We start from the raw sequence: 56,817 nt of genomic DNA on the forward strand, positions 1-56,817 counted from the left end.
GGTGGCGTGCTCGTGGAAACACCGGCGCAGAATCTCCCACTGCAGCGGGTCGGTGTCCTGGAACTCGTCCACCAACGCGACCCGGAACCGCTCGCGAATGCGCTCGCGCGCCCGTTCACCGTGCACCGGATCGGCAAGTAGGCCGGACAGCAGCACGAGCAGGTCGTCGAAATCGCGGATACCCGAAAGCCGTTTGCGCCGTTCGGTTTCCGCACGTACCGCGGCACCGAACGCGACCCGCTCCGATGCCGTCGCATCGCCCCAGTCGTCTTCGGGCACCAGCCGGGCCTGCCGATCCCGGACCGCCGCGGCCGCCAGCGCATGCGCGTCCTTCATCGAGAACGGCGGCTCGGCCCGCGCGTAGCGCGCCAGGAACAGATCCTCGGTGACGGTGGCGACCAGATCGTCGACGTTCTCGACCAGCCGGACCCCCGGATCGTGCTCACCGGCCAGCCCCAACTCGTCCAGCATCCGCTGACAGAAACTGTGCGTGGTCGCGATGGTTCCCGCGTCGAACTCGGACAAGGCGGCCAGCAGCCGCGAACGACGCAGCCGGACCTCCGCCGAATCCGCCTGTGCCAGATGGCGGATCAGCTCGTCGTCACCGCGCGCCGCGGACTCCGGATCGGCAAGCGCCGCGGCGGCCGCGACGAATCGGTCGCGCGTCCGCTCGCGCAACTCCTGCGTCGCGGCCCGGCTGAACGTCACCAGAAGCAGTTCCGAAATGTCCACCCCGCGCTCGGCCACATACCGCACCGCGAGCCCGACGATCGCATACGTCTTACCGGTTCCCGCGCTGGCTTCGAGCACTGTTGTGCCGCTCGGCAACTCCCCGCACAACTCGAACCCGCGCCCCGGCTCCCCCGCCCCCCTCGCGTCGGCTCCGCCGTATCCGTTCCCGGGCGCGTTCCGCCGGTTCCCGCCCAGGCCCGGCCGTGACGTGCCACCGCCGACCTGTCCCGAATCCGCACTCCCATCGGGATCCGAGAGTTCATCCGGCACGACGACAAGCAGGCCTGAGCCCTGCGACGGCTCGTCGTCATCGCTCGAACCACGCCAGTGCCCGTTCGCAGCCGCCGATGGCGGCATGGCATCGATCGCCTGCTCCCGCACGGCATCCGTCACCGCACTTGCCGCGGCCGAGGTTGTGGCGACCCGGTTCCGGACAACGGCCGGATCCGTTCCCGCTGCACGTTCGCGGTCGACATCCGTTCCCACGGCGGAGATCTCGCCTCGGCCAGAACTTTCGGGCGTCGAGGGCTCATCGTGCACGCTGCCCTCGGCGTACTCCGACGATTCGATTACATCGTCGGGTGCCGGTTCGACTGCGCCCGTACGTTGCCCGCGTTCACCCCTCCCGACCTCAGCAGCGACACCGCGGTTGGTACGCGCGGGGTTACCCTCGGCGTGCGCCGACGATTCGATTACATCGTCGAGTGCCGGTTCGACTGCGCCCGTACGTTGCCCGCGTTCGCCCCTCCCGACCTCGGCAGCGGCACCGCGGTTGGTACGCGCGGGGTTACCCTCGGCGTACTCCGACGATTCGGTCACATGGTCATGTGCCGGTTCGACTGCGCCCGTAGGTTGCTCGCGTTCGCCGCTCGCGGCCTTGGCAGCGGACCCGGGGTAGGTACCTGCGGGGACGACGGATTCGTCCGCCTCGGGCAGGTCGAACAGGTCCGCGGTGACCGGCGTGGCCGGGCGGTGGGACGACGGGGATTTCGGGGTACGGCGGCGGGGACGGTGGGCCGGGGCCTCGACGGGGAAAAGTTCCTCACTCATGGCTGTCCCTGGGTTTCGGCGGCGAGCAACGGGTTCCACAGCCAGCGGGCGAGGGATCCGAACCGGGTCGGTTCGCCCGCTGGGTCCGGTTCGGCCAGTGGGGTTTCCAGTAGTTCGAGGCGGGGCGCCGGGCCCCAGATGTAGCGCAGATAGCGGTCGGTGTGCTCACCGTAGGGCTTGGGGCCGTGCGGGCCGCCGAGGAATTCCTGATCGGCCGCCGCGCGGGCCTCCTCGACACTCGCGCCCTGGCAACGACGCTCGGCATAGACCGCCGACGCGGCGGTGGCGATCGGCAGCGGTTCGTTCAGGCCCAGATCGCGCAACGCCACGAGGTCACGCAAAATCTCCTGCGCCACAGCGCCATTGGGTGCGGTCAGCTCCGAACGCCAAGCTGGACGCCCGAAGCGGCCGCGCCCGATGCTCAGCGCCCGCCAGCTCTGATGCCGTTCGGTCGCCGCCAAGGCCAGGACGCGCACCCACGCCGCGACCCGATGTTTCGGGGCCAGACGCGAGAACGTGGTGCGGACCACCGCATCGTCGTGCACGTCCGCGACCGTACCGCGCAGCAATCTGCCCTCGCCCAGGTCGACCGCGATATCGATACTGCGCGAGGGCAATTCGTGGATCGGCCGGGCCACCCGGACCAACCGGTCCACGGTGCTCTCCACCTCGTCGAGCACCGCCGAACCGAGTCCGAACGGCGGCAGCGTCCCGCGCCGCCATTCGGCCGCGCGCAACGTCTCGGGCTCGGCGCCGTGCAGTCGCGCGGTCAGCATGCGCTCGCCCATATTCCACTTCGTCAGGCCGTCCAGTTCGATCGGCAGCCGCTCGTCGATCTCCTCTTCCTCCTCGGGCACCCGAATTCCCAGGCGCTGCCACAGAAATGCCCGGACCGGATGCTCGACGAAGGAGATCAGCTCCGCGAGTTCGACATCCGAGCGCGCGGCGGCGGGCAGCGGAGCGGGCAGGAAGCCGCCCGGCGCGCGCACCGCACCGGCCGCGGCGCCCGCACCGGCCAGCGCGATCGCGTCGAAGCTGAACGGCCGCACCGGATCGAAGTTGCGGCTGTCGAAGGCCTGCAGGGGATGTCGTAGCACCACCGAGCCGAGATCACCGCCCCGCCGCGCGGCCAGCACGTCGAGCAGTTCGGCCAGCGGGATCGCGGGCGGGCGATGCGCGCCGGTGACCGGATCGGCCCCGGTGTGCAGCACGACCAGCCGCTCCCCCGCGGCCATGATCGCATCCAGCAGCAACTGCCGATCCTCGCTGCGCGGATCGCGTTCTCCCACATGCGGTTCGCGCGCCAGCACGTCGTCACCGTCGACGCCGCCCGCCCGCGGGAACACCTCGTCGTCCAAGCCCAGCAGGACCACCACGCGATGCGGCACCGAACGCATCGGGGCCATCGTGCAGACGGTCAGCTCACCGGTGCGGAAATTGGTGCGCACCGAGCGGGTGGCGAGCCGCGAATGCAGCAGCGCCGCGATATCGGGCAGCCGCAACGCGATATCGCCGCCGTGTTCGAGGGCCGCGGCCACATCGCGGCGCGCCTGCACGGCCTGCCAGGTGTTCGCGTACGACACCTCGGTCAGCAGATCCAGTGCCCGCCCGAGCACCTGGGCCCACTCGTGCGCCGGACGCACTCCCCCGGCCGGGTCGTCCGGCGTCGGCCCGCGCAGATCCCGCACGCAGACCGCGAGACGGTCGGTGAATTCGGCGAACCGCCCGGCCAGATCCACATCACCGGAGTCGACATCCTCGAGCGGCAGCGCGAGATCGAGCCAGTCCTCGGAGGATTCGCCCGCCGCGACGCCGAGCAGGATCCGGTCCACCGCGGCGTTGAGCGTGTTCTGCGCGAAGTCGCCGAGCCCGAACGCCTGTCGCTGCCGCTGTCCGATTCCCCATCGCGCACCGGTTTCCGCCGCCCACTCCCGCAGCCGCTCGATATCGTCGTCGTCGAATCCGCAGCGCATCCGAACCGGTTCGGCCGCGGCCAGATCGAGCACCTGGGTCACGGTCACCCGGCCGTCGGCCAGATCGAACAGCGCCAGCAGCACCGCCAGCACCGGGTTGGCGATCCCCGACGCGCGGTCGGCCAGCCGCACACGCAGATCGTGCCCGGGATTGCTTGCCGCCGTGGCGTTCTCACCGGCCCGCGGATCGTGGTGCGGAGGCCCGAACGCCGCTCGCACCAGCGGCGCGAAACTCTCCACGTCCGGGCACATCACGATCACATCGCGCGGCTCGAGCGTCGGATCCTCGGTGAACAGGCCCAGCAGTACGTCCCGCAGCACTTCAACCTGCCGGGCGGGCCCGTGACACGAGTGCACCCGCACGGTCTCGTCATCGGGCATCGAATCCCGCCGCGGCGGCCAGGTATCGGTTCGGATATCCGCCTGCAAGCTGGAAAGCACTGTGCGCGAGCGGCTTTCGCCTTCGCCCGGATGATGGACATCGATCGCCGGACCCATCGCGAGCACCCGCGACTGAAGCTCGCGCGCGTCGCGTCCGAGTGCGGCCAAGAGCGGATGCGCGACGGCCAGCGCACCGGAATCGGCCGACCTGCGCACCGGCTCGGCCGCCGCGCCGAGTCCGTTCAGCGTGTCCCACATCGCCGGGCTCGGATGCGCCAACCACACGTGCACGTCGCGATGTTCGGCCAGCGCGGCGAGCGCGTCCACCTGGTCGGCGCTCAGCCGCGCCGGGGCGAACAGCGAAATCCGTTGCGGCAGTTGGACGATGCCCGGCTCGGCGCGCAACCGCGCACACGCCTCCGGCAGCCGCTCCGCGGGACTCGGCGTGCCGATCCGCTCGCGCAGCCGCCGCCACAGCTGCGGCTGCCACCGCAGATCCGCCGGTAGTTGCGCACCGAATCCGTCGGTGTCCGCGCCCGCGGCCCAGTCGGTGATCACACTCGGACGCTGGGTGGCGTAGCCGTCGAACAGCGCCGCGACACCCGCGGCCGTGGCGAACCGGCGACCCGCCCGGTACGACCGACCGGACGGATCATCCGCACCCAGATGCCGCGCCGGAACCGCACACCACGCCTGACCGACCGACGCGTCGAGCACCCGCAGCAGCGACCACACCATGCGCTCGGACGCCCACGGGTCCGCATCGGCGGGGATACCGCTCGCCGCGCCGAGGGCATCGGCGGTCAGCGCGGCCACGGACGTGAATCGCACGTTCGCACACACACCGTCACCGCCACCCGCGCCGAGCACACCGGCGAGCCGCTGCGTCAGCCAGCGCTCCACACCTTTCGCCCCGACCGTGACCACCTCGGCCGCGAACGGGTCCGCCAGCGGCCGGGCCAGCAGCGACGCGAGCTCACCGGCGAGCGTGTCCGCACGTTCGGCCCGGTGGATGTGCAGCGCCATGGACCGCCTCTCCGTCTCTTCCGCGCGGCCCGCGACACCGCGACCCGGTGAACTGTGTCTCGGCCCGGCACCTGCCGATCGACCACGCGACATTACCGCCCGCGATCGCGCCGCCCCCGAGGCCCCGCGCCCGAGACGGTTCGCACCGCCCCCAGCGAACCGCAGGTGAGCGTCGAGACCAGGAATCCGGTCCCGACAATCGTGCACCCCGACAGGCCCGACCCGACCTCGACACACCGTGACCATCCGGACACGCCGACGACCACACCGGCCCCGAATTCGGCCCCGAGATAACTCCCGACCCGTGGCTACCCTACAGCGAATGGTGTTGAACACCACATTGTCCGCAATTCTCGATATATACCAAATTCGTAGCAACACAAGCGGATCCACGCTCGACGGCGAATCCGCGCATCGACCGGGACTCCACACCGCGTGTCACCCCGGTGGACCGGGCGCGATGTGCCACAGTGCTCTGCGGGGAGGCAACGGGAGAAGCGGTTTCGAAAGGCTGGTTCGGTAAATGTCTGCGTCGGTGATTCCCCTCGTACCCAGATCAGGGTTCACGGTTCGCCGCATGGGTGACCGCTGGGAACTGGTCAATTCACGCCACTACGGCCGAACGATCGTGCTGAACTCCTGGCCTCGCGACCGGCACACCGAGGCCTTTTCACACTGCTACCGGCTCAACGGCCGCAGTGTCGAGGAACTGCTCGCCGCCTTCCGCTGAGGCGCACAGCAGGCCCGTTTCGAGCCGGGCCTCGGCCGAAACGCACTGCGCGACAACGGCCACGGTGGCCTAGCACAATGTGCGGCAGAGCTCAAGACGTGCATCGGACGCAGTTGTCTGTCTAAGGTGTTCCACCGTGCGTCATCCTCGCTCCGCCTCGCGCGCTACTCGCCCCTCACGCATGGCCGTCGGTGCCTGCGTTCTCGCCGCCGGCCTGATGGCCACCGCACCGGCCGTACACCCGGCCCCCGCGGCGGCGTTCCCGATTCGCGTCCAAGGCTGTGTCAACGGCTTCGACTGCGATATGAGCCAGCGCATCGCGCAGGTCAACTCCTATCTGTCCGGGCGGCCCGGCGTCACGGGTTACGTTGTGCGCGACCGGAAAACCGGCGCGGTGTACAGCAACGGCAATGCCAATACGCCGATCTGGACCGCCTCCACGATCAAACTCGCCATCGCCGAGGACCTGATCAACCGGCAGCGCGTCGGCGCGATCGCCATCACCCCGCAGGATCGCGCCCTGCTCGAGTCGATGCTGGCGACCTCCAACGACAACGCCGCCGACATCCTCTGGACCAAATTCGCCGGACCCGACCACCGGGCCTTCAACAACGCCTTCCGCGCCAACGGCATGACCGGCCTCGCCCCGCAGCCCACCCCCGCCGGAAAGGTGTTCCCGGACTGGGGTTTCCAGAAGTGCACCGCCGCGGACCTGGACCGGCTGATGTCCAACGTCCTGGATCACATGAATCCGGCCGACCGCAACTACCTGGTCGACCGCATGCGCAAGGTCGACACGAACCAGCACTGGGGCGTCTGGGGCGCGGGCGCGGCGATGAATCCGGGCCTGAAGAACGGCTGGTCCCAGGAGAGCAGCGGATGGGTGGTCAACTCGGTCGGTTTCGCCGGCCCCGGCGAGCGCTACACCCTGGCCGTCATGAACGACCTCGGCAACAAGGGCGGTTACGACGAGGGCGAGCAGACCACCACCCAGGTCGCCAAGATCCTGCTCAGCGGCAGATAAGGCTCAGCGCCTGCGCAAGTGCATCGGGGCGCCGTCGCGCGGGAACGGGATGGTGTTGAATCCCCAAGGCATCAGGTAGCTTTCGGGGATCAGCCACTCGTATTCGCGGACCATGGCGGCGATGACGACCTTGACCTCCAGCATGCCGAAGTGCATGCCGATGCACTTGTGCGCACCCGCGCCGAAGGGCATCCAGGCCAGCCGGTGGGATTTGTCCTCGCGGCGGTGCTCGGCGAACCGTTCCGGATCGAAAACCGCTGGGTTGGACCAGAATTCGGGTAGCAGGTGGTTGATGCCGTACGCCACGTCGATATGCGTGCCGGCCGGAATGTAGTGACCCGCGATCTCGGTGTCGCGCACCGAGCGACGCACCAGCCCCGGCACCGGCGGCACCAGGCGCAGGCTCTCCTTGATGACCAGCTCCAGGTCGTGCAACTCGTCCAGATCGGCGATGGTCGGCGGGGCTCCGTTGGTCCGTTCGTGCAAGGCCAGCACCTCGGCCCGCACCCGCTGCTGCCACTCCTGGTGGTGGCCCAGGTAGTAGGCGACCGCGGTGGCCGTCGTGGTCGTGGTGTCGTGTGCGGCCATGATCAGGAAGATCATGTGGTTGACCACGTCGGCATCGCTGAACTGCGCGCCGTCCTCGGTGCGGGCATGGCACAGCGCGGAGAAGAAGTCCGGTGTGTCCGAACGCCTCTTCTCCGGCAGCATGCGCTGGAAGTACTCCTCGAGCACCTTGCGACCACGCACCGCGGCTCGCCACGCGGTGCCCGGCAGCGGCTGCCGCACGACCGACAGCGCCGCGTGGGTGCAATCCATGAACGCCGAGCCCAGGCGGCGGCGTTCGGGGCCCGGATCGGCGTCCATGAAGACCTCGCTGGCAGTCTCCAGCGCCAGATCCTTCACCGTCGGATACAGCTCCACCCGCGCACCGTCGGCACCCGCGGGCACCCATCGCGCGATGGCGTTGTCGACGGCCGGCGCCAGGTGCGCCAGATAGGAAACCAGCCGGTCGCGCGTGAATGCCTGCTGCATGATCCGGCGGTGGTACATGTGCTCGTCGAACTCGAGCAACAGCAGTCCGCGATGGAAGAACGGACCGATGAAGTAGTCCCACCCCTGCCCGAAGTCGTTGCGGCGCTTGCCGATCACCTCGTCCACTGCCTCGGGCCCGGCGACCAGCACCCGTTCGATGCCCAGCGCCTTGTTGTAGCTGACCGGACCGTAGCGGTTGTACCGGTCCATGATCTCCGCGGTGCCCCAGCGCAGATATTGCAACGCCCGGCCCAGATACGGCAGACCCACATCGCCGCGCACGGTCAGCTGCCCACTCCCCGCGGGTGGGGCGGCGAGCGACAGCTCGCGGGACGGGAGCAGACGTAGGATCCGGTCGATCGGATGCCGGTCCGGAATCTGCAGAAGTCCGAGATTTTCCCGTTCCGCACTGTCGACACTGACCATCAGCGAGCCTTTCAATAAAAGTACACCTTGTACATTACCGGTACGATGGCAGTGTGACAAGGGATACACCGAGCGAATCGCGCCGTCCGCGCGGGCGTCCGCGCGGCCCGTCGCGCGATCCCGCCGTCCGCCGCGCGGAGATCCTGAACGCCGCCGAGCGCGTTGTTGCCGAGTCCGGCACCCCGATCACCTTCGCCCAGGTCGCCGCCGAGGCCGGATACGCCCGCACCGCGGTCTACGCGGTCTTCCCGGATATGCCCGCCCTGGTCGACGCGCTCGCCGAACGACATATGGACGGTCTGCTCGCCGCAGCCGACACGATTCTGGCCCAGCCCCTGCCGGTCCGCGAGCTGTTGCGCGCGATCGTCGCGCTGGTCTGCGATTTCGTCGACGCGGACCCCAATCTGCACCACCTGCTCATGCAACGCCTGCAATCGGACGAATCCGGTGCATCCGGCGCGGGCGCCACCGGCCATCACCGCCCGCTGTTCGCCCGGCTGTCCGAATGGGCCACCGAGGTCTTCGAATCCATCCTTAGCACCGTCGGCGCGGATCCGGCGCTGGCCCGGGTCTGGGCCAGCGCGACCATCGGCGCGATCCTCATGTCGGCCGAGGACTGGGGCCGCGATCCGGTCCGCGACCGTGCCGAATTCGTCGACCGGCTGACCGCGTTCCTGTGGCCTTCGGTGGAGAGTATCGGCGGTGACCGATTCGCCGGGCCGATCGATCTGCCCGAGGAGCACGGTCCCGGCCCCTTCTCCGACCAGGCGATACACCGTCCGGAGGCGTGAACCGGGCGCGCCGGTTCCGCACGCTCGCCGTGACTGTCCGTTGGTCGCCGACTACGGTATGGCGTGTCGGTACAGCCAACGCGATCGTGCGAGGAGCGGGAGACATGAGCAACCAGACCGGCGGTAAGCAGCGCCATCGGGTGGTGGTGATCGGTTCCGGCTTCGGCGGTCTGTTCGCCTGCAGACATCTGAAGAAGGCCGACGTCGACATCGTCCTGATCTCCAAGACCTCCACACACCTGTTCCAGCCACTGCTGTATCAGGTCGCCACCGGCATCCTGTCCACCGGCGAGATCGCCCCCGCGACCCGCATCGTGCTGCGCAAGCAGCAGAACGTGCGGGTGATCATGGGCGATGTACACGATATCGACCTGGTCAACCGGACCGTCACCTCCGAACTGCTGAACCGGGACACCGTCACCCCCTTCGACAGCCTGATCGTGGCCACCGGTGCACAGCAGTCGTACTTCGGCAACGACCATTTCGCCACCTACGCCCCGGGCATGAAGACCATCGATGACGCCCTCGAACTGCGCGCCCGGATTCTCGGCTCGTTCGAGGAGGCGGAGCTGTCCACGACGCAGGAGCAGCGGGACCGATTCCTGACCTTCGTCGTGGTCGGCGCGGGCCCGACCGGCGTCGAGCTGGCCGGGCAGATCGCCGAACTCGCCGATCGCACCCTGGTGGGCACCTTCCGACACATCGATCCCCGTGACGCCCGCGTCATCCTGGTGGAGGGTGCGGACGCCGTGCTCAAGCCGATGGGGCCCAAACTCGGCCCGAAGGCGCAGCAGCGACTGGAGAAGATGGGCGTCGAGGTGCAGCTCAACGCCATGGTCACCGATGTCGACGCCCGCGGCGTGACGATCAAGGACCACGACGGCGAACGTCGCATCGAGGCCGCCTGCAAGGTCTGGTCGGCCGGTGTGCAGGCCAGCAGTCTGGGCAAACTGCTCGCCGAACGCTCCGATGGGACGCAGACCGACCGGGCCGGGCGCGTCATCGTCGAACCCGATCTGACAATCAAGGGACATCCGAATGTCTTCGTGGTCGGCGATCTGATGTCGGTGCCGGGTGTGCCCGGCCAAGCCCAGGGCGCCATTCAGGGCGCGACCTACGCGGCCAAGCAGATCTCCGCCGAGGTGGCGGGCAAGCAGAAAGCCGCGGATCGGGCGCCGTTCAAGTATTTCGACAAGGGCAGTATGGCCACCATTTCGCGATTCGACGCGGTGTGCCAGATCGGAAAGCTGGAGTTCAGCGGTTTCATCGCCTGGCTGATGTGGCTGGTGCTGCACCTGTACTACCTGATCGGGTATCGCAGCCGGTTGGTCACGGTCTTCCAGTGGTTCGTCGCGTTCCTGGGCCGTAACCGCGGGCAGATGGCCGCCACCGAACAGTGGGTGTTCGCGCGGCTGGCGCTCGAGGCGCTCAACGGTAACGAGAGCGACGAGAAAGAGGTGCGCGCCGAAACCGGGATCGGCGCCGGCGCGCACGCGGCGGAAACGGCGGCGGACCCCAAGGCGGGCTGAGCACCGCGACTTTCCACGCATAACCGGATCCGACCAATCCAGCGGCCGGATGGATCCGAATGCCGGGCGTCGATACTGTCCCCGTACTGAAGAAAGGTCGCAATGGCCGGAGGCAAACACAGAGCGCCCAATCCGCACCGCAACCGCGTCGGCAGTGTCGTTGCGGCGAGCGCGGTTCCGCTGGTGCTGACCGTCGTCGGAAGTGGTGCGGCCTCCGCCGCTCCCGCGCATTCGAATACGGCAGAGCACGGGGCGATACCCACGCGGTCGCCCGCGAGCAGTATCCCGAACGCACAGCCGTACGTCGCCAACGATGTGCTCAGCTCGCTGCCGTCCGCTCGGCCGCTGCCCGGCCAGGGGTATCTGGCTCCGGTCGGCGCGCTGCACGCGCCGACGGCGGTCGCCCCGGTGGCGCCGATCGCACCGCCGCCCGGCAAGCTTCGGCTCGGTGACGTCCAGTTGGACGCGCCGACCTGGATCGATCGCGGCCAGGAGGTCGCGGTGAACGACGGTGCCGCCAGGGCCGAGGCGGGCGTTGCCACCTTCCTGGACTCGGTCGGCATGGAGCGGACCCGGTCGGACCGGATCGCCTCGGCGACCGTCGGCACTGCCGCCATCGGCGCGGTCGCGGGGGCAACGGCCGCCGTGCCGCTGGCTGTCAGCTCCGGTGTCGTCGGCGCTGCGACGGGTTTGGTGGCCGGAGTCCCGTTCCTGCCCGTCGGCGGCCTGATCGCCGGGCCGGTGCTGGGTGCGGCGATCAGCGCGGGCGCCGTCACGGTCTCCGCCGCCGCGCTGGGCGCCGCGGCCGGGGCGGCGGTCGGGGCAGCCCAGGGATTCACCGCACCTCCGCACGCCGTCGCGGGCTGAATTTCTCGCGTATCGACACGGGCGGGAAGCGACCAACTGGTCCGCTTCCCGCCCGGCGTCGTTTCCGGATGCCCTGCGAGCAGGTCTGATTCATCTATTCATCGAATGATTCGACATCTTGCCCGAAATCGGTGATCCGGACCCGCCGACGCGCGGATAATCGCTGTGCACAGGGGGATTCGATGAGGATGCAAGGAGCTCCCATGCGCGGCAGGACATTACTTCGATTGGTGGCGATCGCCGGGGTTGCGAGTCTGGCGGCCTGTAGCAGCACCACGACGAAGAACACCGCCAACGAAGGCAGTACGACGACGATCGCGGCCACGACGGCGCCCACGATCAGCAGCGAACCGTTCGGCCAGGTCGGCGGCACACCGGTGAGCCGCTACACCCTGACCAGCGGGCACGGCATGCGGGTGCGCATACTCACGTACGGCGGCATCGTGCAGTCGATCGAGGCGCCCGACAAATCCGGCCGTGCCGACAACGTCGTTCTCGGATTCCCCACGCTGGACGGGTATCTGGCCAACAACGGCTCGGGCAAACCTTACTTCGGCGCACTCGTCGGCCGGTACGCGAACCGAATCGCCAAGGGCGCCTTCACCTTGAACGGCACCGAGTATCACGTCCCGGTGAACAACAACGGCAACAGCCTGCACGGCGGCACCGACGGTTTCGATCAGAAAGTGTGGCAGGCCACGCCGCAGAACGGCAACGGAACGGTCGGGCTGAAGCTGCAATATGTCAGTCCCGCAGGCGAAATGGGATATCCGGGTACGCTGACCACGACGGTCACCTACACCCTGGATCAACGGAACCAGCTCCGGATCGACTACGGCGCGACCACCGACGCACCGACGGTGATCAACCTGACCAATCACAGCTACTTCAATCTGGCCGGTGAATCCACGCTCGGCGGCTACGACCAGAAGCTCACCATCAACGCCGACACCTATACTCCCACCGACGCCACGCAGATCCCGACCGGGCAATTCGTGCCGGTCAAGGGCACGCCGATGGATTTCACCACCCCCACCGCGATCGGCGCGCACATCACCGCGAACGACCCGCAGCTGCTCCTCGCCCAGGGCTACGACCACAACTGGGTGATCAACCGCGGCAACGACACCGGACTGGTGCAGGCCGCCAAGGCCGAGGACCCACAGTCGGGGCGGACGCTCACCGTCTCCACCACCGAACCCGGCGTCCAGTTCTACACGGCCAACTTCCTGACCGGAACCTTCACCGGCACCAGCGGACATGTCTACCGCCAGGGCGCTGGATTCACCCTGGAAACCCAGCACTACCCCGACTCCCCCAACCACCCCGAATTCCCGACCACCACTCTGAACCCCGGCCAAACCTTCAGTTCCACAACGGTATTCGCCTTCGGAACGGAATAGGAATCGGTGCGGGCCGCTGCGAAACAGCGGCCCGCACCCCCTCATTCGGTACCGGGATCAGTCACCGGAGGCCGGTGGCAGGCGGTATTCCGCATGTACCAGGGACAGCAGTTCTTCGACGGAGGTGTCCTTCGACGGACGGTCGAAGGTGATCTCGCCGTGCTGCAACAGGTTGACTCGGTCGCAGACGTCCACGACCTGGCTGTAGTTGTGCGCGATGAGGATGATGGCCAGATCGCCCTGTTGTTTGAGCCGGTCGAGCAGGCGCAGGATCTGGCCGCCCTCCTTGGCTCCCATCGCCGCGAGCGGCTCGTCGAGCAGCAGCAGCTTGGCCTCGGAGTGCACCGAACGCGCCACCGCGATGGCCTGCCGCTGCCCGCCGGACAGCGCACCCACCTCCGCGGTGACCGACGGGATGTTGATCCCGATGCGGTCCAACGACTCTCGCGCCCGGCGCTTCATCTCCGCCCGCCGCAGGAACGGCAGCGGGCGGTGCACGAGTTCCTTGTTCAGGTGCAGGTTCAGATACACCGGCAGATCCGGGATCAGCGCCAGATCCTGGAACACCGTCTCGATTCCGAGTGATCGTGCGTGCACCACCGAACGCAGCCGAGTCTCGTTGCCCTGGAACAGCAGCCGGCCGCTGTCGGGCTGATGGAATCCGGTGAGGATCTTGATCAGCGTCGACTTGCCCGCGCCGTTGTCGCCGATGAGGCCGAGAATCTCCCCGCGGGCCACCCGCAGATTGATATCCGTCAGTGCCTGCACCGGCCCGAACCGCTTGCTGATGTGTTCGGCACGGATAACATCGTCCGGATTTTCGGTTGTCTGTGTCATGTGCGGCTCATTCGCTTGCGTAGGTGTCCGAGATACACGTTCAGCAGCATCGCGATGACGATCGCGACGCCGAGCACGACGTCGAAGGTGTTCGCGCTGACTCCGGCCAGGGAGAATCCGTCGAAGACGATGCCGAGCAACAATGCGCCCAGCAGCGCGCCCACCACGGTGCCGCGCCCGCCCAGCAGTGCGGTGCCGCCGATCACCGCGGAGGCGACCGCGAGGAACATGGTGTTCGGGCCGCCGTTGGTCGGATCGAACGATCCCAGCCGCAGCCCGTCGATGATGCCGCCCAGTCCCGCCAGCGTGCTGACGATCGCGAAGTTCACCACCTTGACCAGATTCACCCGGATGCCCGCCTCGGCCGCACCCACCGGATTTCCGCCGGTGGCCTGGGTGCTGATGCCGAATCGAGTGGCGGACAACAGGGTCTGCATCACCGCCACGATCCCCAGCACCCACAGCAACTCGGACCAGTGCGCCTTGCCGAACGCCGAGACCACCCAGCCGGAGGCCGGTGCGGCGACCGGTGCGCCGTTCGACATGAGCAGTGAGATACCTTCCAGCAGAAAGGAACTGCCGAGGGTGACGATGAACGACGCGATGCCGAACCGGGTCGAGATGAACCCGTTGGCCGCGCCGATCGCCGCGCACACGACCAGTGCCAGGATCAGCGCCAGAATCAGCGGAGTTCCGCCGTTGAAGAACGACATCAGCACGAACGGCGACAGGGTGAACATGAACCCGGCGGACAGATCGATCTCACCGCAGATCAGCAACATCACCTCGCCCGCGCCGACGATGGCCCACGGCGCGAGGTAGTGGATGATGGTGATGTAGTTGTCCGAGAGGTTGAAACCGGTTGTGGTGATGCTGAAATAGATCGCCACCGCGATGGTGGCGATCAGAATGCTCAGTTCCTTCTGCCGCACCAGTGCCTGTACGACGGTGCGGCCGAAGGACCGTTCTGTCACAGCGTCACCGTCGACGGCTGCGGCAGCGGGATCGAGGCGGGCATGGCGCCCAGGTTGTGGCCCTGCTGCCCCTCGTAGGCGCTGCCCGAGTTGTACGCCGCGACATTCTCTTTCGTCACGAAGGTCAGGCCGGTATCGGTTTCCGGCGGTGCGAGCAGTGTGCCCGAGAGCCGGTACAGGTACAGATACAGCACCGACAGGAAGCCCTGCATGTAGGCGGACTGGTCGATGGTGAATTCCAGTGCGCCCGAGGAAACTCCCTTGATCGTGTCCGCAAGCGTGTCGAACCCGCCCGCATGCACCTTGCCCGCGATGTTCTTGCTCGAGATCAGCTGCGCGATCGAGGCGGTACTGCCCGCGTCCACCGCGTACAGGCCCACCGCGTCGGGCTGGCCCGCATAGGCAGCTGTCATCGCGTTGAGCTCACCCGCCTGTGCCGCACCGGTATTGATCGATTTCACGACCACACCGGGCGCGGCCTTCGCCAGTGCCGCGGTCAGCCCGTCCAGGCGCGGCTGCAGATTGTTCGCGCCCGGCTGGGCGATGCCGACCAGGATGGTGCCGGAGGTGACGCTCTGCGCGATCCGCTGCCCCATCAGCATGCCGGACTTGTACAGATCCTGGCCGATATAGGCCAGCGGATAGTTTCCCGGCGCGGTGGCGTTGTAGGCGACGACCGGAATCCCCTTGGCCAGAGCCTGTTTCGTGGGCTCGACGAAGGCGTTGTTGTCGGTCAGCGGGATGGCGATGCCCGCCGCGCCGGAGTTGATCGCGTTCTCGAAGGCGCTGACCATCTCCGAGACGGTCCCGTTTTCCGAGCCGGTCCATTGCGGGGTGGGAAGATTGAGCAGTTTGGCGGCGTCCGCCAGGGCCGTACGGGTCGGGATGAAGAACGAGTTCGTCGTGACATGGTTGACGAACACGAACTTCCACGCCGGGGTCGACGGAAAGTTGCCCACCCCACCGGATCCGGATCGGGTCGCACTGGCGCAGGCCGACAGCAGCGTGCCCAGCGCCGCCGCGCCGCCCGCGCCCCCGAGTAGTTTCAACGCGCCGCGCCGGCTCGCGGTCCGAGAGATCTCTACGGCATCGGAAAGATGTTCTGACATTGCGGGTTCCTCATCTACCACTTATTTCGGGTCGCCCGGCCCGCGGCCGGAACGTGTGTGATCAGCCCTCGGCGGCCTGGCGGCGTTCCCAGCCCGAGCTGAACAGGTTGAAGTTCACCGGCTTTCGCGGATGCCGCGCCAGCGCCTGGTAATCCAGCGAGACACCCAAGCCCGGGCCCTGCGGCAGCGGGAAGTAGCCGTCGACCACCTCGGGCAGCCCGGGGGCGCAGTCCTTGACGAAGACGTCGGCGAAATCGTTGAAATGTTCCTGCACTTTGAAGTTCACCGTCGTCGCGGCCAGGTGCAGGTTGGCGGCGGTGGAGATGGGTCCGCCGACGTTGTGCGGCGCCATCAGCAGGTAGTGCGATTCCGCGGTTGCGGCGAGCTTCTTGGCCTCCCACAGCCCGCCGGAGTGGGTGATATCGGTCTGCAGGATGTCCGCGGCCTGCAGCGCGAACAGTTCGCGGTAGTCGTATCGGGTGTGCATGCGCTCACCGGTCGCGATCGGAATCGAGGTGTGCGCGGCCACTTTCGCCAGGGCGGCCAGATTCTCCGGCGGCACCGGTTCCTCGAGCCAGGCCGGATCGTACGGTTCGAGCAGTCCGGCCAGGCGGATCGCGGTGGCCGGGTTGAAGCGGCCGTGCATCTCGATCATGATCTCGACCTCGGGCCCCACCGCCTCACGCACCGCGGCCACGAGCTCGAGCGAGCGGCTGGTCTCGACGTGGTCCAGCTCGAACATCCCGGCCCCGAACGGGTCCAGCTTCATCGCCCGATATCCCCGCGCGACGACGCCTCGCGCGGCCTCGGCGAACTGCTCCGGAGTCCGCTCGACCTGGTACCAGCCGTTGGCGTAGGCCTTGATCCGGTCACGCACCGCACCGCCGAGCAGCCGGTACACCGGCACGCCCAGGGCCTTGCCCTGGATATCCCAGCAGGCGATCTCGACCGCGGCGAGCGCCGACATCGCGATCTCCCCGGCCCGCGCGTAGTCCAGCCGCATCATCCGGTGGACCAGCGACTCCACCTCGAACGGATCGCTGCCGCGGATGTGGTTGTCGGTCGCCTCGGCCAGAAAGCCCAGCAGGGCGTCGGTGTGATTGAGCATGCGGACCTCGCCGAGGCCGGTCACGCCATCGTCCGTGTGAACCTCGACGATGGTGAGATTTCGCCACGCCGTGCCGAGAACGTGCGTGCTGAGCTTGGTGATCTTCATCGGATTTCCTGTCGTGCAGTCGGTTCGAAGATACAACGCTTTGACTTTTACCATCCAATCATTCGATGATTTAGTCATGAACACTTTCTCCGCCGGCCCGCTGGGCAGGCATCGCACGATGCACGGCCGGGTGGTGGACTGGCTGGGCGAGCGGGTGGTCTCGGGTGTCTACGCCGAGAATTCCCAGCTGCCCAACGAATCCGATCTCGCCACCCAGCTGGGCGTCAGCCGCGGCGGGGTACGTGAGGCGGTGAAGGCGTTGGCCGCCAAGGGTTTGGTCGATCCGCGGCCGCGGATCGGCACTCGGGTGCTGCCGCGCTCGTCCTGGAATCTGATGGACCGCCAGGTGATCGGCTGGCACAACACCGATCCGGCGTTCGTGCGTGATCTGCTCGAACTGCGCCTGATCGTCGAGCCGGGCGCAGCCCGCCTGGCCGCCGAGCGGGTGGATGGTGCACAGATCCAGGCGATGAGCGCCGCCTACGACGCGATGGCCGAACACGCCGCGCGATTGCCGCAGGCAAGCGAGGAGTTCGTCGCCGCCGACCTCGCCTTCCATCTGACCCTGTTGCGGGCCAGCGGAAATCAGCTCGTCGAACAGCTGGGCCGGCTACTGGAGTCCGGGTTGCAGCACGGCCTCGAGGCGACCAGTGAACTGCCCGGCGGGGTCGAGCAGACCCTGCCGATGCATCGCGCGGTGCTCGACGCGGTCCGGCGGGGTCGTCCCGACGCCGCCGCACGCGCCTGCCGAAAACTCATCGAAACGACGGCCGATGCGATGGCGGCCCGAACGGAGTCCTGATGTCCGGACAGGTACGAGATTTCCTGCGGGCCAACGGTATGTCCGATACGGACGGGCCCGCGGCGGCGGCGAGCGCGAAACGTTTTCCCGACGGTGCGCAGTACCGGGTGGAAATCCCGAGCGTGGAGGGTCCCGCTGTACTGGCCGCGGTGCTGGCGGAGGCACGCGCCCGGGGCGTCAGGGTGCACCGACTGTCGCAGGGCAGCGGCGTGCTGCTGCTCACCGATGACGAGCTGTCGGCCATGGCCGCGCAGGGTGCGGCGGAACCGGTGGAGGTGAGCCTGTTCGCCCGGCCGCTGGCCGGATGGGGTACGGGCGCGGCGGCATCGGCCTCGGGCGCCGGCGCGGTGGGGGCACAGGCGCGCGGGAACGAGCAGCTCACGCACTGTCTGCTGGATATCGAGCGGGCCGCGCGGTTCGGCCTGCGCAGCGTGCTCATAACCGATATCGGGGTGCTCTCCGCGGCCGCGCGGATGCGGGAGCAGGGGTATCTCCCACCGGATATGCAGTTCAAGATCAGCGTGCAGATGGGCCTGGCCAATCCGGCCGCGATCCGGATCGCGGAGGATCTGGGCGCGGACACCTACAACGTCCCGACCGATCTGAGCCCGGCCCAGCTCGCCGAGATCCGGCGCGTGGTCGACATCCCGCTGGACATCTACGTGGAGGCTCCCGACGATCAGGGCGGCTTCGTGCGGCACTACGAGATCGCCGAGATCGTCCGGGTAGCCGCGCCGGTGTACCTGAAATTCGGCCTGCGCAACGCACCGAACATCTACCCCAGCGGGACGCATCTGGAAGCGACGGCGGTGGCGCTGGGCCGCGAGCGGGTCCGCCGGGCACGCATCGGATTGGATCTGCTGGCCAGGTTCGCCCCCGATGCGGTCACCTCCGAACTCGGTGCGCAGGGGCTGGCCGTTCCCGTGGGTCAGGACGTCGAATGACCACGCCCACAGTACAGTTCGCCCCGGGCGCGGCCCGCTGCCCTGCGGGGGATTCGCGGTCGCGGAAGGTGTCGCGCACAATATTCGACACTCCCGCTGCGGTTCGAGTGCGGCGAGGGTCGGTCACCCCGGTAACGCCGGACTGCCGGCCGAGCGCGCAGTCCCTGCCGACGGGAGCGCGCTGATGTCACCACGAGCGGTCCGGGTCGATGCGCCGGGGCAGGTGCGGGTGGTGCCGATGGCGCCGCGGGCACCGGGGCCCGGTGAGGCGCTGGTGCGGGTTGCCTGGACGGGCATCTGCGGATCCGACCTCGAGCTGGTGCAGGGGACGCGGCCCGCGCCTTTCGTGCGGTATCCCATCGTTCCCGGGCACGAATGGTCCGGGACGGTGGCCGAGGCCGGCGCCGGTGTCGATCCGGAGTTGATCGGTAAACCCGTTGTCGGAGAAGGCTTTCGGTCCTGCCTGCGCTGTGATGCGTGCCGGCGTGGCGATACCAACCTGTGTGCGAGCGGATACTCGGAGACCGGTTTCACCCATCCCGGAGCCTGGGCGGACCACCTGACATTGCCCGCGCGGCTACTGCACACGCTGCCCCCCGACGCCGATCTGCGCGCAGCCGCCGCACTCGAACCGGCCGCCTGTGCCGCCGCGGCCGGTCTGCGCGCGAACGTGCGGACCGGCGAGCGGGTCGCGGTGGTCGGCGCGGGGACGCTCGGACTGCTCATCACCCAACTCGTGGCTGCGGTCCGGCCGGGCGAGCTGACCGTCATCGATCGGCGGGCCGAGTGCGAGTCGCTGGCCAGGCGTTGCGGGGCAACGCATTTCAGCACCGAAGCAGACGGTTCCCGGCGGTACGACGTGGCGCTGGAAGCCGCGGGCGGAATCGGGACCGCTCGTCTGGCCACCTCGCTGGTGCGTCGCGGTGGACGCGTGGTGCTCACCGGAATCCCCGCCGCGGCACCCGATCCGATCTCTCCCTCCGATCTGGTGCTCGACCAGATCACTGTGCATACCGTCTTCGGCGCACCGGGACGCGCCTGGACCCATGCGGTGCGCGCGTTCGCCGCGGGCGCCTTGGATCCCGCGCCGCTGGTGTCGCACGAATTCCCGCTGGAAGAGGTCGATTCCGCCCTGCGGGTGCTGCGTGCGGGCGGTGCGGTGAAAGTGTTGCTGCGGCCGTGATTTCCGTCGAACAGCTCACCGCGCCTGTCGCCGAGCACGGCGAAGGGCCGGTCTGGTGCGACCGCTGGCCCGGTCTGCGCTGGGTCGACATGCTCGCCGGCGACGTTCTCGAACTCGATTCCGGCACAGCCGAACTCCGCCGCTTTCGGGTCGGCACGGTTGCCGCGGCATTGCGCCCGTGCGCCGGGAAGGGTGTGGTCCTGGCCCTGGAACGAGGATTCGCCCTCGCCGACGACGACCTCGGGCGGGTCACTGCGCTGCCCGAACTGTGGTCCGATCCGGGCATCCGGATGAACGACGGCGGCTGTGATCCCCAGGGCCGCTTCCACTGTGGTTCGATGGCGTACGCCGAGACCCCCGGCGCGGGCGCGCTGTACCGGCTGAACCTGGACTCGAGCGTGGACGTCGAACTCACCGGCGTCACCATCTCCAACGGCCTGGCCTGGAGCCCCGACGGCGCCACCGCCTACTACGCCGACACACCCACGCACCGCGTGGACGCCTTCGACTACAGCCCGGAATCCGGCCTGTCGCACCGCAGACCCGCGATCCGCATCCCCGATGAATACGGCTCACCCGACGGCCTCACCGTCGACGCCGAAGGCACCGTCTGGGTAGCCCTGTGGGGCGGCGGCGCGGTCCACCGCTACTCCCCCGACGGCCACCTGCTGGACATCGTGCGCCTGCCCGTATCCCAGGTCACCGCATGCACTTTCGGCGGCCCGACGCTCACGGACCTGTACATCACCACGTCGCGCCAGGGCATCGATCCCAGCACCCAACCGGCCGCCGGAGCCCTGTTCCGCGCCTCCCCGGGCGTCGCGGGGCAACCGGCCCTGCCCTATCGCGGAGCGACCTGATCTTCGCCGGCGGGACACCCGGGTCCGCTCGATGACCGGGACCTTCGTTTCCGCCCGCAGGGCTCCCCGGGTGCGAGCGGGTGAGATCTCCGCGCCGATGAACTGCCCGCAGTGCTCGGCCGGGATCACCTGTCCGTCACCGGAATTGGGAGAGCGCGGGGCGATGCGGCGCTCGGTCGCGAGTTCGCCGCGCTCAGCCGAGGTGCGGCTCGGCGAGCAGAACGACTCAGGCCCGGGTGGCAGCGAACTCGTCCGCGCAGGACTCCGCGGACAGCCGCGGACCCGTCCACGTGTGCAGTGAGCCGCCCGCCGCGAGCGGAAGCCATGCCGCTGCCAAACCCTGCGTGCGCGACGGGCTTTCGTCCGGATAACGGAGCACGCTGGTGATCGCGCGAGGGGCGGTGAGCGCGTCGTCCGTGGCAGCGTTCTCGCCGAGTTCGAGACGGTGGCGCAGAAGCGGGGTGCGGTCCAGATCGGCGATCAGGTCACCGCGCCAGTGACCGGACGACTCTCCGGTGCGGCCGATCTGGACGCGTTCGCGCAGGCGCAGGCGGGCGTCGGCGGCCAGGGCGACGGTGTTGACGGTTTCGTGGACCGCCCCGCCCGCGATAACGGTGGGTTCGGGGTCGAACTCGAGTTCGCCGCTCCCGCCGACCTCGAACGACCAGTGCGCGCGCGATACCGGCGTCGCGCGGCCCGGGAGCGCGATGGTCGCGGCCACCGAGCGCACCCGCAGCCGGGCGCCCGGTTCGACCACGATCGAGATGTCGAGTTCGTCGCCGCCCAAAGGTGTTGCGGCCGTACCGATCAGATGGACGACGTCCGGGCCGGTGAGCCGCGCCGCAAGTCCGCCGGTGGCGTGAATCCGCGGCAGCGCACCGGGACTCGCGACGATCCGCAGTTCAGTGCGCAATACCGGCACCCGCGGCGGCATCGCGCTCCGCGATCGTGCGCAGTTGTTCGCGCACCCAGGCCAGGACGGGTGTGGCGGCCGGATCCTGGGTCAGCGAGGTGAACACGAACGGCCGGCCCTCCCGCACGGCGGCCGAATCACGTTCCATCACAGCCAGATCCGCGCCGACCAGCGGAGCCAGATCGGTCTTGTTGATGACCAGCAGATCCGAATAGGTCACTCCGGGCCCGCCTTTGCGCGGCACCTTGTCACCACCGGCGACGTCCACGACGAAGATCTGCGCATCGATCAGACCGGAGGAGAAGGTGGCGGTCAGGTTGTCCCCGCCGGATTCGACCAGGATCAGATCCAGCGGCGGGTTGGATTCGATCAGATCGTCGATCGCGTCGAGGTTGGCGGTGATGTCGTCGCGGATCGCGGTGTGCGGGCAGCCGCCGGTCTGCACGGCGGTGATCCGCTCGTCCGGCAGGACGGCGTGGCGGCGCAGGAAATCGGCGTCCTCGGTGGTGTAGATGTCGTTGGTCAGCACCGCCAGCGACAACTCTTCGCGCAGTTGCCGGCACACCGCCGCGGTGAGCGCGGTTTTTCCGGACCCGACCGGACCACCGATGCCGATCCGCACCGGCTCACCGGCCGAACGCACACGCTTGGGCCGGTCGTGCGCGTGATCGTGCGGTTCGCCGTCGATCAGATGTGGGGGCATGGGTTGATTCCTATCACGAGGCGAACAGGGGCATCGGACGTTCCGGGTGGCGCTGTGCGAGCACATCCTGCAGTGGGTCGGACAGCGCGGCCGGACCGCGCGCCGCCTCCGCCGCGGTCCGATCACAGAGTTCGGCGAGCCGGATCGTGCTTACGGCCACCGCGGCCGGATCCAGTGCGAGCAGTCGCTGCGCGGCCGTCGCGGCACCGGTCATGGTCGTGTAGACAACCACCCCGGCGACCTCCAGCGGACTCACCGTCGCCGCGATGCCGACCACCCCGAATACCGTCGACAGATGCGGCCGCACTCCCAATGCGCGCCAATCCTGTTGCGGCCAAATCTGTTTCGCAAGACGAAGCATTCCGCGCCCCTGAGCCCGCGAGGCCGCCCGAGCAGCCGGCGCGGGAGTGCGCGCATCGGCCTCGGCCTCGGCGCGCCGCACATCCCACTCGCCCGCGCACACCGTCGCCGCCAGCGATGCGGCCACCAACCCCGACGTGCGGATACGCCGCCGCAGATACAGCTCCAGCGTCCCGACATCGCGCACCAGCCCGGAGGACACCGCCTCCTCCACCCCGCCGGAATGCACATGTCCGCCCACCGGCAGCCGTGAGTCGGCCAGCGTCAACAGCATCGCCAGACTCATCGGCACGGACCCGGGTCGAACATCACCCGATCCTATGCTCCGGGCACCGATATCCGCCTGCCCGGCCGAATGACCCTGCCCACGCTGGGCCGGGGGTGTGCGCCGGACCTCTCGCTCCGCACATCACCCCGGCGGCCTCCGAACGCATCCAGTGCACCGGGCCGAGTACGAGGTTGCACCGGTCACCGATGTGCGGATCGGCGGCGGTTCGCCAGTCGCGGGCAACCGACGGCATCGGCCGAGACAGTCGATCGCCGGTGCGGCTTTCGCGACGGTATCGACCGACGCGGACGGACCCGGCGGCATCGGCGAGGCGCTCCGGCAGCGCGCCGAGACGACTACCCGGCTGCTTCGTCCGCCGATGCGCACTGTCGTTCTCCCGCCGATACGGCCGCGCGCCCGGAATCCGGGTCCGAACGACCCGGACCGGTGCGCGGTGCGGTGCGCACCTGCTCCAGTACTGCTCCGCCGGCCGGCAACGCGCTACTTCGGGTGCGCGGCGAAGAATTGCCAGATGACAGCGGTGGCGTCCAGAGCCGTGGACGGCGGGTCGAGACGGAGCAGGTTCTCGGCCGGGGTGTTGGGCCGCCCGCCCGGCCACTGGTGTCCGGCCCCATCGATGGTGATCAGCTCGACCGTCTTCCCGCCGGGGCACGATGCGGTCGACGTGGTCACCGGCGCGTGGGTCGTGACCGTCGGCGCGGCGCATCCGTCGACGCGTCGCCACGTCTCGACGACCGTCTGCACGGCTGGGCCATCGATACGTGCGGGCCCCTGCCCGGTGCCGCCCGCGTACGGGATGTTGTGGTCGGCCGTGCCGTGCACGTGCAGGACCGACAGCGGCCGCGGGTGGTCGCAGGGGCCGAGCACGGTGGCCGAATCCGGGCCGATGGCGGCGAACACGTCGCTGCGGCATGCCAAGGTATAGGCCATGATTCCGCCGTTACTGATACCGGTCGCATAGACCCGCGCGGTATCGATCACGGCGCTGTTCTCGATCTGCCGAACCATCGCGGTGAGGAAGCCTACATCGTCCACGCCGTCGCGAGCGGGGATGCCGCAACAGCCGCCGCCAGTGTTCCAGGCCCGGTCGAGTCCGTCCGGATAGGCGACGACAAACCGGGCCGAATCGGCTTGCCGATCCCAGCCGTAGGACGCCTCGGCCTGGCTACCGGTCCCGAATCCGCCGTGCAGCATCACCACCAGCGGCGCGGGGCCGGACACCGTCGCCGGACGGTAGAGGTGGTAGGTGCGGACCCGCCCGCTCACTGTGATGGTGTGCGTCGAGGAGCCCGCCGGAACCACGGTCTCCGTCGACGCGGCAGGCCTCCAGCCCTGCCCCGGCTCGACGGCACACCCGGCGACGGTGATCAGCGAAGCGACGGCGGCCACCGCGGCCGCACGGACTACCCACGGAACCGGCATGCCATCAACAAACAGTGTCCCCGGCGAAAAAACAACCACCCGACGACAGGCTTCAGGGAATCCTCAGTCGGCCGCTGCAGTATGCGCGGGGTCAGCGCACTCATGCTGTGCGCCAACGTCTTCAGTGCCGGAAAGTGCGGGACATCAGACGCTGGGCCGGGCCGCGAGTCAGATCGGTCCAGGCCTGCAGCGGCCCGGACCACCAGGGCGAGATCTCGACGGGTTTGGCGACGACGGCGTGGCAGACCACATCGGCGGCCTCCTCGGCGGTCAGACCGGGCATACTGCCGAAATCGGTGGGCGCGCTCATCCTGGTGTGCACGAGCGGCATGTACACCGAGGTCGTGGTGACGTTGTCGGCGGCGATCTCGGTGGCCACCGTGCGCAGCCACATGTCGAAGGCCGCCTTGGAGGCGCCGTACGCCGACCACCGCGGGGCCGGAGGCATCCGCAGCCCCCAGGTGGAGATGTTGACGATATGGCCCGAGCGGCGCTCGCGCATGCTCGGCAGCAGGGCGAGCAGCAGCCGGACCGGGCCCAGATAGTTGATATCGATGGTCCGGGTGAAATCGTGGAATCGGTCGTAGGACTGATCGATCGCGCGGCGGATCGACCGGCCCGCATTGTTGATCACCACATCCACGTGCCCGTATCGGTCGAGCAGTTCGCGGCCGAGCCGGTCGGTGGCGTCCATATCGGACAGATCGACGCGGTGGATGTGCGCGATGCCGCCGCTCGCGGCGATCTGCGCGGCCACCGCCTCCAGCTCGTCGGGCGAGCGCGCCGCGAGCAGTACCGTCGCACCCGCGGCCGCGAGCTTGCGCGCGGCCTGTTTGCCGATGCCGTGCGAGGCACCGGTCACCAACACGATCCGGCCGGACACCGCCGCGCGCAGCGCACCGTCGCGCGGGCGCGCGGTCGGATACAGCAGACGCGTCGCCAGCCGTTCGGCGAGCGGGCGACCGTTCGCGGACGAGGTGTCGTTCACGCCTCGACTCTAAATCGCGGTTTCGATCTTCGCGGTCGAAACGGCCCCGCCGCGAACCGCCCGCAACCGCCGGCTCGCGTGATCACTCCGCCGCGGCCGCCACTACGGCCGACCGCGGATCCGCACGCGCCGCACGTCCGCGCCCGGCGAGCAGCGCGACCACCGCCATCACCGCCAGCAGCCCGGCGGCGACCGTGGTGGCCACGTGCATACCGTCCACGAACGAACCGCGCGCGGCCCGCACGAGCCCGGTATCGGAACCGGCCAGCGCGACGGTCTCCCCGAGCGTCGGCGCGTACTCCCCACCGGACCGGAACACCAGTGCCGCAAGCGATCCCAGTAGTGACAGCCCCAGGGCATTGCCCAATTCGAAACTCGTCTCGGAGATTCCGACCGCGGAGCCGGCCCGTTCGGGCGGCACCGAGGACACCGATACCTCCGACACCAGGGTGAACATCGTGCCGTAGCCCAGTCCCGCCACCGTGGAACCCGTTATGTACCAACCGATTCCGCCGTCGACGCCCAGCCCGGACAGCATCAGGTTGCCCACCGCCGCCAGGCCCAGAGCGCAGGCGAAGGCCGTGCGCGTCCCCAGGCGCCGGGCCACCCGCGCACCACCCATCGAACAGACGAACACCACCGCGGCCGCCGGGATACCGACCACGGCGGCGGACAGCACGTCGCGCCCGGCGACCGATTGCAGATACGTACTGGTCAGATAGCTCATCGCGGCCAGCGACATCATTCCGGCCGTGGATGATCCGATCGCGATGGAGAACAGTCCACGCCGGAACAGGCTCAGATCCAGCAGCGGCTCGGTGAGATGACGCTGCCGTCGCACGAAGGCCACCAGCACGATCGCGCCCGCCAGGCCGATCAGCACCGTGATCGGGTCGACCCCTTCCGCCGCGGCCTGTTTGACCGCGTAGACAACCGGCAGAATGCCGCCGATCGACATACCCACACTGAGCAGATCCAGTGGCCCGCGACGTGGCGCCCGATGTTCGGGCAGTACGAACGGCCCCAGCGCCAGCAGCACCAGAATTACCGGGGTGTTGATCAAAAATACAGCGCCCCACCAGAATTGGCGCAACAGCATACCGCCGATCAGCGGCCCGACCGCCGACCCGCCGGCGAAGAAGGCCGTCCACACACCGATCGCGGCGGCCCGCCGGCGCGGATCCGGGAACAGACTCGAGATCAGCGCCAGACTCGACGGCAACAGCGTCGCCCCGCCGACGCCCATCAACGCACGCGCCGCGATCAGCACACTCGCACTCGGCGCGAATGCCGCGAGCACCGAGGCGATTCCGAACACGCACGCCCCGGCCAGCAGGATGTTCCGCCGACCGATCCGATCGCCCAGATTGCCCATGGTGATGAGCAGTCCGGCGATCAGGAATCCATAGATGTCCAGGATCCACAGCTGCTGGGTGGCATCCGGAGCCAGGTGCGCGGTCACCGTCGGCATGGCCAGGTACAGCACCGACATATCCATCGACACCAGCAGTACCGGCAGAATCAGAACGGCCAATCCCAGCCACGCGCGCCGCGCCGTCGCGGGCACACCGGTGTCCGTCTCGCTCATCACCTATCCTTCGAATCGCGCGTACGACGTACGCGATAGTCTGGGTACAGCGTACGCACCCGGCTGGGTAAACGAAAGCGAGTAACGCAGTGAACACAGCACCGCGCGGCGATTCCGTGGCGGGCGGCGGCCGGGAGACGGGCGGCCACGAGCCGAAACTCACCCGCGCGAGCATCGTCGACACGGCGATCACGCTGGCCGACGAGGCCGGGGTGGACGCGTTATCGATGCGGCGCATCGCCGATCGGATGGGCGTGGGCGCGATGTCGCTGTACCGGCACGTCCCGAACAAGGACGCCCTGCTGGCCGAGATGACCGACGAGGTGGCCCGCCGCAATCCCTATCCCGCGCCGGAACCGGGCTGGACCTGGCGCGACCGCGTGCGCATCGCCGCTGATATCGATTGGCGGCTCTATCAGCAACATCCCTGGGTGCTGTTCACCTTCGCGGTGCCGCGCTACAACTTCGGCCCGCACAGCCTGGTCTGCCTAGCCTGGCTGGTGGAGGGGTTCACGGAACTGACCGACGATCCGCACGAGGCCACGCGGATGTCCCTGGCGGTGTGGAGTTACATCTCCGGCATCGCGCTGCAGCAGGTCAGCGCGGCGATGCTGGCCAAGCGCGAGAGCGAACACGAGGACACCTCGGCACTCGACGCGCTCCTGGAAGGCGCGCCGCGCTGGCCGACCCCGCCCGGCCTGGCCGCGCTCGAAGGGACCGGCCGCGGCGATCTCCTGGACCCGGTGCAGCTCTTGCGCACCGGCCTGACCGCACTCTGCGACGGATTCGCCGCCGACCGGTGACCGGCTACTGCACGACCACCGCGTAGGCGAATCCGTCCCAGCCCTTACTGCCGACGGTCTGCAGGACCGACGCCTCGAGCCGCGGTTCGGCGCCGAGCAGCTCGATCACCTCGCGACTGGCGCGCACCGCCGCGTCGGTCGAATCCGGGTCGGCGATACCGCCGTTGCGCACGACGTTGTCGACGATGATCACCGAGCCGGGGCGCGTGAGGCGCAGCGCCCACCGCACGTAATGGGAGTTGTTGACCTTGTCGGCGTCGATGAACACCAGATCGAACGGCGCGGGATTCTCCTGCTCGAGCACCGGCAGGCTGTCCAGGGCCGCGCCGACCCGGATCTCGACCCGCTTGCCCACTCCGGCCCGGTCCAGATTCTCGCGGGCGACCTCGGCATGACGCGGCTCGAACTCCAGGCTCAGCACCTGCCCGTCCTCGCCGACGGCCCGCGCGAGCCAGATCGTGCTGTATCCGCCGAGCGTGCCGATCTCGAGCACCCGCCGGGCCCGGATCGACCGCGCGATCAGATGCAGGAACTTCCCCTGCGTCGGCGATACGTCGATCGGCGGCAGTCCGGCGGCCGAATTCGCCTGCAGCACACCGTCATCCCCGTGCCCGACCAGGGTCGGTACCAGAAAGCGATCCACGTCGTCCCATGCGGCATTCGTCATGATCGCAGTCTGCCACTTTCCCGCCCCGGATCGGCGGCGCACGGTCGGCGCCGGCCACTCAGGGCGCGGGCAGCTCGTCGACCTCCGAGTCCACCCCGTCCCCGGTGATCGTCAACCGAGTGTAAACATTGGTGAACCGATTCACCTCGCTCAATTTCACGAATACCTTGCGCGGCAGATAGTTTCCCGCCGAACACGTGGGCTCGCAGCTGTTGATCCGGATGGTGCCGCTGCCCATGGCCATCGTGCCGGTCCAGTCGGTCCAGTCGATCTTCTCGATCGCCACATCGGCATTCGAATCACAGTGCATCGAACTGAGTGTCACCGGGCGGATCTCGCCGGGACCGCCGCAGCGGCCCACCACTCGCGGCGGCTCGATATCCTGGGCGGGCAGCGCCGCACGGCTCGACGGCGACGCCGGATCGCTCGATTCGCTACCGGCCGCCGCACGTCGCGTACCCGCACCGGACATCCACGCCCCGACACCCACCGCGACCACGCCGGCGATCACCGCCGCCACCAGACTCGCGGCGAACAACTGCCGCCAGCGCACGCCGCCGTTCTCTCCGGCGGCATGCTCCGCTCCCCCGGCCCGCGCCATCCCGCGCACGCTTCCGGCTTCCCCGAGATCGCCCGCCTCGCCGGGGGTTTGCGTCCCCGCGGAACTCTCCGGCCCACGGGAGCCGACCGTCACACCACCGGAATCCGGGGCGGCGCCAACGGTATCCGCGACCGCAGCCGCGGGCCGTGAACCCGGTCCCCGCGCGGGCCCGCGAGAGGGCGTCACGGCAGTCCATTCCGAGGGACCGTTCCACAACCCGGCCACCAATTCCCCGCAGTCGCCGGGCCGCTCACCGGGATCCTTGGCCAGAGCGGCCGTCACGGCGGCGTCGAGTTCGGGCGGTACATCCGGGCGCAGGGCACGCAGGCTCGGCGGCGGCGCGGATAGGTGGGCAGCGATCATCGACGCCTGATCCGAACGTACGAAAGGCGTCCTGCCGGTGAGCAATTCGAAGACCGTGCAGCCGAACGAATAGATGTCGGCCCGATGATCACCCCCGTCGGCCTCGAACAGCTCCGGTGCGGTGTATGCGAGACTGCCGCTGACCACACCCGCGGTCACGGTGTCGTCCACGGCCCGGGCGATGCCGAAGTCTGCCACCAGTGCCCCTCACCGCCCGTGTCATCCGCGTCGATCAGGATGTTCGCCGGTTTCACGTCGCGGTGCAGCACCTGGTGGCGATGGGCGAAGTCCAGACCGGCGGCGGCGTCCGCGATCAGCCGGACCGCCCGCCGCATCTCCAGCGGACCCGCCCGCCGGACAGCGGCGGCCGCGTCGCCACCATCGACATATCTCATCGACAGCCAAAGGATTTTCTCGCCGGGAGCACTGCGATCGAATACCGGGACGATGTTCGGGTGCTCGAGCCGTCCGGCGAGTTCGGCCTCCCGCTCGAACCGGGCCCGCACCCGCGCATCCCGGCCCCGCGCCTCGTCGAGCACTTTCAGTGCGACCAGGCGCGACAATCGTGGATGCGCGGCCAGATAGACCGCGCCCATTGCGCCCGCACCGACCAATCGCTCTATCCGGTACCCGCAAAATACGGTCCCGGGCGGTAAATCCATCCTTCCCCCGCTGTGTCGAGCCGTGTTGTGAATCCGAATCCACGGTACCGCGGCCGGGATCCGGCGACTCGGACTCGGAAACCATTGCGCCGCAGCGCAACGCGCTGACCGCGCGGTCAGAACAGGAAATACCGTTGCGCCATCGGCAGTTCGGCGGCAGGCTGTTCGGCCCAGACCTCGCCATCGACGCGCACGGTGAAGGTGTCCGGATCCACCTCGATGCGCGGCATGGCGTCGTTGTGCGGCAGATCCGCCTTGCCGCGCCGCCGCACGTTCGCCACCGGAACCAATCGGCGGTTCACCCGCAACCGGTCGGCCAGGCCCGCCTCGATCGCTTGTTCGGAGACGAAATGCAGTGCGGTGCCTGCGGTCACCGCCGGCGCCGCGCCGAACATGGGTCGCGGCAGCACCGGCTGCGGGGTCGGAATCGAGGCGTTCGCATCACCCATGGCCGCCCACGCGATAGCGCCGCCCTTGAGCACCGCGTGCGGGCGCACGCCGAAGAAGGCCGGATCCCACAGCACCAGATCGGCCAGTTTGCCCACCTCGACCGAACCGATCTCGTCGTCCAGACCATGCGTGATCGCCGGGCAGATGGTGTATTTCGCGATGTACCGGCGCACCCGGTTGTTGTCCGCGGCGCCGTCGCCGGGCAGCGCGCCGCGCCGCCGCTTCAGCATGTGCGCGGTCTGCCAGGTGCGCATGACGACCTCGCCGATGCGGCCCATGGCCTGCGAATCGCTGCCGATCATGGAGATCGCGCCCAGATCGTGCAGCAGATCCTCCGCGGCGATGGTGGACGGCCGGATCCGGCTCTCGGCGAAGGCCAGATCCTCCGGCACGGACGGGTTCAGATGATGGCACACCATGAGCATGTCCAGATGCTCGTCCAGGGTGTTGACCGTGTGCGGGCGGGTCGGGTTGGTCGAACTGGGCATCACGTTGGGATGTGCCGCGACGGTGATGATGTCGGGCGCGTGCCCGCCGCCCGCGCCCTCGGTGTGATACGAGTGGATGGCCCGGCCCGCGATGGCGGCCAGGGTGTCCTCGACGAATCCGGCCTCGTTCAGCGTGTCCGAGTGCAGGGCGACCTGAACGCCCGCCGCATCGGCCACGGTGAGGCAGGCGTCGATCGCCGCGGGCGTGGTCCCCCAGTCCTCGTGCAGCTTGAATCCGCCCGCGCCGCCGCGCAATTGCTCCCACATCGCCTCGTGCCGCACGGTATTGCCCTTGCCCAGCAGCAGGATGTTCACCGGCCATCCGTCGGTGGCCTCGAGCATGCGGCCCAGATGCCACGCCCCGGGGCTGACCGTGGTGGCCTTACTTCCCTCCGCCGGGCCCGTACCGCCGCCGATCATGGTGGTGATACCGCCGCCGAGCGCCTCCTCGAGCAGCTGCGGGCAGATGAAGTGCACGTGGCAGTCGATCGCGCCCGCGGTGAGGATGCGCCCGTTGCCCGCGATGATCTCCGTACCCGCGCCGACCACCAGGTCAGGGTGGACGCCGTCCATGGTGTCGGGATTGCCGGCCTTACCGATGCCGCAGATGCGCCCGTCGCGAATACCGATGTCCGCCTTGATGATTCCCCAGTGATCGACGATCACCGCACCGGTGATCACGGTGTCCGGCGTACCCTCGGCGCGGGTGGCGCGGGCCTGCCCCATGGATTCGCGCAGTACCTTGCCGCCGCCGAAGACGGCCTCGTCACCGGCGATTCCCGGTCCGCCGCAACGGTCCTCGGTGATCTCGATCAGCAGATCGGTGTCCGCCAGGCGAATCCGGTCACCGACGGTGGGCCCGAACAGCTCCGCGTAACGGGCACGGGACAATTCGGCCATCAGGCGTCCAGCTTTCCGGGTGCGTCGAGACCGATCCCGTGCACCTCGCGCGCACCGCCCAGCGGAACCAGCGAAACGCGCTGCCCCAGACCGGGTTCGAAACGCACCGCGGTGCCCGCGGGAATGTCCAGCCGACGGCCGTGCGCGGCCGCCCGATCGAACCGCAATGCCTGGTTGGCCTGCGGGAAGTGCACGTGCGAGCCCACCTGCACCGGCCGGTCCCCGGTGTTGACCACGTCGAGTTCGATCCGGTCGGCGCCGGCGTTGATCTCGACCGCCGCTGCGGCATACAGGAATTCGCCGGGCACCAAGCCCGTGCGCTCGCGGGCGGAATCGTCGTGACTCATGCGGGCTCAGCCGATCGGGTGGTGCACGGTGACGAGTTTGGTGCCGTCCGGAAAGGTCGCCTCGACCTGCACGTCGGCGATCATCTCGGGGATGCCCTCCATAACGTCCGCACGAGTCAGCACCGAGCGTCCCGAGGCCATCAGCTCGGCGACGGTGCGCCCGTCGCGCGCGCCCTCGAGCACGTGGTCGGTGATGATCGCGATCGCCTCGGGGTGATTGAGGCGCAGTCCGCGGGCCCGGCGACGGCGGGCCAGTTCGGCCGCATAGCTGAGCATCAGCCGTTCCTGCTCGTGCGGCGACAATCGCATGCGGACTCCTCGGCGGATCTGTCGGTGTCGGACATTCTGGCACGTCGGCCGCGCCACCGCGCGCCACGTCCGCACAGATCAGTCGGCGACGGGCAGATTCTGCAGCCGGACCTGCCCCCGCGCGACCACCCGCTCCTGCTCATCGGTGATCGCCACCTGCCACAGCTGTTGCAGACGGCCCCGGTGCACCGGCGTCGCGATGCCGCGCAGCACGCCCTCGCGCACCGCGCGCAGGAAATCGGTGTTGTTGTTCACCCCGACCACCGAGCCGCGGTCGCCGTACCAGACCCCGCCGCCCACGCTGGCGAGCGTCTCGATGACGGTGCAGTACACGCCGCCGTTGACGATGCCCGCGGGCTGATGCAGCTGCGGCGAGACGACCCACTCCCCGGCCACCCGGTCGGGCGAGACCTCGGTGTACTTCAATCCGATCAGGTCGGAGAAGCTTCCCTCGCTGAAACGGGTCATCTGCTCGGGAGTCAGATCCGCCAGCGAGCGGATCCCGGACCGATCGTTCTCTGTCATGCGAAAACAGTTGCATATCCCGGCAACCGCCCGGAGCGCGGGTCGCAGGACAGAGGGTCGGCGGGTATTCCCACGCCGGAGACGAGAGCGGCGGGTCCGGCACGATGGCCGGACCCGCAGCGGCAACAGATCGGGGAGTCGACCGCAGCCCTCGGGACTCTCGCTCGATCTTGACGCCGATTTCAGCATAGGGCAGGCTTACCTAACTAGGCAAGTCCGTCGCACCGGCAACCCGTGTTCCTGCATCGCGGCCAGCAGACCCTGACCGCGCTGCGCACCGACAGCCGAGGAGGTGCCCGCCAGATCCGGCACGTACGTCGCCGCACCGACCACACTCTCGGCCACCAGCGACCAGAACCGGCGCGGGGCCAGTCCCGCGCAACGCCACAGGGCGACCTGCACGAGCGTCAGCGCGGTCGAACAGCGATGCGCCAGCCACACCTGCAAGGCCCGTTCACACGGCAGCACCACCACACCCGGCTCCCCCGCCAGCCGATCGCCCTCGGCGACGCGAATCGTGGTGTCGGACAAGCCCGCCCAGTCGATTCCGCCATCGTTGTCCGAATGCACCCACAGATTCTCGAGACCGGGATCCCAGGCGCGCCCCTCGGCCACCAGCAGCGCGACCACGCGGCCGACAACAGCGTGGATCAGCGCCGTCGCCACCACCTCCGCGGCGATGTCGGCATTACTCATCTCGGCGGCGTGGCGGCGGTACATCAGGGCGATGCGCCCCTCGTCCAGCCCGTCCGACAGGCGCCACCAGCGGCGCCGGCCGTGATCGGCCATCGCGGCGACGGCGTAGACGCGCGGATACTCCGGTTGCAGCGCCCGCATCCGCTGACACGCGTGTCCGAATACCGGCTCGCAGTGGCGGGGCGGACAGGCGGTGATCGGCTCGAACATTCGAACCTCCTTCGGAAGACGGAGCGGACCGGAACAGTTCGTTAGGTTAGCCTTACCAGACTTGGTGGGCAATGGATGGAATCAACCAGGACTTATTCGACAAAGCGACCCACCTATGAAAAATCCCACACGGCTACCGGCTGGTTACGACGGCACGTAGTACGCATTCGCGTCGTTGGCTCCGTAAACTCGAGGGATGGCAGGTCTTGGTGAACTCGAGAAAGCGGTCATGGACCAGTTGTGGTCGGCCGATCAACCGCAGACGGTCCGGCAGGTCCACGAAGCCCTCGCAGCGCATCGCGAACTCGCGTACACCACCGTGATGACGGTTCTGCAGCGTCTGGCGAAGAAGGATCTCGTCGTCCAGCAGCGCGACGACCGTGCACACCGGTACGCGCCCGTGCACACCCGCGACGAGTTGGTCGCAAGCCTGATGGTCGACGCGCTCCAGCAGGCCGACGAGGTCGGCAGCCGTCGCGCGGCCCTGGTGCACTTCGTCGAACAGGTCGGTAACGACGGGGCTGCCGCCCTGCGCGAGGCACTCGCTAAGCTCGAAGCCACCGAGGCCGCGCGCACCAAGCCAGACACCACCCCCAACGTGTCGAACGACGAGGGAGTCGCCCCGCCGCAGTAGCGAACTGCGGCGTTCCCGCGCCGCGATCTCGGGCCCTGGCCCCACAACGCAGTGAGCTGAGCATGAACGCAACCGCGCCGGTATTCGCCGGTCTCGCTTTGCTTCTGGCGGGACCGGTCCCAGCCCTGCTCAGCCGAGCCTCGTGGCCGTACCGGACGCCACGGGCGGCCCTGGTGCTGTGGCAGGCCGTCGCCCTGGCCGCGGTGCTCAGTGCCTTCGGCTCCGGCCTGGCCATCGCCAGCCTGCTGCTGGTTCCGGGCCCGGACGGGCGGCCGACCACCTCGCCCACCCGGGAGATCCACGCACTCGGCCTGCCGCTGTGGTCGGCCTACGTGATCGTCCTCGCACTGACCCTGCTGGTCGGCGCACGCCTGATCTACATGGTGGTCCGGGTCGGCATCCACACCCGGCGCCGCCGGACCCGTCACCGCATCCTGGTCGATCTGCTCGATCAGGGCGGCGATCTGAGTGGCCATCGCGCCGCCGACATCCGCGTGCTGGCCGCGGCCGAGCCGATCGCCTACTGCCTGCCCGGGCTGCGCCGCCGCGTGGTGCTCAGTCAGGGCACCTTCACCAGCCTGAACGAATCGGAGCTGACCGCGATCGTCAGCCACGAACGGTCACATCTGCGTGCCAGGCACGATCTGGTACTCGAGGCGTTCACCGCCGCGCACGAGGCCTTCCCGCGATTCGTGCGCAGCAAATCCGCGCTCGACTCGGTGAAGCTGCTGATCGAACTGCTCGCCGACGATTCCGCGGTCAAGGTCACCGGCGCGACGCCGCTGGCCCGCGCGCTGGTGGCCTGTTCCAATTCGACCGCGCCCCAGGGCGCGATGGCCGTCGGCGGCCCGACCACCCTCATCCGCATCCAGCGCCTGGCCGGCCCGCTGGGCGATCTGCGTATCGCGATGGCGGCCTATCTCGCGGCCGCGGCCATCCTGGTGGTGCCGACCCTCGCCGTTGCCATTCCCTGGCTGGTCGAGCTGAAGCGCCTGTTCCGTGCCTGAGCCGGGCGCGGTTCGCGCGCCGCGGTTCGCCGATCTGGGCCTGCCGGTTCCGCTGGTGCAGGCGCTGCGCCGGGCCGGACTCGAGACCGCCTTCCCGATCCAGGCCGCGACCTTGCCCGACGTTCTCGCCGGACGCGACGTGCTGGGCCGGGCCGCGACGGGTTCCGGCAAGACCCTCGCCTTCGGCCTGCCCATGCTGGTGCGGCTCACCCGCGCGGCATCGGCACCCCGGCGGCCGCGCGGACTGGTCCTCGCACCGACGCGGGAACTCGCCCTGCAAATCGAGACGGCCCTGGACGAACCCGCCCTGGCCCTCGGGCTCCGGCTGGGCAGCGCGGTCGGCGGCGTCCCGATCGCCCGCCAGGTTCAGCGGCTCGAACGCGGCGTGGATCTGCTCATCGCCACTCCCGGCCGACTCGACGATCTGATCGCACAGGGCGCGGTCGGACTCGACGCGGTCCGGGTCGTCGCGGTGGACGAGGCCGATCACATGGCCCAGCTCGGATTTCTCGACCAGGTCACCGCCCTGTTGGATCGGCTGCCCGAGGACAGCCAGCACCTGCTGTTCTCGGCCACCCTCGACGACGCGGTGGACGTGCTGGTGCGGCGGTATCTGCGCGATCCGGTACCGTATTCGGCCGACGCACCGCCGAGCAGCGCACGTATCCCGAATACTGTTGTGCCGCAGGCGGTTACGCCGGATCAGCGGGCCGCCTCCGGGCCGCGCGGCGCCGCCTCGTCGGGCGAGATCGGATCGAGTCCGGCGATCACCCACCACCTGCTGCATCTGCGCAAGGCCGACAAACGCGCGGTGGTCACCGAGATCGCCGCCCGCGAGGGTCGCACGCTGCTGTTCGTACGCACCCAGTACGGCGCGGACAAACTGGCCCGCCGGCTGCGTGAATCCGGTATCGCGGCGGCGGTGCTGCACGGCGGCAAGGCTCAGAATCAGCGCACCCGCACCCTGGCCGCATTCGCCGACGGCTCGGCGCCCGTTCTGGTCGCCACCGACGTCGCCGCCCGGGGCATCCACGTCGACGACATATCCCTGGTCGTGCACGTCGACCCGCCCGCCGATCCCAAGGACTACCTGCACCGCGCGGGCCGCACCGCCCGCGCGGGCGCCACCGGCACGGTGGTCACCCTGGTCACGGCGGACGAGCGCGAGACGGCCGAACAACTGCTGCGGGACGCGGGAATCCGCCCCGCCCACACCGAGATCCGCCCCGGCGACCGTCCCCTGGCCGACCTCACCGGAGCCCGCCGCCCGTCCGGCACCCCGGTCCCCGACCCGACCGCACCCGCTCCCCCGCAGACTCCTCGGACCACCCCCGGTGATCACCATCGCCGCCCCCGCCCCGGCCGCTCGTATTCCACCCGGCGCAACCGCCGTACCCGCTGACTCGCTGGAGCGACGGCGGCCGCACACCGCGAACAGCCGCATCGTCGAGCGGCATTGCTCCGACAGCGTCCGTGCGATCCGGCGAGCGGAACCACCTTCCGCTGACCGGCACACCTTCGGCTTACTGATAAACAAGGCGGACAAGCGATTTCGGATTGCGGCAGTTGGTGCTTATCGCGGTGAATGTCACCACCGCGGACCACAAGGCTCCCGAACCGGGGACAGTGCGGGCACACGCTTCGTTACCGAGTTCGGCGCGATCCCCGCCTCCTATGCGGCGATGAACGCGGATCCATCGTCGCGGAGCTGCACCCGGAACGAGGCTGCGGCGGGACCTGCACTGTGCGGATGACGAACGGACACGCCGCACCCAGCGAACCGCGGAACGATCGCTGATTCGGCCACGCTCGGGCGCACTGCCCGGCAAGCGCCTTGCGAGCCGCTACTCGCCAGGGTCGCCCTGAACACCGAGGTTCCAGGGCATGCGATGGACATGCGCAACCGTTTCGGCGGGATCATCGGCGATTCCATGCACACTGCCGAATATTCCGGCAATTCGGACAGTCGGATCGATTAGGCTGACATCAGTCGATCACGGGAGGGGTCACGATGACCGAACGCAAACCCGCCGGTATGACCCAGGAGTCGTGGCTGGACAAGCAGATTCGTGAGGCGGCCGAGCGCGGCGAATTCGATGATCTGCCCGGTGCGGGCAAGCCGCTGCCCGATGCCGGGCAGAGTTACGACGAGAACTGGTGGCTGAAGGACTATCTGCGACGCGAGGGTGTGAGCGGCGACGGCATGTTGCCACCGTCCCTGCTGCTGCGGCGCGATGTGGAACGGCTGCCGGACGAGGTGCGGGGGATGAATTCCGAGCAGCGGGTCCGGGAGCACGTCGGCGAGCTCAACGCCCGGATCGTCGCCTGGTTGCGGATGCCGCACGGCCCGCACGTCAACGTCCGGCCCGTCCGCGCCGACGAGGTGGTCGCGCAGTGGCGCGCCCAGCGGCAACCCGCCGCACGGCCACAGCGCCCGGCGACCGCCGAGCACACGCCCGCCGCGCCGGCCGCGCCACGGTGGTGGCGCACCCTGTTCCGCCGGAACCGCTGACCGCCGCTGGCACCCTCGATCGGCCGGTGACCGGCCCACGACGTCGGCCGAGCTCGTCCGCGCAACCCGCTGGTTCCCCTACAATTGCCGGAGTGCAGTTTCTACCGGGCCATCAGCCGCCCTACGACCTGACCTACGACGACATCTTCCTCGTCCCGAATCGGACGGAAGTCACGTCCCGATTCGACGTCGACCTGTCGACCAGCGACGGGACGGGCACGACGATCCCGATCGTGGTGGCCAATATGACCGCGGTCGCGGGCCGCCGGATGGCCGAGACGGTCGCCCGCCGCGGCGGCATCGTGGTACTGCCGCAGGATCTTCCGCTCGGCGCGGCCGCCGACACGATCTCCTTCGTGAAGACCCGCTCCCTGGTCGCGGACACCCCGGTGGTGCTGGGCCCGGACCATTCGGTCTCCGAGGCGCTCGCGCTGATTCACAAGCGCGCGCACGGCGCGGTGGTGGTCGTGGAGAACGACCGGCCGATCGGCGTGGTCACCGAGGCAGCCTGCGCCGACGTGGATCGCTTCGCGCGCCTGGGCAGCGTCGCCGAGACCGGATTCGTCACCGCCGCCGCCGACGCCTCACCGCGTGAGATCTTCGAGATCCTCGAAGCCCAGCACGCGCACCTCGCGGTTCTGCTGGCCGCGGACGGCACGCTCGCCGGCGTGCTCACCCGCACCGGCGCGGTGCGCACCGGCATCTACGACCCCGCGGTCGACGCCTCCGGCAAACTGCGCATCGCGGCGGCGGTCGGCATCAACGGCGACGTGCCGGCGAAGGCGAAGGCACTGGTCGACGCGGGCGCCGACGTCCTGGTCATGGACACCGCGCACGGCCACCAGATCAAGATGCTCGAGGCGCTGCGTTCGGTGGCCGATCTGCGGCTGGGCGTTCCGCTGGTGGCGGGCAATGTGGTCTCCGCCGAAGGCACCCGCGATCTGGCCGCGGCCGGCGCGGACATCATCAAGGTCGGTGTCGGGCCCGGCGCGATGTGCACCACCCGGATGATGACCGGCGTGGGCCGTCCGCAGTTCTCCGCCGTGGCCGAATGCTCTTCGGCGGCAAAGGATCTGGGCGTGCACATCTGGGCCGACGGCGGCGTGCGGCATCCGCGCGACGTCGCCCTGGCAATCGCCGCGGGCGCGTCGAACGTGATGATCGGCTCGTGGTTCGCCGGCACCTACGAATCCCCCGGCGACCTGCGGGTCGACCGCGACGGCAACGCCTACAAGGAGAGTTTCGGCATGGCGTCCAAGCGTGCGGTCGCCGCCCGCACCGCCACCGACAACGCCTTCGACCGGGCCCGCAAGGCGCTGTTCGAGGAGGGCATCTCCTCCTCGCGGATGCGCCTGGATCCCGAGCGGCCGGGTGTGGAGGACCTCCTCGACCACATCTGCTCGGGCGTGCGCAGCGCCTGCACCTACGCCGGGGCCCGCACGCTGGACGAACTGCACGACAAGGCGGTGCTCGGCGTGCAGTCCGCGGCCGGGTTCGCCGAGGGTCGTCCGCTCCCGTCCGGGTGGTGAGAGTCCCGCTCGGCCGCTGCCCGGGTCGCCGCCGCACGCCGCGGTGGCGACTCGGGCAGCGGCTCCCGGTAACATGAAGGTTGCCGGTCCGGGCACGAGGAAGGCCCGCGACGGCGTCCGTATCGAAGAACAGCTTCCGCTTGCGAAAGGAACCAGTTGTCACCCGCGTCCGAGGGCGCCACTCAGGAGGGCTCCTCTACCGAGCCGGGTGACATACCCGGCGCCCCCGTAACCGCAGCAATTCCCGGACACCTCACACATCGGGGACGGTGTTGAGACGTGTCCGTCCTGCTCACGATTCTGAGTCTGGTGGGCTTCGTCGCGCTCACCGTCGGCACGGCGCTGTTCGTCGCCGCCGAATTCTCGCTCACCGCCCTGGAACGCAGCATCGTCGAGGCACATGCCCGCGACGGTGACCGCCGCGCGCGCCAGGTCCGGCACGCACACCGGACACTGTCGTTCCAGTTGTCCGGCGCGCAGCTCGGCATCACCCTCACCACCCTGGTGACCGGTTATATCGCCGAACCCGTCCTGGCCCGGCTGTTCGAACCCCTGTGCACCGCGCTGGGGGCGAGTCCGGGAGCCGCCCGGGGTATCTCGCTGGTCATCTCGCTGATCCTGGCCACCTCGCTGTCCATGGTCTACGGCGAGCTGGTGCCGAAGAACATCGCCATCACCGCGCCGCTGGCCATCGCGCGCCTGACCGCGATCCCGATGATCACCTTCTCCACGGCCTTCTCCTGGTTGATCAAGCTGCTCAACGGCACCGCCAACTGGGTCGTGCGGCATCTGGGCATCGAACCCGCCGAGGAGTTGCGTTCGGCGCGCTCCCCGGAGGAACTGGGATCACTGGTCCGGACTTCCGCACTACACGGCGCGCTGGACCTGCGCACCGCACAGGTGGTGGGCCGTTCCCTGGAATTCGGCGAGCGCAGCGCCGAGGAACTGATGACGCCCCGGGTGAAGATCGAAACCCTGGATCGGGACGAGACCATCGCCGACCTGATCGCCGCCGCGAACCGCACCGGATTCTCCCGATTCCCGGTGATCGACGGCGATCTGGACAACACCCTGGGCGTGGTGCACGTCAAGCAGGCATTCCTGCATCCGGTCCGGGAGCGCCGCCACATCGTGCTGCGCGCCATCGCCCACCCGGTGCCGATCGTTCCGGCGAGCCTGGACGGTGACTCGGTGCTGGAACGGGTCCGCGCGGACGGTATGCAGGTGGCGCTGGTGGTCGACGAATACGGCGGCACCGCGGGCCTGGTGACGATGGAGGACATCATCGAGGAGATCCTCGGCGATGTGCGCGACGAGCACGACGAGGAGGAACTCGACGTGCGCCGCACCTCCGCGGGCTGGAACTGCTCGGGTCTGTTGCGCATCGACGAGGTCGCCCGCACCACCGGATACGACGCGCCCGAGGGCGAATACGAAACCCTCGGCGGTCTGGTGCTGACCCGGCTGGGCCGGATCCCCGAGACCGGTGACGAAGTGCTGCTGCCCGATCCGGGTACGGGCCAACAGAGTTCGGGCCGAATACACTCCGGCGGCGGCTGGCTGGCCCGGGTGGAACGCATGGACGGACGCCGGATCGACCGGGTGCTGCTGCAGCCGGTGGACGCCGACGCGGTGGCGAAGTGGGAGCTCAGCAATGGGTGATCTGTTCGGCGTGCTGCTGACGCTGGTGCTGCTGGGCTGCAACGCCTTCTTCGTCGGCGCGGAATTCGCGCTCATCTCCGCTCGCCGCGATCGGCTCGAAGCCTTGCAGGCGCAGGGCAAACGCGGTGCGGTGACGGTCATCCGGGCCGGTGAGCACCTGTCGATGATGCTCGCCGCCGCCCAGCTGGGCATCACCATCGCCTCGCTGCTGCTGGGCCGGATCGGCGAACCGGCCATCGCGCATCTGCTGACATACCCCTTCGATCTGGCCCACGTACCCGAGCAGTTGCTGCACCCGATCTCGTTCGCGCTGTCGCTGTGCCTGGTGGTGATGCTGCATATGCTGCTGGGTGAGATGATCCCGAAGAACATCGCCCTGGCCGGGCCGGAACGCGTTGCGCTGCTTCTGGTTCCGGTGATGTTGAGCTGGCTGCGGCTGGCCCGTCCGGTGATCGTGTGCTACAACCTTGCCGCGAATCTGTCGCTGCGGGCGCTGCGGATCGAGCCCAAGGACGAGCTGGACACCACGGTCTCGTCCGTGGAGCTGGCCGAGATGCTCGGGGAATCCCGCTCGGAGGGTTTGATCGATGAGGAGGAGCATCGTCGTCTCACCCAGGCGCTGGGCACCACCGACCGCATCGTCGCCGATGTGATGGTGCCGCTGGCCAAGACCCGGTGCGTGCCCCTGCGCGGGGACGGCACCACGCTCGGCGATATCGAATCCGCGGTCGCCGAGACGGGTTTCTCCCGTTATCCGGTCCGCACCGGCGACGGTTCGCTGGTCGGCTATCTGCACGTGAAGGATGTGCTGGACAAGGTAGCCGACGACGACGCGGGCCCGGGCACGCCGATCCCCCGCGCCGATATCCGTCCGCTGCCGACGGTGAGTATGGGCACCACCCTGTACGAGGCGCTCTCGCGGCTGCGCCGTACCAGCAGCCACCTCGGGCGCGCGGTCGACAGTCGCGGCAACACCGTCGGCATCGTCGCGCTCGAGGATCTGGTGGAGGAGTTCGTGGGCACGGTCCGCGACGCCACCCACCGGATCGCCGAATGAGAGCCGCGATGACCGATCCGGCCCACGATCTACTTGCCGAGTCGCAATGGCGTGCCCGCGCGCGGGTGCATCGAGACCGGGTCGATACTCTCGTCGGCCCGTATCTGCGACGCCGGGCGGCGGGGTCGAAACATCCGGTCATCGACTTCCTGTTCACCTACTACGGGCACAAGCCGGCCCAGTTGCGGCGCTGGCACCCTGGTTACGGTGTGGCGCTGGAGAATGCCTCGGAGTACGACGGCGCACGGGGGTACCGACAGCACGAGACCGCCTCGGGCGCGGGCGCCTGGGCCGCCGACGCCGGGTATCTGCTGCGCCGCCGCGACACCATCGAATTCGTGGCGAACCTGTTGCGCGCCACCGCGTCCCGCCCTGCCCGGCTGTCCTGCTTCGGCCTGCACGAATGGGCGATGGTGTATCGCTCGCGGGAGGTCCGCCATCAGCAGGTGCCGCTGCGCCTCGGCCACGCCGGCACCGATGCCGTGGTGGAGTCGATGTCGTTGCGCTGCACGCACTTCGACGCCTTCCGCTTCTTCACCCCGGACGCGGTCCCGCGCAACGCCGAGCCGCTGACCCGCGACGACCAGGTCATGCGCGAACAACCCGGCTGCCTGCACGCCAACATGGACTTGTACAAGTGGGCCTTCAAACTCGTCCCGCTGGTCGAGTCGGGCCTGCTGCTGGACTGCTTCGAACTCGCCTGCACCGCACGCGAACTCGATATGCGAGCAAGTCCCTACGATCTGTCCGAATTCGGTTACGAGCCGATCGCCATCGAAACGCCGTCCGGACGAGCCGATTACGCGCGGCGGCAGTCCGAGATCGCGGAACAGGCCGAGGGCTTGCGCGCCCGGCTGCTCACCGCGTGCCTGGAACTGCTCGCCGGTATGCCCGAAGACGTTCGGCCCGAAGACGTTCGAACGCTGTAGCCGAGCATTCCGACCGCAGCGAGTTCACGATCGGGTGGCGGACGCCGGGCCGCGCGCCCGGCCGGCTCATCGGAACGGATACGGTTGCGGCGCCGATGTCAGCGACGCTTCAGGAACAGCTCCGGCCGTGAGTCGTGCGGTGCGATCAGCAACGGGACCTCGCGCAATTCGTCCAACGTGCGCGGCAGTCCACCGAGCGCGCAGATGATCCGCATGGTGATCCCGTCGTCGTACTCGGCCTCGACCGCTCCGGCCGCCTCGACGGCCGCACGCACCTCGGCGGGCACCCCGGCGGGATCGTCGAGGTCGGAATCGTCCCGGGAGTGATAGCACAGGGTCTCCCCGTCTACCGCATAGTCGAAGTTGACGTGCCCGGTTATCGACACGACGCTCGTGGCGGCCGCGCCGCCCGCGCTGGACAGCGCCGACACCGCCTGCACCGGCGGGCGCTGGTCGAGGTGCCACACGTAGCCGGTCTCGCCCAGGTCGTCGTAGATGAACGTCCACTCGCCGACGCGCCCGGCGATGAGCACCACGATCGGGTTCAGCGGATCGACCGCGGCCCTGGCCATCGACGTCCGATCGCCGGGCTTTCGGGCCGGCAGGGCACACGGCATGATCTCCTGCCGGTCGACGCCCAACACCGCCAGCGCATCGGCCGGTTCCAGATCACGCACGATGTGCACCAGGTGATTCGGATCGTGTTCCTGCCCGGCGAGCGCGCTGAGCCATGTGGGACAACCGGTTTCGTCCAGCTGATCCGGGAAGAAGTAGGGTTTCGGCATATCCGCGATGATCCGGTATCGCGGCACCTCGTGCATGTCGGCACCGCGCCCGACACCGAGCGCGGTCAGCGCGCCGATCGGCCCGGCCGATCGGGCGGCGCTCGCGCCTAGCGGTACCGATACCCGATGACCAGGGGTTTGCTATGCCCGCGCCCGCACCGGGAATGAGAACGATCCGCACACCGTTGGGCCTGAATATGACAGATGAGACGGTAGAGCTGAGCCCCACGGACTGGGTACAGGATCAGACCAAGAAGATCCTCGAGACCGGCACCACCGAGGGCATCGAGGTCGTCGGGTCGCCGGTCGTGCTGTTGACGTTGCGCGGCGCGAAGAGCGGCAAACTGCGGTACACCCCGGTGATGCGGGTCGAGCACGAGGGTCACTACGCGGTCGTCGCCTCCAAGGGGGGCGCACCCGAACACCCGGTCTGGTACTACAACATCAAGGCGCATCCGGAGTTCCCGTTGCAGGACGGGACCGTGACCAAGCAGTATGTCGCCCGTGAGGTCGAGGGCGCCGAGCGCGCCGAGTGGTGGGAGCGGGCCGTCGCCGCCTACCCGCCCTACGCGGAGTACCAGACCAAGACCGATCGGCTGATCCCGGTCTTCGTCCTGGACCCGAAGTAGCGGAACATTCGCGCGAATCCTGTTGCCACACAATCGATTGCCCGGCCCGGTCAGCTGACCGGGCCGGCTTTTCGTTCGATAGGTCGGCACCGCCCGGGGCTCGGTGACATCGGCCGCGCGGTCATCCGCGCCGCAATCCGTCCACGAGGATGCTCACCATGTGCTGGTTGTAGGCAAGATCTTCGCCTGGCACGGGCTGGCAGAGCAGGGCCACCGCGTGAACCAGTTCTCGCGGGCCGATGTCGTCGCGGACTTCACCAGTCGCGACCGCCGCGTCGATCAGCTCGCCGAGCACGGGTTCGAGCCGCTTCAGCAGGCGCCCGGCCAGATCGTCGAATTTCGGTGCGTCCGAATGTATTGCGGCCGCGAGCCCTCGTTTGGTTCCGACGAATTCGGTGAGACGGTGCAACCACTTCGCCAGCGCCTCGACCGGGCGGTGGGCGGCGGCCAGAGCCGGGCCCAACTCGACGCATGCGTCGATCTCGCGTTCCAGTACGGCCGCGACCAGATCGGACCGCTGCGGGAAATGGCGGTACAACGTGCCGACGCCGACTCCGGCGCGATCGGTGATCTCCTTCGCGGGCGCGTCCACGCCCGAGAGCGCGAAGACGCTCTTGGCCGCTTCGAGCAGCGCGTCGACATTGCGTTGCGCGTCGGCCCGTCGCCGGCGCGGCGCAGCCGCACCCGCGCCGCCACCCGGATCCTGGCCGGTGAGCGGCGTTTCATCGGTCAATTCGATCCCTCTCTTGCCTAACCGGAAAAGTTTTCCGTATAGTTCCGGAATAGCTTTCCGCTTAGGTCGAGCGTACGACACGGCACGGCCGGCGACCACATCCGTCACCCGATCCCAGGAGCTCTCCATGCAGTACCGCACACTCGGCCGCACCGGTATCAGGGTGAGTCCGTACGCGCTCGGCGCACTGATGTTCGCGACCAGCGTGGGCAATCCGGACCCCGGCGACTCGGCCCGCATCATCCACCGGGCGCTGGACGCGGGAATCAACCTCATCGATACCGCCGACGCCTACGGCGACTCGGAAGAGGTTGTGGGCAAAGCACTTCGAGGCCGCCGGGAGGACGTGGTACTCGCCACCAAGGTGAGCCGCCCGATGGGCCAGGACCCCAATCGGCAGGGCACCTCACGGCGCTGGATCATGGCCGAGGTGGAGAATTCGCTGCGCCGCCTGCGGACCGATCACATCGACCTCTACCAGATCCACAGGTTGGACCCGGAAACCGATATCGAGGAGACCCTCTCGGCGCTGTCCGATCTGATCCGCAGCGGAAAGGTTCGCGCGATCGGGTCCTCCAACACTCCCCCCTCGGACATCATCGAGGCTCAGTGGGTCGCCGAACGTCGCGGATACGAACGCTTCCGCGCCGAACAGCCGCCCTACTCGATCCTCAACCGCGCTATCGAACGCGATGTGCTGCCGATCGCGCAACGCTATGGCATGGGCGTGCTCGTCTGGGGCCCGCTGGGCCAGGGACTGCTCACCGGCCGCATCCGCAAGGGCCAGGAGAACGACGTGCGCCGCGCGGGAATGCTCGGGTCGCTCAACGACGAACGCCGCATCGAGGCGGTCGAACAGCTCATCCCGCTCGCGGCCGAGGCGGGCCTGCCGCTGATCCATCTGGCCATGGCGTTCACCATCGCCCACCCCGGCGTGACCAGCGCCCTGCTCGGCGCGCGCACCATGGACCAGTTCGAGGGGCTGCTCAGCGGTATCGAGGTCACCCTCGGCGACGACATCCTCGACCGCATCGACGAGATCGTTCCGCCCGGGACCGACGTCGGCACTCTCGACCAGGCCTATCAGCCCCCCGCCCTGCAGAACCCGCACCTGCGCCGCCGCCCGGCGCACGAACGCAGCGCCGCCTGAGCGCCCGTTCGCGAGCGTCCGCTGGTCAGGCCAGGGACAGGAAGAGTCTCTCCAGCTTCTTCACATTCACACTGTCCGGATCTTCGCTGGTCAGGCACTGTTGCAGGCCGGTGGTGACGAGTGCGAACCCGCTGCGGCTCAGCGCCTTGTTCACCGCCGCCAGCTGAGTGAGAACGTCCTCACATTCGGCGCACTCCTCCATCATGCGGATCACCCGCGCGAGATGGCCAGATGGCCGTGCGCGCGCTTCATCCGGGCGATGACGGAGCAAGAGGCGCACATCTCCCGCCACGGCGCCGAGGTGCTGCGCGAACACCCCGCAACACCGTGCGCTGCGCCGGGCCGTCCCCGAGGTCTACCGAGGCTTCGGCGAACTCAGTGGCGCCGCATTCGCGCCCGGAGCGCTCGACCGCAAGACCAAGGAGCTGATCGCGCCGGCGATCGGCGTGGTCGAGGAGTGCGATGGCTGCATCGCCTCGCACGGACAGGCCGCCGCGCGCGCCGGGGCCACTCACCAGGAAGCCGCCGACGCGATCGGCGTCACCTTCCTCATGCACGGCGGGCCGGCCACCATCCACGGGGCGCGCGCCTACGAAGCATGCCGCGAATTCGCCGGCGCCCTCGCAGACGCTCCGGCGTGAACTATCGCGGAAAGGAACGACATGTGCAGCCCGATCCGGTGTAAAACCTGTGGTAGGACGACCTGGTCCGGGTGCGGGCGGCACATCGACCAGGTCCGCGCACGGGTCCCCGCCGAACAGTGGTGCCCCGGACACTCGGACGGCAGCGGCTCCGACGCCAACCGCAGAAACCCATTTCGCCGGTTGTCCGGCTGACAGAAAGCAGGTGATGTGATGCAAACCGATCCGACATTGTCCGCCACAGTGCGCGCACCTTTCGACGATGCGGTCGAGCGGACCCGAAAGGCACTGTCGGAGCAGGGTTTCGGTGTTCTGACCGAAATCGACGTGCGGGCGACGATGCGCGCGAAACTCGACGCGGAGATGGAGAACTACCTCATTCTCGGCGCATGCAATCCGCCGCTGGCACATCGGGCGCTCGACACCGAACGCCGCCTCGGACTGCTGTTGCCGTGCAACGTCGTCGTTCGCGATATCGATCCGGGAGTCGTGCTGGTCGAGGCCGCGGACCCGCGCATGATGTCCGGTCTCGTCGACGTTCCGGCGGTCGACGAGGTGGCCGAGGAGGCGACCGGCCGGCTTCGGGAGGCCATCCGGGCGCTCACCGAGGCGTAGCCGGCCGATCGTCCGGCGGATTTGGCCGGGCCCGCGGTGCTCAGGGGATGATGACCGGCCCGGCGAGCGGGGCCGGGTCGTCGGCCCAGTGGTGGCCGGTCTCGCGCGGGGTGCGGCCGTGCTCGGTCCACGCCGACAGCAGTTCGGCGACCTTGCTGTGCATGATGGTGCGCAGCCGGTCGAAGGAGTTCTCCGGGTTGTCGTCGACCTGGCCGAGCAACAACCACCAGGCCCAGGCCACGGCGCCGGCGTTGGCGACGAAATCGGGCAGGACCGGGACACCCCGGGCGGCGAGCATGGCCTCCGCCTCCGGTGTGGTGGCGGCGTTCGCGGCCTCGACGACGACGCGCGCGGCGATATCGAACGAGTTGTCCGGCGTGATCGCGTACGAGATCGCCGCGGGGACAAGGATATCGGCGTCCATGGACAGGATCGCGGTGCGCGGCAACTGCTCGATACCCTCCGGCAGCCGCGTGCGGTCGATCTCACCGAAACCGTCACGCAGGTCCAGCAGCGCCGGAACGTCCAACCCCCCGGCGCGGTACAGGGTGCCCGCGGCATCGGCCAGCGCGGTGACCGTCATCCCGGCCTCGTGCAGGTAGTAGGCGGCGGCGCCGCCCATGGTGCCGATGCCCTGGATCGCGACGGTGGTCTCCGCGGGCGACTGCCCCCAGGACACCGCGGCGGCGAGACAGGCGTGCGCGACACCGTATCCGCCGATCACGTCGCCGAGCAGGAATCCGCCGTCGACCGCGGCGTTGAGCCCGTTGCGGACTCGTTCCAGCGTCGCGGCCGGATCATCGGCCCGGCGGATCGCGGCGTGATAGCTCTGGCCCAGGCCCAACTTCTCGAAGACCTCGTCGATCAGGTGCTGCGGGACTCCCAGGTCCTCGGCGGTGACCCAGTGCGCGTCGATCCAGGGTCGCATGGCCTCGCAGAACCGCTCCAGCACCTCGACCGCGCGCGGGTCCTTGGGGTCGAAGTCGATGCCGCCCTTGGCGCCGCCGACCGGCAGGTCGAAGGTGGCTGTCTTGTTCGCCATACCGCGAGCCAGATCCTCGACCTCGGTCAACGTGCAACCCGCCCGCATCCGGGTGCCGCCGGTGGCCAGACCCGAGCGCAGCGTGTGCACGACGAGGTAACCGACCGCGCCGGTCAGCGAATCCGTCCACTGCAGGCGCATGTACGGCTCGGGACGGCGAACGGGGGCAGGGGCGACCGTCTCGGTCGGTAGTGCCGGAACGGTGGGTGTGGTCACGTGCGGGGTCCCCTCGATCGGCTCCTGTAGCGTCGTCACAGCGATCGCCTCCTGTTCGTCCTCGCACCCGCCGCCGATCCGAGGGCAGTGGGCACGTCATCTCCCGTTGCGGACCTCGTCGTCCCGGCCGAACTTCACGTCCGACGCGCCTCCAGCCTGCGGCTAAACCTGTTTCTGCGTCCATTTACGGTTCATTAACGGAGGTTTTCAGCGTTCCTGCAGAGCGCTGGATCGCCCCGGCGGGAAGCAGCCACTCGCCTTTAGGCTCGATGTCATGGATCTGTCGCTGGCCCGCCTGCGGATGTTGCGTGAGTTGAACCGACGCGGAACCATCACGGCGACCGCCAACGCACTGCACTACACGGCTTCGGCGGTATCTCAGCAGCTCGCGCAGCTCGAACGTGATGTCGGCACGCGGTTGTTCGAGCGGCGCGGCCGCCGCTTACAGCTGACCGATCTCGGTGTGCTGCTCGCCGAGCACGCCGAGGAAATCCTCGCCGCGGTCGAGCGCGCGACCCAGGCGCTCGAGGAGGCCGGTGAATCGGTCACGGCCAAGGTGACCGCCGGTGTGTGGGCGTCGGTGGCGTCCGGCCTGCTTCCCGACGCGCTCACCACCCTCGCCCGCACCCATCCGGGAATCCTGGTGCGGACCAAGGAGCTGGCCCCGGAGGCCACGGCCGCGGCGGTCCGCGACGGCGCGCTGGATCTGTCCTTCGTACTCGAGTACTCGAACTATCCGATGACCTGGGACCGGGATCTGCAACGCACGGTCATCGCCGTCGAACGGCTGCACGCCGCGGTGCCGGCCGACGCGGTGGCGATGGCCGGTGTGACGCTGACCGACCTGGCCGAACATCCGTGGATTCTGGCGCCCTCGCGGTCCCATTTCGGGCACGCGGTCCGGCTGGCGTTCCAGTCCGCCGGGCTCGCGCCCCGGATCGATCACGAGGTGGAGGAGCAGGCCACCGCGATGGCGATGGTCGCGGCCGGACTGGGCGTCACCCTGGTTTCCGACCTCGGCCTGGCGCTGCGCCCGCCGGGCGTGGACATCCTCCCGCTCGGCGACTCACTCACCCGGACCGTATCGCTGGCCTACCGCAGCAACACCGCGCGACGAGCCGCCCTGCTGCTGGTCGTGGACGCGATCCGCACGACCGCCGCCACCAAGGGCCTGGCCGCCGAGACCACACTGCCCGCCGCTCCGGCCGAGGCGACCGCGCCGAACCCGCCCGAGGCCGCCAACGGAAGCTTCGGTCTCGCCTGACCTCGCGCTCAGGAGCCCTTCGGGAACCGCAGATAGACCGCGCCACCACGTAGACCACGACGATCGCCCGCGTTCCCGTTCTCTCGTCGTCCACAGGTCTCCGCCGCGAGGTCACCGGATCGGCCGTCCCGGCACGGCTCGGGAAAATCGTTTGAACCCGAGGCGCCGGCGTGGCGTCATGGAGGGCGATGAAACAGCAACGACCCGGCACGGCACGATCCGTCGCCGACGGACTCAAACTGCATCGGCATCCGATGCGGGCGCACGGCCCTGTCCGCAGCGTGATCACCCTGCGGCCGGGGACGCGGGTCCGGTTCAGCACCAACCGTTTTCACGAAACCTGGCACCTGCTCTCCGACGACCACGGCGCACGATTGCTGGCGCGGCTGCTGTGGGGCCTGTCGTATCAGGCGCGGCCGGGCACGGTTGTGCTGATCGACCGCCCGTTCCTGGCGCCGACGCCGTTCGACGCCGATCCGGCCGACCCGATCGTGCTGGTCCCGGGCTGGTGTACCGCATTCGGCGACAACGCCGCCCGGACTCTGAAAAACCTTCTGCCGCTGTCGAATCCGGCGGGAACCGTACGCTGGCGCTCGTTCGGCCTGGACCTGACGCTCGAGCCCGCGACGCTGGACACGTGGTGGGACACCTGGTGGCGCCACCACCGTCACCGACCGGACAACGGCGCCGTCGCCCGGCGCGCGGGACTGCTCGTGCTCACCCCCGACACCCCCGACCGGTCCCGCGCTTGGGCGCTACAGGCGGCCCGTCTGGACACCACCAACGCCTACGGCACCGACCACACCTACCTCGGCCCCTGGGATCGGGGGTACGACGGGGAGATCCAGATCTTCCGGCGATTCGGCCCGATGGTGAACATCGCCGCTCAGGCCCGCGCGCAGGTACTGTCCTCGGCCGAGGCATCGACGAACCCGGACGAACTGCGCGCGGCGGTCTGGGACGAGGCCGAAACCATCAGGGGCGAAGAACATTTGCGAGTGCGGGTGTTTCGCGACCGCGGCTGGACCCTCGGCTACACGGCCGCGGCCATGCTCGGCGTCGCCGAGGTGCACTCGCTGGAGGATCTGGCGGCGATCGGCGCGGTCGAGGCGTATCGACGCATGCGCGCGGCCGGAGTCCGCGGGCTGGACCCGCGGATGTTGTGGGCGATGGAGGGTGCGCTGATCCACCGCGACCGGCGCGGTATCCCGCTCGACCGCCGCCGCGAACTGCTCGCCGAACTCGGCGACGAACCGCCTCGGCCGCCACGCCGACGCTCCCGTTCCGGCCGGATTCCGCACCGTCACCGCATCAGCGCGCCGAAGGCGTTCCGCGGCAACTGATTTCGATCCGCGGCCGGACCGGTACCCGGCCGCTCAGGCCGAGCGGAGCGATTCGACGCGCGCGAGCGTCCGGGCGCTGCCGTCGACCTCCAGCTGCACCTGCAACGCGGACTCCCCCTGCCAGGTGCGGATCAGCACCTCGTCACCGGCCAGCACGGGACCGGCGTGTTCGAGGATCACCCGGTACGGCATGGTCCGCGGGTGCCGCGCCAGCGCCTCCTCGATCGCCTCCCAGTGCACCGCGTTGTTGACGTGGCCGTAGCGGTCCACATCGGTCACCCGCAGCGGAAAAGACCAGCGCTCGGTGTCGCCGTCGGCACGCTCGGCGAGCGCGGAACGCCAGCGCAGCCGGTGTTCCGTGGTCGCCGCGAGCATCGGAGCCATGAAGCGGTCACTCATCCGGGCCGGGCGTCCGGCCTCGAGGTCGACGTGGATGATGAACATCTCGGTCTCGATCAACCCGCCGTTCTCGCCGCGGACCTGGATGCGCATATTGCACCATCGGTTCGACAGCGCGGACGGCCAGCGCCGAAGGTGCACCCGATCGCCGAATTCGATCGGCGCGAGCATATCGATCACCGTGCGCCGCACGATCCAGCCCTGATGCAGATCGCCCTCCTCCACCGCCTGCAGATGGTCGTACCCCACGTCTTGCAGGTACCGAGCCACCGCGTCGAGCCGCAATTGCGCATTACCGTCGGTATCCCCGAGCCGCACCGGCCATTGCTCGTGGAACGCTCGACTCTCGTCCGCACACGGCGGCAGTGGGAATGCGATATCCGCGAATCGATCGGCGGTGGCAGCGACGCTCATGAACGCTCCTTTCGCAGGTCGCAGGCGAGCGTACCGACCCGCGCCACCTGTCTCGGCACCACCCCCGCGAGGCGACTCCAGCCGGGCCGCCCATGGTGACCGGATCGGACACCGATTCCCACCGGTACGCGACCGGACGGACCGCGCTCGATCACGGCATGCCGTCCCCGCCGCCGCTGATTCCGCAGTTTCCGTACCGGCGATTCCGTGGCGCGTCACGAGTGTCTCGCCGAAATATCCGTTCCGGCACGGTGATTCGGACACAACCGGATCGCAGCGGCACCGACCACACGGCTGCGGCGGGTCTCGGCGTTCGGCGAACTCGCGCCGCATGCTCGACGATCACCCGGTATCCAACAGGTGACCAGCAATTCCGCACCGGGAGCAACTCGAAAACGGGTCGAAGACGCCCGCGAACCGCGAAAGCTATTCCGCGAAAACGAACCTACCGGCCAGTTATGTGAGTTACCGTTCCCGATTGTCGACGTGAGCGGGCGATTCCGCCCGGACGCCGACGCGATTCCGGCTGACAGGTTGGGGGTTCCGCGATGAGGCGGTTCACGGGAATTCGGCGGTCCAAACCGGTTCTGGTGCTGCTGGCGGCACTACTCGCGGCGGCGACGCTGCCGCTGGGCGGGGCGTCGGCCGATCTGCAATCCGACATCGCCACGCAGGTGCGGCAATTCCTGGACGTCGGAACGACATCGGTGCCGCGGGCGAACTGCGGACCGGGCTCCCTGCCGGAAACCGGTATGCAGGGCGATGTTTCGGCCGCCGACCGCGACAGCGGCCGCAGCAAACAGGGCTACCGCTGCAACATCGCCCTGCTCGGCGGCTACACCGGGCGCGGCGCGGGCATCACCTCCACCACCTTCGACCACTGCTCCTACACCGGCTCGTTCTTCCCCGGCAATATCCTGGGCCCGGCGCAGGGCGTGCAGGTGCTCGATGTGGCCGATCCGGCGCATCCGGTGCTCACCGCCACCCTCACCGAGCCGGCGATGCTGGCGGGCACGTGGGAGAGCCTGAAGGTCAATACCGCGCGAAAACTGCTGGTGGGCACCGGCGTTCCATTCCTCGTGGGTGCGGGCCTGCTGTCGGTCTACGACATCTCCGACTGCGCGCATCCGCGACTGCTCAACCCCGGCCCGGGTACCAACCTGGCCATGCCACTGCCGATCACCACGCACGAGGGCGGTTTCTCCGCCGACGGCCGCACCTACTGGGCCTCGGGCATCGCGCCCGGCTTCCTCAGCGCCGTGGACCTCACCGATCCGTCGAATCCGCACGTGATCTGGCAGGGGCTGGCCGGAATCGAGGCGCACGGGTTCGGCATCAGCCCCGACGGCAACAGGATGTACCTGTCGGCGCTGGCCGGCTTCACCGTGCTGGACATCAGCGCCGTCCAGCGACGCGACCCGAACCCGCAGGTGAACCACATCGGCCGGGTGTTCTGGACCGACGGCTGGGCCACCCAGCACAGCATTCCGGTCAGCTACGGCGGCAAACCGTACCTGTTCACCGTCGACGAGGCGGGCGCGGGCGGGGTGAAGCTCGTGGACATCTCCGACGAACGAAATCCGCACGTGGTGAACAAGATCAAGCTGGAGATCAACCTGCCCGACCACCTGGACAGCCAACTGGCCTCCTCGATGGGCGGTTCGGTGTTCTCCTACGACCCGCACTACTGCGCGGCCGACCGGCCGGACGATCCGACCGCGCTGGCCTGCGGCTGGGAGTCCTCGGGCATCCGGGTGTTCGATGTGCGGAATCCGTTCCACGCCCGCGAGATCGCCTATTACAACCCACCCGCGCGCACCGGACAGAACCTGGATCTGTGGAACTCCCCGCACGCGCTGGCCTCGCTCATCGGACCGCCCGCACTGGAAGGCTTCTCGATGGCCCGCGCGGTGCTGGACAGAAAATTCGATCCGGCCGAGGCGCTTTCGCCGCGCACCGGAATGGTGGCCCTCGGCGATCTGTCCACGGACTGGTGTTTCGCCCCGCCGGAATGGCACGGCAGTCAGTTGTGGACCACCTGCAACGACAACGGTTTCATGGTCCTGCAACTGGACCGGAACGTGTATTCGCCTCCCGCGAACCAACATTCGATCGTAGGGTCCTGATGGGCCGAGAGTTTCCGGCGTGGGCGCGGCTGGGCGCGCGGGCGTACCGCATCGCCGCCTATGCCGCGACGGCACTGATCCTGCTGGTCGTCGGCGCCGCGCTGCGCCCGGTGATCCTGCCCGAACACCACACGCCCCCACCGATTCTCGACAACGTGGAGATCGGCTTCGCGCAGGATATGATCACGCACCACGAACAGGCGCTGTTCATGGTCCAACGGCTCGATCCCGGCGTGGACCCGACGCTACTTCGGCTCGCGCGGCAGATCGATCAGTCCCAGCGGATCGAGATCGGCACCATGCTGGGCTGGCTGCGGCTGGCCGGCGCCTCGCCCATGTCCGCACATCCGATGGCCTGGATGCACACCGAAACCGCTGCCGCGCCGATGCGTTCCGGCATGCCGATGACCACCGCCACGGCCCCGGCCGCGGCCACCATGCCCGGTATGGCCTCGCAGGCCCAGCTCGACACCCTCGCCGCCGCCCGCGGCCGTGACGCCGCGGTTCTGTTCCTGCAGTTGATGTATCGCCATCATCTGGGCGGCATCACCATGGCCCGCGCCGCCGATCACACCCTGCGTTCCGGCGCGGTCAAGGAGCAGGCCCGCGCGATGATCACCGGCCAGGGCCAGGAGGCCGGAATCATCGCGCTCATGCTGCAACAACTGGGCGCCGAGCCACTCCCCTGAGAATCCGTACGACGGCCCTCGAAAACGACGATGCCCGCCGGATCGTCCGGCGGGCATCGCTCACGGCTGGTTAAAGCGGCGGGAAGCCGGAAGACCCCGTGGAGAACCAGTTCCAGAACGCGGTCGCGTGCGCGAGAATCACGTGCACCACATCGATGGCAGTACTGCCCATCAAACTTCCTAACATCGAGTTATCGGTTTGCGCTCACCATGGTAACGGAAAGGTCACAACGCGGTCCCCAACGGCGGCGAGACCCGGAACCGCAGAGCGGATTCGCGTGGGGTAGGTACCAACGGGCTATTACCGCCGAGTAACATGACGGTCGTACTTTTTCCATCCGGCTTTCTCGAAATGAGGCAGTAGATGACAGAGCGGATTCAGGTCGGCGGGCTTCAGGTGGCAAGTGTTCTGCACGACTTCGTGCAGAACGAGGCGCTCCCCGGCACCGGTGTGGATTCCGCCGCGTTCTGGACCGGTGCCGAGCAGGTCATCAACGACCTCGCCCCGCGCAACCGTGCCCTGCTGACCGAACGCGACGAGATCCAGGGCAAGCTCGACGCCTGGCACGCCGAGAACCGGGGCGCCGGGTACGACAAGAAGGCCTACAAGCAGTTCCTGACCGAGATCGGATATCTGCGTCCCGAGCCGGCCGACTTCGCCATCGGCACGCAGAATGTCGACGACGAGATCGCCACCACCGCGGGCCCGCAGCTGGTGGTTCCGGTGATGAACGCGCGTTTCGCGATCAACGCCGCCAACGCGCGCTGGGGCTCGCTCTACGACGCCCTGTACGGCACCGACGCCATCCCCGAGACCGGCGGCGCGGAGAAGGGCACCGGCTACAACAAGGTCCGCGGCGACAAGGTCATCGAGTGGGCGCGCAACTTCCTCGACGACGCGGTGCCGCTGATCACCGGCTCGCACATCGGCTCCAAGGCGTACAAGATCGTCGACGGCGAGCTCGAGGTGACCCTCGAGGACGGCACCGACATCGGCCTGGCCGACGCCTCCGCCCTCGTCGGCTACCTGGGCTCTCCGCAGTCGCCGACCTCGGTCCTGTTGCGCCACAACGGTTTGCACATCGACATCCAGATCGACCCGTCCTCCCCGATCGGCAGCACCGACACCGCCGGAGTCAAGGACGTCGTACTCGAGTCCGCGGTCACCACGATCATGGACTTCGAGGACTCGGTCGCCGCGGTCGACGCGGAGGACAAGGTGCTCGGCTACCGCAACTGGCTCGGCCTGATGAAGGGCGATCTGG

55 protein-coding genes (2 of these 55 running past the window's edge) are annotated in these 56,817 nt (G+C 68.8%); 29 read left to right on the forward strand and 26 right to left on the reverse strand.

Annotated features, from left to right (window positions below; all coding sequences use genetic code 11):
- On the reverse strand, nt 1-1,125 hold the start of the coding sequence (locus tag AC5WS7_RS09740) for a UvrD-helicase domain-containing protein (protein WP_495954087.1). 2,430 nt of this gene lie to the left of the window's left edge; the window shows 1,125 of its 3,555 coding nt (coding positions 1-1,125); its start codon is at nt 1,123-1,125; its stop codon lies off the left edge, out of view.
- Nucleotides 1,126-1,778: 653 nt separating this feature from the next.
- Entirely contained in the window at nt 1,779-5,162 is a 3,384-nt protein-coding gene (gene recC / locus AC5WS7_RS09745; protein ID WP_495954088.1) for an exodeoxyribonuclease V subunit gamma, read from the reverse strand.
- A 577-nt stretch (nt 5,163-5,739) separates the two neighbouring features.
- On the opposite strand from recC, the gene AC5WS7_RS09750 reads away from it, so the two are divergent.
- Nucleotides 5,740-5,892, forward strand: coding sequence for a hypothetical protein (locus AC5WS7_RS09750; RefSeq protein ID WP_245717908.1), 153 nt, complete (start codon nt 5,740-5,742; stop codon nt 5,890-5,892).
- Between the two features lie 181 nt (nt 5,893-6,073).
- A complete protein-coding gene (locus AC5WS7_RS09755; protein ID WP_495954089.1) occupies nt 6,074-6,916 on the forward strand; it encodes a serine hydrolase in 843 nt (280 codons plus the stop codon).
- Nucleotides 6,917-6,919: 3 nt separating this feature from the next.
- Here AC5WS7_RS09755 and AC5WS7_RS09760 read toward each other — a convergent pair whose 3' ends face one another.
- Nucleotides 6,920-8,377 carry a cytochrome P450 gene (locus tag AC5WS7_RS09760; RefSeq protein ID WP_495954090.1) on the reverse strand — a complete coding sequence of 486 codons (1,458 nt, stop codon included), beginning with the start codon at nt 8,375-8,377 and terminating at the stop codon, nt 6,920-6,922.
- Nucleotides 8,378-8,430: 53 nt separating this feature from the next.
- Here AC5WS7_RS09760 and AC5WS7_RS09765 point away from each other — a divergent pair, with 53 nt between their 5' ends.
- From AC5WS7_RS09765 to AC5WS7_RS09780, 4 genes are all read left to right on the forward strand, one after another.
- The gene (locus AC5WS7_RS09765) at nt 8,431-9,168 is read left to right on the forward strand and encodes a TetR/AcrR family transcriptional regulator (RefSeq protein WP_495954091.1); all 738 of its coding nucleotides are present in this window, start codon (nt 8,431-8,433) and stop codon (nt 9,166-9,168) included.
- Nucleotides 9,169-9,272: 104 nt separating this feature from the next.
- The gene (locus tag AC5WS7_RS09770; RefSeq protein ID WP_495954092.1) at nt 9,273-10,697 is read left to right on the forward strand and encodes an NAD(P)/FAD-dependent oxidoreductase; all 1,425 of its coding nucleotides are present in this window, start codon (nt 9,273-9,275) and stop codon (nt 10,695-10,697) included.
- A 102-nt stretch (nt 10,698-10,799) separates the two neighbouring features.
- Entirely contained in the window at nt 10,800-11,564 is a 765-nt protein-coding gene (locus AC5WS7_RS09775) for a hypothetical protein (protein ID WP_495954093.1), read from the forward strand.
- Between the two features lie 203 nt (nt 11,565-11,767).
- Nucleotides 11,768-12,967, forward strand: coding sequence for an aldose epimerase family protein (locus AC5WS7_RS09780; RefSeq protein ID WP_495954094.1), 1,200 nt, complete (start codon nt 11,768-11,770; stop codon nt 12,965-12,967).
- A gap of 57 nt (nt 12,968-13,024) precedes the next feature.
- Here AC5WS7_RS09780 and AC5WS7_RS09785 read toward each other — a convergent pair whose 3' ends face one another.
- From AC5WS7_RS09785 to AC5WS7_RS09800, 4 genes are all read right to left on the reverse strand, one after another.
- Complete coding sequence (locus AC5WS7_RS09785; RefSeq protein WP_495954095.1) at nt 13,025-13,804, reverse strand: ATP-binding cassette domain-containing protein; 780 nt, start codon at nt 13,802-13,804, stop codon at nt 13,025-13,027.
- Nucleotides 13,801-14,778 carry an ABC transporter permease gene (locus AC5WS7_RS09790; protein WP_495954096.1) on the reverse strand — a complete coding sequence of 326 codons (978 nt, stop codon included), beginning with the start codon at nt 14,776-14,778 and terminating at the stop codon, nt 13,801-13,803. The genes AC5WS7_RS09785 and AC5WS7_RS09790 overlap by 4 nt, the downstream gene beginning before the upstream one ends.
- On the reverse strand, nt 14,775-15,887 hold the full coding sequence (locus AC5WS7_RS09795; RefSeq protein WP_495954097.1) for a substrate-binding domain-containing protein: 1,113 nt from the start codon (nt 15,885-15,887) through the stop codon (nt 14,775-14,777). The genes AC5WS7_RS09790 and AC5WS7_RS09795 overlap by 4 nt, the downstream gene beginning before the upstream one ends.
- A gap of 61 nt (nt 15,888-15,948) precedes the next feature.
- A complete protein-coding gene (locus AC5WS7_RS09800; RefSeq protein WP_495954098.1) occupies nt 15,949-17,103 on the reverse strand; it encodes a mandelate racemase/muconate lactonizing enzyme family protein in 1,155 nt (384 codons plus the stop codon).
- Nucleotides 17,104-17,179: 76 nt separating this feature from the next.
- Between AC5WS7_RS09800 and AC5WS7_RS09805 the strand changes: the two genes are divergently transcribed.
- From AC5WS7_RS09805 to AC5WS7_RS09820, 4 genes are all read left to right on the forward strand, one after another.
- Nucleotides 17,180-17,905 (forward strand): FadR/GntR family transcriptional regulator, encoded by a 726-nt coding sequence (locus AC5WS7_RS09805; protein WP_495954099.1) that lies wholly within the window; start codon nt 17,180-17,182, stop codon nt 17,903-17,905.
- Nucleotides 17,905-18,849 carry a U32 family peptidase gene (locus AC5WS7_RS09810; protein ID WP_495954100.1) on the forward strand — a complete coding sequence of 315 codons (945 nt, stop codon included), beginning with the start codon at nt 17,905-17,907 and terminating at the stop codon, nt 18,847-18,849. Before AC5WS7_RS09805 ends, AC5WS7_RS09810 begins: the two co-directional genes overlap by 1 nt.
- Before the next feature lie 184 nt (nt 18,850-19,033).
- Nucleotides 19,034-20,032, forward strand: coding sequence for a zinc-dependent alcohol dehydrogenase (locus AC5WS7_RS09815; RefSeq protein WP_495954101.1), 999 nt, complete (start codon nt 19,034-19,036; stop codon nt 20,030-20,032).
- On the forward strand, nt 20,029-20,892 hold the full coding sequence (locus AC5WS7_RS09820) for an SMP-30/gluconolactonase/LRE family protein (protein WP_495954102.1): 864 nt from the start codon (nt 20,029-20,031) through the stop codon (nt 20,890-20,892). The genes AC5WS7_RS09815 and AC5WS7_RS09820 overlap by 4 nt, the downstream gene beginning before the upstream one ends.
- A 226-nt stretch (nt 20,893-21,118) precedes the next feature.
- On the opposite strand, the gene AC5WS7_RS09825 is transcribed toward AC5WS7_RS09820, so the two are convergent.
- The 6 genes from AC5WS7_RS09825 to AC5WS7_RS09850 all read right to left on the reverse strand — a co-directional run bounded on the left by AC5WS7_RS09825 (nt 21,119) and on the right by AC5WS7_RS09850 (nt 27,155).
- Entirely contained in the window at nt 21,119-21,805 is a 687-nt protein-coding gene (locus tag AC5WS7_RS09825; RefSeq protein ID WP_495954103.1) for an urease accessory protein UreD, read from the reverse strand.
- The gene (gene ureG, locus AC5WS7_RS09830) at nt 21,795-22,508 is read right to left on the reverse strand and encodes an urease accessory protein UreG (RefSeq protein WP_495954104.1); all 714 of its coding nucleotides are present in this window, start codon (nt 22,506-22,508) and stop codon (nt 21,795-21,797) included. Before ureG ends, AC5WS7_RS09825 begins: the two co-directional genes overlap by 11 nt.
- Before the next feature lie 13 nt (nt 22,509-22,521).
- Nucleotides 22,522-23,154 carry an urease accessory protein UreF gene (locus AC5WS7_RS09835; RefSeq protein ID WP_495954105.1) on the reverse strand — a complete coding sequence of 211 codons (633 nt, stop codon included), beginning with the start codon at nt 23,152-23,154 and terminating at the stop codon, nt 22,522-22,524.
- Between the two features lie 483 nt (nt 23,155-23,637).
- Entirely contained in the window at nt 23,638-24,579 is a 942-nt protein-coding gene (locus AC5WS7_RS09840; RefSeq protein WP_495954106.1) for an extracellular catalytic domain type 1 short-chain-length polyhydroxyalkanoate depolymerase, read from the reverse strand.
- 121 nt (nt 24,580-24,700) lie between these two features.
- A complete protein-coding gene (locus AC5WS7_RS09845; RefSeq protein WP_495954107.1) occupies nt 24,701-25,567 on the reverse strand; it encodes an SDR family NAD(P)-dependent oxidoreductase in 867 nt (288 codons plus the stop codon).
- Nucleotides 25,568-25,649: 82 nt separating this feature from the next.
- A complete protein-coding gene (locus tag AC5WS7_RS09850) occupies nt 25,650-27,155 on the reverse strand; it encodes an MFS transporter (RefSeq protein WP_495954108.1) in 1,506 nt (501 codons plus the stop codon).
- 89 nt (nt 27,156-27,244) lie between these two features.
- Here AC5WS7_RS09850 and AC5WS7_RS09855 point away from each other — a divergent pair, with 89 nt between their 5' ends.
- Nucleotides 27,245-27,958, forward strand: coding sequence for a TetR/AcrR family transcriptional regulator (locus AC5WS7_RS09855; protein ID WP_495954109.1), 714 nt, complete (start codon nt 27,245-27,247; stop codon nt 27,956-27,958).
- Between the two features lie 4 nt (nt 27,959-27,962).
- Here the strand turns inward: AC5WS7_RS09855 and AC5WS7_RS09860 are convergent, their stop codons facing one another.
- The 8 genes from AC5WS7_RS09860 to AC5WS7_RS09895 form a co-directional block, all read right to left on the reverse strand.
- Complete coding sequence (locus AC5WS7_RS09860; RefSeq protein ID WP_495954110.1) at nt 27,963-28,625, reverse strand: O-methyltransferase; 663 nt, start codon at nt 28,623-28,625, stop codon at nt 27,963-27,965.
- A 58-nt stretch (nt 28,626-28,683) separates the two neighbouring features.
- Nucleotides 28,684-29,787, reverse strand: coding sequence for a serine/threonine protein kinase (locus AC5WS7_RS09865; RefSeq protein WP_495954111.1), 1,104 nt, complete (start codon nt 29,785-29,787; stop codon nt 28,684-28,686).
- Nucleotides 29,745-30,251: a serine/threonine-protein kinase gene (locus AC5WS7_RS09870; RefSeq protein ID WP_495954112.1), complete on the reverse strand. Its 507-nt coding sequence runs from the start codon at nt 30,249-30,251 to the stop codon at nt 29,745-29,747. Before AC5WS7_RS09870 ends, AC5WS7_RS09865 begins: the two co-directional genes overlap by 43 nt.
- A gap of 116 nt (nt 30,252-30,367) precedes the next feature.
- Nucleotides 30,368-32,089 carry an urease subunit alpha gene (locus AC5WS7_RS09875; protein ID WP_495954113.1) on the reverse strand — a complete coding sequence of 574 codons (1,722 nt, stop codon included), beginning with the start codon at nt 32,087-32,089 and terminating at the stop codon, nt 30,368-30,370.
- Complete coding sequence (locus tag AC5WS7_RS09880) at nt 32,089-32,400, reverse strand: urease subunit beta (RefSeq protein WP_495954518.1); 312 nt, start codon at nt 32,398-32,400, stop codon at nt 32,089-32,091. Before AC5WS7_RS09880 ends, AC5WS7_RS09875 begins: the two co-directional genes overlap by 1 nt.
- A 42-nt stretch (nt 32,401-32,442) precedes the next feature.
- Nucleotides 32,443-32,745, reverse strand: coding sequence for an urease subunit gamma (locus AC5WS7_RS09885; protein ID WP_495954114.1), 303 nt, complete (start codon nt 32,743-32,745; stop codon nt 32,443-32,445).
- A gap of 78 nt (nt 32,746-32,823) precedes the next feature.
- Nucleotides 32,824-33,213 carry a PaaI family thioesterase gene (locus AC5WS7_RS09890; RefSeq protein WP_067894800.1) on the reverse strand — a complete coding sequence of 130 codons (390 nt, stop codon included), beginning with the start codon at nt 33,211-33,213 and terminating at the stop codon, nt 32,824-32,826.
- 255 nt (nt 33,214-33,468) lie between these two features.
- A complete protein-coding gene (locus AC5WS7_RS09895) occupies nt 33,469-34,176 on the reverse strand; it encodes a hypothetical protein (protein ID WP_495954115.1) in 708 nt (235 codons plus the stop codon).
- A gap of 196 nt (nt 34,177-34,372) precedes the next feature.
- Here AC5WS7_RS09895 and AC5WS7_RS09900 point away from each other — a divergent pair, with 196 nt between their 5' ends.
- The 8 genes from AC5WS7_RS09900 (at nt 34,373) to AC5WS7_RS09935 (ending at nt 43,506) form a co-directional block, all read left to right on the forward strand.
- Nucleotides 34,373-34,810, forward strand: coding sequence for a BlaI/MecI/CopY family transcriptional regulator (locus tag AC5WS7_RS09900; RefSeq protein ID WP_495954116.1), 438 nt, complete (start codon nt 34,373-34,375; stop codon nt 34,808-34,810).
- A gap of 62 nt (nt 34,811-34,872) precedes the next feature.
- A complete protein-coding gene (locus AC5WS7_RS09905) occupies nt 34,873-35,817 on the forward strand; it encodes a M56 family metallopeptidase (protein WP_495954117.1) in 945 nt (314 codons plus the stop codon).
- Nucleotides 35,810-37,219 carry a DEAD/DEAH box helicase gene (locus AC5WS7_RS09910; protein WP_495954118.1) on the forward strand — a complete coding sequence of 470 codons (1,410 nt, stop codon included), beginning with the start codon at nt 35,810-35,812 and terminating at the stop codon, nt 37,217-37,219. Before AC5WS7_RS09905 ends, AC5WS7_RS09910 begins: the two co-directional genes overlap by 8 nt.
- A gap of 609 nt (nt 37,220-37,828) precedes the next feature.
- Nucleotides 37,829-38,329, forward strand: coding sequence for a DnaJ family domain-containing protein (locus tag AC5WS7_RS09915; protein ID WP_495954119.1), 501 nt, complete (start codon nt 37,829-37,831; stop codon nt 38,327-38,329).
- A gap of 92 nt (nt 38,330-38,421) precedes the next feature.
- A complete protein-coding gene (locus AC5WS7_RS09920) occupies nt 38,422-39,858 on the forward strand; it encodes a GuaB1 family IMP dehydrogenase-related protein (protein ID WP_495954120.1) in 1,437 nt (478 codons plus the stop codon).
- 279 nt (nt 39,859-40,137) lie between these two features.
- Nucleotides 40,138-41,520 (forward strand): hemolysin family protein, encoded by a 1,383-nt coding sequence (locus tag AC5WS7_RS09925; RefSeq protein ID WP_495954121.1) that lies wholly within the window; start codon nt 40,138-40,140, stop codon nt 41,518-41,520.
- Entirely contained in the window at nt 41,513-42,577 is a 1,065-nt protein-coding gene (locus tag AC5WS7_RS09930; RefSeq protein ID WP_495954122.1) for a hemolysin family protein, read from the forward strand. The genes AC5WS7_RS09925 and AC5WS7_RS09930 overlap by 8 nt, the downstream gene beginning before the upstream one ends.
- Before the next feature lie 8 nt (nt 42,578-42,585).
- Nucleotides 42,586-43,506, forward strand: a complete 921-nt coding sequence (locus tag AC5WS7_RS09935) for a 3-methyladenine DNA glycosylase (protein WP_495954123.1) — start codon at nt 42,586-42,588, stop codon at nt 43,504-43,506.
- Nucleotides 43,507-43,604: 98 nt separating this feature from the next.
- Here the strand turns inward: AC5WS7_RS09935 and AC5WS7_RS09940 are convergent, their stop codons facing one another.
- Entirely contained in the window at nt 43,605-44,327 is a 723-nt protein-coding gene (locus tag AC5WS7_RS09940; protein WP_495954124.1) for a DUF6461 domain-containing protein, read from the reverse strand.
- 161 nt (nt 44,328-44,488) lie between these two features.
- Here AC5WS7_RS09940 and AC5WS7_RS09945 point away from each other — a divergent pair, with 161 nt between their 5' ends.
- On the forward strand, nt 44,489-44,920 hold the full coding sequence (locus AC5WS7_RS09945; protein WP_495954125.1) for a nitroreductase family deazaflavin-dependent oxidoreductase: 432 nt from the start codon (nt 44,489-44,491) through the stop codon (nt 44,918-44,920).
- Nucleotides 44,921-45,041: 121 nt separating this feature from the next.
- Here AC5WS7_RS09945 and AC5WS7_RS09950 read toward each other — a convergent pair whose 3' ends face one another.
- Entirely contained in the window at nt 45,042-45,653 is a 612-nt protein-coding gene (locus AC5WS7_RS09950) for a TetR/AcrR family transcriptional regulator (protein ID WP_495954126.1), read from the reverse strand.
- A 127-nt stretch (nt 45,654-45,780) separates the two neighbouring features.
- On the opposite strand from AC5WS7_RS09950, the gene AC5WS7_RS09955 reads away from it, so the two are divergent.
- Nucleotides 45,781-46,803, forward strand: coding sequence for an aldo/keto reductase (locus tag AC5WS7_RS09955; RefSeq protein WP_495954127.1), 1,023 nt, complete (start codon nt 45,781-45,783; stop codon nt 46,801-46,803).
- Nucleotides 46,804-46,828: 25 nt separating this feature from the next.
- Here the strand turns inward: AC5WS7_RS09955 and AC5WS7_RS09960 are convergent, their stop codons facing one another.
- Nucleotides 46,829-47,119, reverse strand: coding sequence for a metal-sensitive transcriptional regulator (locus AC5WS7_RS09960; RefSeq protein WP_495954128.1), 291 nt, complete (start codon nt 47,117-47,119; stop codon nt 46,829-46,831).
- Nucleotides 47,120-47,135: 16 nt separating this feature from the next.
- Here AC5WS7_RS09960 and AC5WS7_RS09965 point away from each other — a divergent pair, with 16 nt between their 5' ends.
- The 3 genes from AC5WS7_RS09965 to AC5WS7_RS09975 are packed head-to-tail and all read left to right on the forward strand — an operon-like array spanning nt 47,136 to nt 48,059.
- On the forward strand, nt 47,136-47,444 hold the full coding sequence (locus AC5WS7_RS09965) for a carboxymuconolactone decarboxylase family protein (RefSeq protein WP_495954519.1): 309 nt from the start codon (nt 47,136-47,138) through the stop codon (nt 47,442-47,444).
- 21 nt (nt 47,445-47,465) lie between these two features.
- Complete coding sequence (locus AC5WS7_RS09970) at nt 47,466-47,639, forward strand: DUF8730 family Cys-rich protein (RefSeq protein WP_495954129.1); 174 nt, start codon at nt 47,466-47,468, stop codon at nt 47,637-47,639.
- An 18-nt stretch (nt 47,640-47,657) separates the two neighbouring features.
- The gene (locus tag AC5WS7_RS09975; RefSeq protein ID WP_495954130.1) at nt 47,658-48,059 is read left to right on the forward strand and encodes a DUF302 domain-containing protein; all 402 of its coding nucleotides are present in this window, start codon (nt 47,658-47,660) and stop codon (nt 48,057-48,059) included.
- Nucleotides 48,060-48,099: 40 nt separating this feature from the next.
- Here AC5WS7_RS09975 and AC5WS7_RS09980 read toward each other — a convergent pair whose 3' ends face one another.
- Nucleotides 48,100-49,242, reverse strand: coding sequence for a Glu/Leu/Phe/Val dehydrogenase dimerization domain-containing protein (locus tag AC5WS7_RS09980; RefSeq protein ID WP_495954520.1), 1,143 nt, complete (start codon nt 49,240-49,242; stop codon nt 48,100-48,102).
- A 349-nt stretch (nt 49,243-49,591) separates the two neighbouring features.
- Between AC5WS7_RS09980 and AC5WS7_RS09985 the strand changes: the two genes are divergently transcribed.
- Complete coding sequence (locus tag AC5WS7_RS09985) at nt 49,592-50,581, forward strand: LysR family transcriptional regulator (protein WP_495954131.1); 990 nt, start codon at nt 49,592-49,594, stop codon at nt 50,579-50,581.
- A 188-nt stretch (nt 50,582-50,769) separates the two neighbouring features.
- Nucleotides 50,770-51,924, forward strand: a complete 1,155-nt coding sequence (locus tag AC5WS7_RS09990; protein ID WP_495954132.1) for a TfoX/Sxy family DNA transformation protein — start codon at nt 50,770-50,772, stop codon at nt 51,922-51,924.
- A gap of 33 nt (nt 51,925-51,957) precedes the next feature.
- On the opposite strand, the gene AC5WS7_RS09995 is transcribed toward AC5WS7_RS09990, so the two are convergent.
- Nucleotides 51,958-52,737: an acyl-[acyl-carrier-protein] thioesterase gene (locus tag AC5WS7_RS09995; RefSeq protein ID WP_495954133.1), complete on the reverse strand. Its 780-nt coding sequence runs from the start codon at nt 52,735-52,737 to the stop codon at nt 51,958-51,960.
- Between the two features lie 548 nt (nt 52,738-53,285).
- Here AC5WS7_RS09995 and AC5WS7_RS10000 point away from each other — a divergent pair.
- The 3 genes from AC5WS7_RS10000 to AC5WS7_RS10010 all read left to right on the forward strand — a co-directional run.
- On the forward strand, nt 53,286-54,863 hold the full coding sequence (locus AC5WS7_RS10000) for an LVIVD repeat-containing protein (protein ID WP_495954134.1): 1,578 nt from the start codon (nt 53,286-53,288) through the stop codon (nt 54,861-54,863).
- Nucleotides 54,863-55,552 carry a DUF305 domain-containing protein gene (locus AC5WS7_RS10005; RefSeq protein WP_495954135.1) on the forward strand — a complete coding sequence of 230 codons (690 nt, stop codon included), beginning with the start codon at nt 54,863-54,865 and terminating at the stop codon, nt 55,550-55,552. Before AC5WS7_RS10000 ends, AC5WS7_RS10005 begins: the two co-directional genes overlap by 1 nt.
- Before the next feature lie 364 nt (nt 55,553-55,916).
- A protein-coding gene (locus AC5WS7_RS10010) for a malate synthase G (protein WP_495954136.1) crosses the window boundary here: on the forward strand, nt 55,917-56,817 show its 5' portion. 1,283 nt of this gene lie beyond the right edge of the window; 901 of the gene's 2,184 nt are visible here — the first part of the coding sequence; the start codon lies at nt 55,917-55,919; the stop codon falls past the right edge of the window.

Source organism: Nocardia sp. PLKS1-43 (assembly GCF_059510335.1).

Bases quoted from the DNA above. Each gene is read 5' to 3' on its own strand.
- recC (WP_495954088.1), bottom strand. From the start codon at position 5,162: ATGGCGCTGCACATCCACCGGGCCGAACGTGCGGACACGCTCGCCGGT.
- AC5WS7_RS09750 (WP_245717908.1), top strand. From the start codon at position 5,740: ATGGGTGACCGCTGGGAACTGGTCAATTCACGCCACTACGGCCGAACG.
- AC5WS7_RS09755 (WP_495954089.1), top strand. From the start codon at position 6,074: ATGGCCGTCGGTGCCTGCGTTCTCGCCGCCGGCCTGATGGCCACCGCA.
- AC5WS7_RS09760 (WP_495954090.1), bottom strand. From the start codon at position 8,377: ATGGTCAGTGTCGACAGTGCGGAACGGGAAAATCTCGGACTTCTGCAG.
- AC5WS7_RS09770 (WP_495954092.1), top strand. From the start codon at position 9,273: ATGAGCAACCAGACCGGCGGTAAGCAGCGCCATCGGGTGGTGGTGATC.
- AC5WS7_RS09775 (WP_495954093.1), top strand. From the start codon at position 10,800: ATGGCCGGAGGCAAACACAGAGCGCCCAATCCGCACCGCAACCGCGTC.
- AC5WS7_RS09780 (WP_495954094.1), top strand. From the start codon at position 11,768: ATGCGCGGCAGGACATTACTTCGATTGGTGGCGATCGCCGGGGTTGCG.
- AC5WS7_RS09785 (WP_495954095.1), bottom strand. From the start codon at position 13,804: ATGACACAGACAACCGAAAATCCGGACGATGTTATCCGTGCCGAACAC.
- AC5WS7_RS09795 (WP_495954097.1), bottom strand. From the start codon at position 15,887: ATGTCAGAACATCTTTCCGATGCCGTAGAGATCTCTCGGACCGCGAGC.
- AC5WS7_RS09800 (WP_495954098.1), bottom strand. From the start codon at position 17,103: ATGAAGATCACCAAGCTCAGCACGCACGTTCTCGGCACGGCGTGGCGA.
- AC5WS7_RS09805 (WP_495954099.1), top strand. From the start codon at position 17,180: ATGAACACTTTCTCCGCCGGCCCGCTGGGCAGGCATCGCACGATGCAC.
- AC5WS7_RS09810 (WP_495954100.1), top strand. From the start codon at position 17,905: ATGTCCGGACAGGTACGAGATTTCCTGCGGGCCAACGGTATGTCCGAT.
- AC5WS7_RS09815 (WP_495954101.1), top strand. From the start codon at position 19,034: ATGTCACCACGAGCGGTCCGGGTCGATGCGCCGGGGCAGGTGCGGGTG.
- ureG (WP_495954104.1), bottom strand. From the start codon at position 22,508: ATGCCCCCACATCTGATCGACGGCGAACCGCACGATCACGCGCACGAC.
- AC5WS7_RS09835 (WP_495954105.1), bottom strand. From the start codon at position 23,154: ATGAGTCTGGCGATGCTGTTGACGCTGGCCGACTCACGGCTGCCGGTG.
- AC5WS7_RS09840 (WP_495954106.1), bottom strand. From the start codon at position 24,579: ATGCCGGTTCCGTGGGTAGTCCGTGCGGCCGCGGTGGCCGCCGTCGCT.
- AC5WS7_RS09850 (WP_495954108.1), bottom strand. From the start codon at position 27,155: ATGAGCGAGACGGACACCGGTGTGCCCGCGACGGCGCGGCGCGCGTGG.
- AC5WS7_RS09860 (WP_495954110.1), bottom strand. From the start codon at position 28,625: ATGACGAATGCCGCATGGGACGACGTGGATCGCTTTCTGGTACCGACC.
- AC5WS7_RS09870 (WP_495954112.1), bottom strand. From the start codon at position 30,251: ATGGATTTACCGCCCGGGACCGTATTTTGCGGGTACCGGATAGAGCGA.
- AC5WS7_RS09875 (WP_495954113.1), bottom strand. From the start codon at position 32,089: ATGGCCGAATTGTCCCGTGCCCGTTACGCGGAGCTGTTCGGGCCCACC.
- AC5WS7_RS09885 (WP_495954114.1), bottom strand. From the start codon at position 32,745: ATGCGATTGTCGCCGCACGAGCAGGAACGGCTGATGCTCAGCTATGCG.
- AC5WS7_RS09890 (WP_067894800.1), bottom strand. From the start codon at position 33,213: ATGACCCGTTTCAGCGAGGGAAGCTTCTCCGACCTGATCGGATTGAAG.
- AC5WS7_RS09895 (WP_495954115.1), bottom strand. From the start codon at position 34,176: ATGTTCGAGCCGATCACCGCCTGTCCGCCCCGCCACTGCGAGCCGGTA.
- AC5WS7_RS09900 (WP_495954116.1), top strand. From the start codon at position 34,373: ATGGCAGGTCTTGGTGAACTCGAGAAAGCGGTCATGGACCAGTTGTGG.
- AC5WS7_RS09905 (WP_495954117.1), top strand. From the start codon at position 34,873: ATGAACGCAACCGCGCCGGTATTCGCCGGTCTCGCTTTGCTTCTGGCG.
- AC5WS7_RS09915 (WP_495954119.1), top strand. From the start codon at position 37,829: ATGACCGAACGCAAACCCGCCGGTATGACCCAGGAGTCGTGGCTGGAC.
- AC5WS7_RS09930 (WP_495954122.1), top strand. From the start codon at position 41,513: ATGGGTGATCTGTTCGGCGTGCTGCTGACGCTGGTGCTGCTGGGCTGC.
- AC5WS7_RS09935 (WP_495954123.1), top strand. From the start codon at position 42,586: ATGACCGATCCGGCCCACGATCTACTTGCCGAGTCGCAATGGCGTGCC.
- AC5WS7_RS09940 (WP_495954124.1), bottom strand. From the start codon at position 44,327: ATGCACGAGGTGCCGCGATACCGGATCATCGCGGATATGCCGAAACCC.
- AC5WS7_RS09945 (WP_495954125.1), top strand. From the start codon at position 44,489: ATGACAGATGAGACGGTAGAGCTGAGCCCCACGGACTGGGTACAGGAT.
- AC5WS7_RS09955 (WP_495954127.1), top strand. From the start codon at position 45,781: ATGCAGTACCGCACACTCGGCCGCACCGGTATCAGGGTGAGTCCGTAC.
- AC5WS7_RS09970 (WP_495954129.1), top strand. From the start codon at position 47,466: ATGTGCAGCCCGATCCGGTGTAAAACCTGTGGTAGGACGACCTGGTCC.
- AC5WS7_RS09975 (WP_495954130.1), top strand. From the start codon at position 47,658: ATGCAAACCGATCCGACATTGTCCGCCACAGTGCGCGCACCTTTCGAC.
- AC5WS7_RS09980 (WP_495954520.1), bottom strand. From the start codon at position 49,242: ATGCGCCTGCAGTGGACGGATTCGCTGACCGGCGCGGTCGGTTACCTC.
- AC5WS7_RS09985 (WP_495954131.1), top strand. From the start codon at position 49,592: ATGGATCTGTCGCTGGCCCGCCTGCGGATGTTGCGTGAGTTGAACCGA.
- AC5WS7_RS09990 (WP_495954132.1), top strand. From the start codon at position 50,770: ATGAAACAGCAACGACCCGGCACGGCACGATCCGTCGCCGACGGACTC.
- AC5WS7_RS09995 (WP_495954133.1), bottom strand. From the start codon at position 52,737: ATGAGCGTCGCTGCCACCGCCGATCGATTCGCGGATATCGCATTCCCA.
- AC5WS7_RS10000 (WP_495954134.1), top strand. From the start codon at position 53,286: ATGAGGCGGTTCACGGGAATTCGGCGGTCCAAACCGGTTCTGGTGCTG.
- AC5WS7_RS10005 (WP_495954135.1), top strand. From the start codon at position 54,863: ATGGGCCGAGAGTTTCCGGCGTGGGCGCGGCTGGGCGCGCGGGCGTAC.